Below are 57,671 nucleotides of genomic sequence, written 5' to 3' on the forward strand. Positions count from 1 at the left end.
GCAGGCCGCCAGCGCCACGCAGGGCCCCGTGTTCGAGGCGCGCATCAATGACGGTTGCGACCATTGCCCCGTGCGATCAAGCTGCCCGGTCCAGGAGGAAGGACGGCAGGTGACCGAGCTGTGAGCGGACGATCAGGCAGCCGTGCCGCTTTCGCGCGGGCACGGTTCACCCCCGAGCAGATCGCCCAGGCGATCGGGCAGCACTCGCCCACCGAGGAACAGCGCGCGGTGATCACCGCTCCCGCCGGGCCGGTCCTGGTCGTTGCTGGAGCGGGAGCGGGAAAGACCGAGACCATGGCTGGGAGGGTGGTCTGGCTGGTGACGAATGGTTTCGTGAGCCCCGAGGAGATCCTGGGCCTGACCTTCACCCGCAAAGCAGCCCAGCAGCTCGGTCAGCGTATCCGGGCACGCCTCGCCCGGATCGCGGGCTCCTCCCTGCTGCGCGACGCCGACCCGGCGGGCGAGCTGCGCACCCGCCTCGAGATCGCCGAGCCGGACGTGAGCACGTATCACGCCTATGCGGGCAGGCTGCTCTCCGAGCACGGCCTGCGCCTGCCCATCGAGCCCTCCGCGACGCTGCTCGGCCAGACCGAGCTGTGGCAGCTCGCGTTCAAGGTGGTCAACACCTGGGATGGCCCGCTGGACATCGAGCACACCCCGGCAACGATCACCGACTCGGTGCTGGCGCTGTCCGGCGCGCTCGACGAGCACTTGATCGATATCGAGGAGCTCGAGGACCATCCGCACGAGTTCGAGGACCTCATCGCCACCCTCCCGCCCGGGCCGCGCCAGCGTGCCGAGCCTGCCCAGGGCCTGGTCAAGCCGGCCCTCGTGCAGCAGCATCGGCGCCAGCTCATCCCGCTCGTGCGGCGACTGCGCGACGCGCTGCGCGCGGAGGGGGCGCTCGACTTCGGCAGCCAGATGTCCCTCGCCGCCCGTGTCGCGGCCCGGCACCCCGAGGTGGGCGTCATCGAGCGATCCCGCTACCGGGTCGTGCTGCTCGATGAGTACCAGGACACCGGGCACGCGCAGCGGGTGCTGCTGTCCTCGCTCTACGGCGGAGGCCAGGACCGCGGCCTCGCCGTCACCGCGGTCGGCGACCCCATCCAGTCGATCTATGGATGGCGCGGTGCCTCCGCGGCGAACCTGCCCCGGTTCGCCACGGACTTCCCCGGCCCGCGCGGCAAGCCAGCCACCCGCCTCGAACTACTCACCAGCTGGCGCAACCCTGTCCGCGCCCTCGCGATCGCCAACTCGGTATCGAACCCGCTGCGTGCCCGCGGCATACCCGTGAGCATCCTCAAGCCGCGCCCCGGTGCGCCCGAGGGAGATATCCGTCTTGCGCTGTGCGCGGACGTGGAAGCGGAGCGCGCCTGGGTGGCCGACCATATCTCGGTGATCTACCAGCACGCCCTCGATCGCGGGGAAGCGCCACCTACCGCGGCGGTGCTCATCCGCCGCAACCGCGATGCCGCCCCGCTCGCGGAAGCCCTGCGCGAGCGCGGGCTGCCCGTGGAGGTCGTCGGGCTCGGTGGCCTCCTCGACACCCCCGAGGTGCAGGACCTTGTCGCGATGCTGCGGCTCGTCGCTGACCCGATGGCCGGCACCGCGGCGATGCGGGTGCTCACCGGCGCGCGATGGCAGCTCGGCGCCAGCGACATCACCACCCTGTGGTGGCGTGCCCGGCAGCTCGCGCTCACGCAGCGCACCGGCAGCAGCGGGGCCGTCACCTCCTCCGAGGATCTCGATGAAGCCCTTGGCGAAGCGATCCCCGGCGAGCTCGCCGAGCATGCCGCCATCAGCGACGCGATCGCCGACCCGGGTGACCGGGCAAATTACTCCACCGAGGGCCACCGGCGCATCACGGCGCTGGCCGGGGAGCTCGCGCAGCTGCGCGGTCGGCTCGGCCAGCCCCTCACCGAGCTTGTCGCCGACGTGGAACGCACCATTGGCATTGGCATCGAGGCGGAGTCCCGCTGCGCGACCAGCATCGATGGCGGCACCGCTGGACGCGAGCACCTCGATGCGTTCGCGGATGTGGTGGCTGGGTACTCCCGCAACCCCGCAGCCACGCTGGGCGGCCTGCTCGGGTACCTCCAGGCGGCAGCGACCATCGAGAAGGGGCTCGCGCCGGGCGAGATCCAGGTGGCGCCCGATCGCGTGCAGATCCTCACCATGCACTCCGCGAAGGGCCTCGAATGGGAGGTCGTCGCGATCCCGCACCTGTGCAAAGGCGTGTTCCCCTCCGATTCACGCTCCGAGACCTGGCTCAGCAGCATGCGCGAGCTCCCCTCCCACCTGCGGGGCGACCGGGCCGAGCCCGGGGAGGAGGGCGCGGAAGGCGTGCCAGTCCTCGACACCAGCACCGCCACGAACCGCGCGCAGCTCAAGGACTCGCTCGACGCGCACACGGAAGCATTCGCGCGCCGCGGGCTCGACGAGGAACGCCGCCTGTTCTACGTCGCGGTCACCCGCACCGAGCGTGTCGTGCTGCTCTCCGGGCACCACTGGGCCGAGCAGGGACTCAAGCCCAAGGGTCCCTCGCTGTTCCTCGAGGAGGCCAAGGCGCTTGCCGAGGGCGAGCTCGCCGGGACCATCACCATCGAGCACTGGGCGGCCAAGCCCGATGAGGCCGAGAGCAACCCCTTGTCCGAGCAGGTCCATGCCGCCACCTGGCCGCGCGATGCCCTCGGGGCGCAGCGCGGCGCCGTGGAGGCCGGAGCCAAGCTGGTCCGCGCGGCGATGCGACAGGCCAAGCATGAAGCCGACGAGCAGCCAGACGAGGAACAGGCCGCGCAGGCCACGTGGGTCGATGCCGACGACACCGGGACCACCGACGATGCCGAGGCGCAGCGATGGGCCGAAGATGTGGATGCGCTGCTGCGCGAGCGCGAGCAACGGCGGGAAACGATCGTCGAGGTGCGCCTGCCGCGGCACCTTTCGGTCAGCAACGTCGTGATGCTCGCCGGTTCCCCCGAGGAGCTCGCGGTGCGGCTGCGCCGGCCCCTGCCATACCCGCCGAACCCGCTGGCCCGGCGCGGCACCGCCTTCCACTCCTGGCTCGAGCGTCGCTACAGCGCCACCCGGCTGCTCGATCTCGACGATCTACCGGGCGCTGCGGACATCGATGAGAAGGTCGACGACAACCTCGAGCAGCTCCAGGACGCCTTCGAGCGATCGCGGTGGGCAGCCCGCAACCCCGTCGAGGTGGAGGTGCCGTTCGAGACCGTCGTCGGCAACACCGTGCTGCGCGGCCGCATCGATGCCGTGTTCCGCGACGAGGACGGCGGCTGGACCGTCGTGGACTGGAAGACTGGCAAGGAGGCGGGGCCCCGCGATGAGCGGGCGGTCGCGATGCAGCTCGCGGCGTACCGCATCGCCTGGGCGGACCTGATGAGCACCACCGGTCATCCCATCGAGCTCGCCATGGTCCGGGCCGCGTTCCACTACGTGCGATCAGGCAACACCGTGGCGCCGCAGGACCTGCCCGACCGAGAGCAGCTCCGCGCGATCCTCGAGAATCCCGGCAACACCGCCGCGGCAAGCCAGGTCGATCCCGCCGACGCAGCGCTCGACCACTAGGCTCGGTGAGCATGACGAGAAGAATCCTGGTGTTTGGTGCCACAGGCTATACCGGCGGCCTCGTCGCGCAGGAGCTCCTCGCCCGCCGGGAACGCCCCACCCTGGTCGGGCGCGACCCCGACGCGCTCGCGCTCCGCGCGCGGGAGCTCTCGCCGCAGCAGCCGCTGCCCACCATCGCTCTCGATGTGCGCGACGTGGGAACGCTGCGCCGCACCATCACTGCTGACGACGTGATCATCACGACGATCGGCCCGTTCGAGGATCTCGGCCGCACCGTGGCGGAGGCCGCCGCCGAGGCCGGTGCCAGCTACCTCGACTCCGCGGGCGAGCCGTCCTTCATCCGCTGGATCTTCGCCAAGCTCGGTGCCCGCGCTGCCCACCGCGGCGCCCGCCTCATGCCAGGATTCGGGCACGAGTACGTCAGCGGACAGCTCGCCGGCGCCTGGGCCCTTGAGAAAGCCGCCGAGATGGGCATGCCCCACCGGCTCGAGATCGGCTACTTCCGCGCCAATGGTTCCCTGTGCTCCCTCAGCCGCGGCACCATCGCCTCACTCGCCGGGGCGAGCCTGCAACGCTCCTTCACCTACCGCGGTGGCATCCGTGACGAGCGGCCCGGCGCCCGCAGCGCCCGCTTCTCGATCGGCGGGCGCAATCGCAGCGGGTTCAGCATCGGCACCACCGAGCACCTCACGATCCCCGAGATCTCGCCGAGCCTGCAGGAGCTTGACGTCTACCTCGGATGGTTCGGCAAGGCATCGCCGATGCTGTCGCGCGCCAGCATCGCCGTGCCCGCGCTGCGCTCCATCCCCGGTTCCCAGCGTCTTATCGCCGCGGTCGGAGCGCGCGCAAGCACGATGCGCTCCAGCGAGCTCGACCAGCCCGCCCTCGCGCAGTCGCGCACCCTCGTCGCTGCCCGGGTGTTCGCCGCATCTGGTCATCAGCTCGGTGCCGTCAACCTCCGCGGCCCCAACCAGTACCAGCTCACTGCCTCCTTGCTCGCCTGGGCGGCCGTCGTGGAGTCGCACGCGAGCACGCGGGCCGTCCACCGTCGCACCGGCGTGCTGGGCGCGATCCAGGCTTTTGGCCTCGGGGCGATCCGCGACACCTGCCGACACTATGGGCTCGATGATGAGTCAGCTGGGCCCGAGGCAGAAGCACCCGCGCCGCCCCTGCTCCTCGCCGACGGCAACGAGGAATAGACGACCACGATCGCGAGTAGCCGCACCTGGCGCACGCCGGGCGCGCTAGCCTCGGGATGTGCGCAACCTGATGCGGAGGCGAGCAGCCGCGCGAGACCTGACAAGCCGGCCGCTGCATGCCCTTGTTGGCGTTGTCCGCATGCCCAAGCCCGAGACCAGCCCCATGAGCGCGATCACCTGGCGCATCGTCGGCGCCGCGCTGGCCGTGGCATTGACCTCGTTCGTGGTGTATTTCGACCGGGATGGCTACAGCAACTCCCTCGACACGCCACTGACATACCTCGACTGCCTCTACTACGCGACGGTCAGCCTCTCGACCACCGGCTACGGCGATATCGCGCCCCTGTCCCAGTTCGCGCGCGCCACCAACATCTTCTTCATCACCCCGCTGCGGGTGATGTTCTTCATCCTGCTCATCGGCACCACGCTGGAAGTACTGACCGAGGCCTCGCGCCAGGCGTGGCGGATTCAACGCTGGAGGGAACGCGTGCGCAATCACACCGTCGTAGTTGGCTATGGCACCAAGGGACGCACCGCGGTCGACGCGATGATCGGCGATGGCGTCCCCGCCAGCGACATCGTGGTCGTCGATACGGATAATGCGGTCCTCGAGGCGGCGTCCGCGCGCGGCCTGGTCACGGTGCATGGCTCTGCCACCCGCGGTGATGTGCTGCGGCTCGCGGGAGTCCCCCATGCCCGCTCGATCATCATCGCCACCAACCGGGACGATGCCTCGGTCCTCGCGACGCTCACCGCGAGGGAGATAGCGCCACGCGCGAAGATCATCGCCGCGATCCGGGAGTCCGAGAACACCCACTTGCTCAAGCAATCCGGCGCCGACTCTGTCGTGGTGTCCTCCGAGACCGCCGGGCGGCTGCTCGGGATCGCGACCACCACCCCCACCGTCGTGGAGATGATCGAGGACCTGCTCACCCCGGAAGTGGGTTTCGCCATCGCCGAGCGCGCCGTCACCGACGAGGAGATCGGCAGCTCCCCGCGGTCGCTGAAGAACATCGTGCTCGGCGTCGTCCGCGCCGGGGAACTGCATCGCGCAGACGACGAGGACATCGCCATGATCGAGGCAGGCGATCGGGTGCTGTTCCTCCGGCACGCGCATCGCGAAGCGCAGCGGATCAGCGAGAAACAGGATTCTCGATGAGCAGGCGCGCCCTCGCGCTCGCTCACACCCCGCTGCTTTCCCGCGCCGGGCTCGAGCGCGCCGCTTGGCTGCGCGCTGACTCCGCCGCGCTGGCGAGGGGCTGGGCACAAGCCCTTGTCCTGCGCATGGACGAGATGAACCAGGTGCCCATCGAGAATGGCGCCCTCCAGCTCGCGCCCGGCCCGTCGATCGCGGGAGCGCCCCCGCCCGGCGCCGTGCTCATCGCCGTGCTCGATACCGGGGGAGCGCACCACATCTGGGCCGTGCGCGATAGCACCCCGAGCGGGAAGCGGGCCGACCTGCGCTCCACGGGGGCACTGCTCGACGCGCGCGATGCCGGATTGTGCACAACAGCGCAAGCCGTCCTGAACTGGCACCGCCACGCACGGTTCTGCCCCCGCTGCGGAGGCGCCACCGAACCAGTGCAGGCCGGATGGGCGCGACGATGCCTCGGCTGCGGCCGCGAGGACTATCCACGCACCGACCCCGCCGCCATCTGCCTCGTCCACGACGGCGCCGACCATGTGCTCCTTGCCCGCCAGCCCGTGTGGCCCCCGGGCCGCTACTCGCTGCTCGCCGGCTTCGTCGAGGCGGGCGAGTCCGCGGAAGCCTGCGTCGTCCGCGAGGTGCACGAGGAGATCGGTGTCCTCGTCGACGACGTCCACTACCTCGGTAGCCAGCCGTGGCCGTTCCCGCGGTCCCTCATGCTCGGATTCCACGCCCGCGCCGACCGCACGGATGCCGTCGTGCCGGACCAGGACGAGATCGAGGACGCCCGCTGGTTCCACCGGGACGACGTGCGCGCAGCTCTCACCGCCGACGACGACTGGACCACGAGCAGGCCCGACCTGCCCTTCACCGCGCCCGGATCGATCTCCATCGCGCGCGGCATCCTCCAATCCTGGGCGCAGCACCAGTAGCCCGTCACGATCCTTTGGAAGGTGAAGATCCAGCCACCTCCGACGTGGCTGGATCTTCACGTTTCGTGTCCGGGACTAGCTGTCGATCAATGCCTTGACCTGGGCCAGCGACGGGTTGGTAGCGGTCTTGCCATTGGGGAACCGCAGCGTGGGCACGACATGGTTGCCACCATTGACAGAGCCCACGAACTCCGCGGCCTCCGGCTCGAACTCGATATCGACCTCGGTGAACGCGATGCCGGCCTCGCGCATCTGCTTCTTGAGGCGCAGGCAGAAACCGCACCAGCTCGTGGTGTACATCGTGACGGTATTCGTGGTGGTCATACCGGCAATAAACCACATCCACGGCGGCGCGTATTCCCGCGGTGGCTTCGAAGTGTCAGGGATCGCTGCCATGATGGAGGCCATGTCTCGCCCCACCACCGCCGCGACCTTGCCGCAGGACGACCTTCTCAATGGCCTCGACCCGGAGCAGCGGGCCGCGGTCACCGCGCCCCGTGGGCCACTCTGCGTGCTCGCCGGCGCCGGAACGGGCAAGACCCGCACCGTGACACGACGCATCGCCCACCTCATCAGCGCCGGGCACGTCTCCTCGGGCCAGGTCCTCGCCGTCACGTTCACCAGTCGCGCGGCAGGGGAGATGCGCACCCGGTTGCGGGAGCTTGGTGCCTCCGGCGCCGCTGACCCCACCGCGGGCCTCGTGCAGGCGCGTACCTTCCACGCCGCTTCGATGCGACAGCTGCGCTACTTCTGGCCGCGCGTCATGGGCGAGGTGCCGTGGCAGCTGCTCGACCGCAAGTTCCCTGTGGTGCGGCAGGCGGCGCAACGCGCGCGGGCCACCACCGATCCCGAGAGCGTGCGCGACTTCGCCGCCGAGATCGAATGGGCGAAGGCCTCGCTGATCGCCCCGGAGGACTATCCCGCAGTGGTCGCCGGCCTCGATCGGCAGATCCCCGCGCCACCGGAGATCGTGGCCGCGGTCTACGAGAACTACGAGTCCATCAAGTCCAGCGGCGACACCATGTACCTCGACTTCGACGACCTGCTGCTCTTCACGGCCGGGGCGCTCGAGGACAACGCCGTGGTCGCCGAGGAGTTCCGGGACCGCTACCGCTGCTTCCTCGTCGACGAGTACCAGGACGTCACGCCGCTGCAGCAGCGCGTGCTCGACGCCTGGCTCGGCGGGCGCGATGACCTGACCGTGGTGGGGGACGCCAACCAGACCATCTACTCGTTCACCGGCGCATCGCCCCGGCACCTGCTCGACTTCACCCGCACCTATCCGGACGCGACGCTTGTGCGGCTGGTGCGGGACTACCGCTCCACCCCGCAGATCGTGGACCTGGCCAACACGGTCATCGGGCAAGCCAGCGGCCGGATCGCGGGAATGCGCCTCGAGCTGATCGGGCAGCGGCCAGCCGGGCCTGTGCCGCAGTTCACGGAGTTCGATGACGAGCCTGCCGAGGCGAAAGATGTGGCGCGCCGTATCAGCAGCCTCCTCGCTAGTGGCACCCCGGCCTCCGAGATCGCGATCCTCTTCCGCATCAACGCCCAGTCCGAGGGGTACGAGCAAGCACTGACCGACGCGGGCATCCCGTTCCAGGTGCGCGGCGGCGAGGGGTTCTTCCAGCGCGCCGAGATCGTGCAAGCCATGAGCGCGCTGCGTGCCGCTGCCGAGCGCGATGACCTGCCCGAGGACGCGCCCCTGCCGACCCTCGTGCGGGCCATCCTCGCGCCCCTCGGGCGCACCCCCCAGCCGCCCTCGGGCCAGCAGGCCCGCGCCAAGTGGGAGTCGCTCGTCGCCCTCGAGCGGCTCGCCGAGGAGATCCAGGGCCTCGGCGAGCCCTTGAATCTCGTCACGCTGGTCCGCGAGCTACAGTCCCGCGCCAGCTCGCGGCAACCACCGGTCGTCGATGGTGTCACGCTGGCTTCCCTGCATGCCGCCAAGGGCCTCGAATGGGACGCGGTGTTCCTCGTGGGCATCACTGAGGGAACCTTGCCGATCAGCCACGCGCTCGGCGAACGGGGCAGCGGTGGCCTGCCCGAGGCCATCGAGGAGGAACGGCGCCTCTTCTACGTGGGCATCACCCGGGCCCGGGAGCACCTCGGCATCTCCTGGGCGTTGTCTCGCAGCCAGGGCGGCAGGCGCTCGCGCAAGCCTTCGCGCTTCCTGGATGCCCTGCTGCCCGAGCAGCGCGCGGTCACCGCGGCCAAGCGGCGTCCCGCGCGCAGCGTCACCGTCCCCGAGGTGGATGAGGGCCTGTTCGCCGCGTTGAAGGAATGGCGCCTCGGGGCCGCGAAGGAACAAGGCGTGCCCGCGTTCGTAGTGTTCACCGACGCCACGCTCTCCGCGATCGCGGCGGAACGACCGGGCTCCGAGTCCGATCTCGTGGCGCTGCCCGGGATCGGTCCGGCCAAGCTCGAGCGGTATGGGACCGACGTGCTTGCGGTGGTGGCGAACTACTAGACCGCAGTGGCCCGGTGCTGCTGGGCGGGGCGATAGCGGCTGGGCCCGGCGCTTGGGACCTTGGGCCTGGGAGCGGCCGCTGGGGCCTGGGAGCGGCCGCTGGGGCCTGGGAGCGGCCGCTGGGGCCTGGGAGCGGCCGCTGGGGTCTGGGAGCGGCCGCTGGGGTCTGGGAGCGGCGCAAACGCGATAGAAGCCGCCGAAAACCCAGGACAGCTTCTATCGCGTTTGACCGTTTCCCGTGCTTTTGCCGCCGCGCCCCGCGCGCCCTATCCCGGCCGCGCCCCGCTCGCCGCGCCCCGCGCGCCCTATCCCGGCCGCGCCCCCCGCGCCCTATCCCGGCCGCGCTCCGCTCGCCGCGATCAATGGCAGAAACCAGGAAAGCCGCGTTATCGCAGGTCAAAAATGGGTTGTGCCGCCCAGAGCGGCGTCGTAGGCTTGATTGCACCACAGCGGCGCACACGCGTCCGCACCGTGGAACCCCCATCCCGTCCTTGGGAAACCCGCACTGGGCCTCATCGCGCCCAGGCAGGACAACGGCAAGGCGCGGCGAGCGAAGAGGAGACAACGACATGAACAGTGCCAGCATGCACGCGGTCAATGGCGCCAACGCCACCGCCGGTGTTGCAGCTCGCGCTATTGTCGCTGCCCTCCCGCCCCGTACCGAGGTACCCGCAGGAGCCCAGCGCGATCCGCGCGGCACGATCAATGCCGCCCGCGTGCGCACCGGTTTCCCAAGGTCCATAGAGCCGTTCTTCCTGCACCAACGCTAGCCAGACCAGCAAAATAGGTCACCCTAGCGGTGCGGGGGGCGCATGAAGCCTCCCGAGCTTGCACGTCCGCGCTGATCAGCGCGATGCTCCCCGGAGGCATCCGCCCCACCGGTTTCTGATGCGACCTTGGCATTCACTGGCCCGTTCATTGCCTCGAATACCAAGGACATTCTCATGCATACCCTCGTTGACGATCATTCCACCGAGCTACACCCACTAGGCACTCTGCTCAGCATGGCTCGCCCCGCACGGGCACTTCCTTGCCACACCGCGGACCCGGACCTCTGGTTCGCGGCCGACCCCGCTGAGCTCGAGCAGGCCAAGGCGCTCTGCATCGGTTGCCCCATCAAGCAACGCTGCCTGGAGTCCGCCCTCGACAGGGAGGAACCGTGGGGCGTGTGGGGAGGTGAGATCCTCGAGCAAGGGGCAATCATCGCCAGGAAACGGCCGCGCGGCCGACCCCGGAAGGTGGCCTGAGGATCCACCTGCTCCGGGCTCGCCTTATCTGGGCTCGCCTACTCCGGCCCAGCAAGCTCCGGGATCCGATGCCGCATGATCGCGCCCATCGGCACCGACGCCTCGAGCTGGCACAGGATCGCCACCGTGCTCACCAGCACCCGATGGATCATCATGTACTGCGCGGGCATCGCGAATGCCCGCGCAGTGCGGAACTCGTTGCTACGCCAATCCGCGTACAGCCCGGACATGCTGCGCATCCAATCACGAGTGAAATCAAACATCTCGCCCCGCAGCATGCCCAGCATCGGATCGAGGAAGCCCGCGAGGTCTGCGGGATCGGGACCACGATCGGCACGCAGGTAACCGGCATCGACGAGGGCGTCGATCAGGCCGCGGAAGTCACTGGCCAGGCCCAGCTTGATCAATCGCACGAGCTCGGGCGGAAAACCACCCGAAGTGCGGATGACCGCGCCAAAATCCAGCACCCCCAAGCGGCCATCCGGGCGGATCATGAAGTTCCCCGGATGCGCGTCCACATGCAGCATCCCCGCGGTCCGGGGGGAGGACAGCACAAAGTCCGCCAGCAGCCCAGCCGCGTGCGCCCGCTCCACCTCGCTGCCGCGCGCGATGACCCGGGATAGTGGCACGCCATCCATCCACTCCGAGACCATCACCTTCGGGGAGCTCGCGACCACGCGTGGCACCCGCACCCCGGCGCTGCTCGCGTACGCCTCGGCGAAAGCGCGCTGATTGTCCGCCTCGAGCCGGTAGTCAAGCTCCTCCACCGTGCGGTCCGTCAGCTCGTCAACGAGCGCGCGCACATCCACGCCTGGAGCGAACGGCTTCATCAGTGGCGCGAGCCGGCGGATCTGCCGCAGGTCCGAGCGCAAGGCCTCGTCAGCGCCTGGATACTGAACCTTAACCGCGACTTCGCGGCCGTCGTGCCATGTGGCGCGATGCACCTGGCCGATGCTGGCCGAGGCCGCGGGCAGGTCCTGGAAATTGGTGAATCGCTCGGGCCAGCGCCGGCCCAGCTGCTCGTCCAGGACGCGATGCACCTGCCGTGATGACAGCGGCGGCGCATCGCGCTGCAACCGTGTCAACGCATCCCGGTAGGGTTCCGCCAGTTCCTCGGGCACCGCGGCCTCGAACACGCTCAAGGCCTGGCCGATCTTCATCGCCCCGCCCTTGAGCTCGCCCAGGACCGCGAACAACTGCTCTGCCGCCTTCGCCGACATCTCCGCCGACACCTGGGCGCCATCCTGGCCCGACAAGCGGCGCCCCCAGCCAGCTGCAGCCCGCCCAGCGTAGCCAAGCGGAAGACTGGCCAGGCGGGCCGAGCGCGCGGCACCACTACGAGGAATCTCAGACACACTCCCATCATCCACAAAACACCCGCTCATGCCCACGAGCGCCACGAGTTTCTGTCGACGCTCTTTCGGGCGCGAGGCCGGGGGAGTGCTGCACGCTGGCGGTGGTCCTATGCGGATTCCGCGGCGTCCCAGCACCGGCAGAGCGGGTGACGGGGCCATTGCCGCAGCGTGGTCGATCCATCGCGCGGATCGATCTCTACGGTGCTGCCGAGCACATCGAGATCGGGCCAGCGCATCGCTTGCCCCTCGGTGGCCTCGCGCGAAGCGCGCGCTACGGCCTCGATCTGCGCGAGCGCGTATCCGACGGTGGTGTGGATCGTGGCAGGTGATGCCGTCGTGGTCGTGCTGGCGAGCTGCGCGGCGACATAGGGCCAGGCGGGGTCCTTGTCGGTGCGGAAGAGGTCCGCGCACCTCGAGCAGCTCGTTGCGCCCGGTAGCACGAGCGGGCCGATCATTCCTTGCTGGTCGCGGGTGCGCACGAGCAGGTGCGGCAGCCCGGAGAGCGCCAGCATGTCGGTGAGGCGGGGCGGGAACAATGGCTGGTCGGCGAGGATGACGAGTGCTGTGCCATCCTCACCGATCGAGTGGTGCATAGGGTCGAGCCCGGTTTGGTGTCGGACGCGAATGCCAAGGCGCGGCAGGGCCCTGCCCAGGGCGTCGGATAGCGGTCCGTGCCCGAGCACACACATGCTGATCGGTGGCTTCAGGCCACTCCGCTGCGAATGGGACACAACGATACCGAGATCCGTCAGTGCCTCGAGGGCATCGATGAGGATGTCCTGGGGCACCCCCGCTTTCCGTGCTCGCCCGAGCAGCTGGCTCAGTGGGCGGCTGCCATCGGCGAGGCGGAGCAGGCGCGCCACCACCTCCGCGGGCACGGCTGCCGGGATCGCGATCGATGCTGCGGTGTCGGGGTTCCATCCGACCTGGACCATTGGGCCAGGTCGCACGAGGACGGGCCGTGACGGATCGATGACGGGAAACTGGTTCGTGCCACTCGGCGCCTCGCTGCTGCTGTCGGCATCCGCGCGGCTCGAGAGCTCGCCGGGCGAGGTGCGGATTGCTGTCATGAGTTGCAAGGGTTGCATGCCCGCTCCACCTGTGAGCGTTGTTATCCACAGGCTTGCGAGATCGCCGTGACTTGTCCACAATTTTCCCGATACGGAACCACTCGCGGGGCGTGCCTGTGCCGGAAGCGCACAGATCTATATCCTGTGTGTCATGAGTGACGGCGCGCAGCATGATCGCACGGCCGCAGGCGCACTGGCCTCCACGTCGAAGGGAGCCCAGCAGCATTCATCGCACGAGCTGACGCTGGCAGCGGTGACCAGCCTGGAAGCCCCGCGAGCAGGCGATCATCCCAGTCAGTCCCCAGCACTGCAGAACGCCACGCCTGCCGCGCCAGCGGTGGAGGTACGGCGCAGCACCCGCAGGCGCAAGACCGTGAGCGCGAGGCGGGAGGGCGATCGGATCATCGTCCTCGTGCCCAGCGGATTGTCGAGATCGGAGGAGTCCGCGCTTGTCGATCGGATGATCTCCAAGCTGGAAAAGGCTGATCAGCGGCGAGCGCTCGGCAAGCACGGCGACGATAGCGAGCTCCACGACCGCGCCGTCCGGCTATCGCAGCGGTGGCTCGGCGGGACGGCCGTGCCGCATAGCGTGGTGTGGGTCCCCGCGATGCGCACCCGCTGGGCGTCTTGCACGCCCGACGACGGCACGATCCGGGTCAGCTCGCTGCTGCGGGCCGTGCCTGACTACGTGCTCGACTACGTCCTGGTGCACGAGCTCGCCCACCTCGTGGTTCCCGGAGGTCATCCGCCCGAGTTCTGGGAACTCGTGGATCGGTACCCGCGCACTGAGCGGGCGATCGGATTCCTCGAGGCGTACTCCCGCATGAGCACCATGTCGACCGCGAGCGACACCGCAGTCAGCTAGCGAACGCGCCACAGGGGCCCCTCCACGAGGAGAGGCCCCTGTGCATCACGGGCGGCTTAGCTCGTGGGGTGCTCGCCCCCGCTACCGGTGCCGTCGTCGCCGCGATCGGAGTTGTCGTCGCCAGTGCTGTCGCTGTCCTTGCCGCGGGCCTCCCGCTCGGAGCGTTCCCGCTCCTCGGTGCGCTGCAGCTCAGCGATCGGATCATCGAACGCCGAGGTATCACCGCCGCCAACGGTGCGGTCGACGAAGCCAGCGGGATCGTTGAGATCGCCGGAGTCCGGCAGCAGGTCAGGATGCGCCCATACGCCGTCGCGCTGCTCCATGCTGCCGAAAGCAGCGAGCTGGGACCACAGCTGGGTTGCTTCCCGGATCCGGCGTGGCCGCAGCTCGAGGCCGACGAGGTTCGCGAATGTCTGTTCCGCCGGACCGCCCGAGGCGCGGCGTCGGCGCAGTGTCTCGGCGAGCGCCGAGGTCGACGGGATCCGGTCGTGGAGGGCGTTGGTGACCACTGCCTCGACCCAGCCCTCGATGAGAGCGAGCATGGTCTCCAGGCGATCGAGCGCGGCCTTCTGCTCTGGCGTCGTCTGGGGCTCGAACACGCCCTGCGAGAGGAGGTTCTCGATCTCGGCGGGGTTGGTCAGCGCGGACGGATCGATGTTGCGCGCCGCTTCCTCGATGGCGCTGATATCGATGGTGATGCCGCGGGCATATTCCTCGACGGCGGCGAGGATGCGGCTCCGCAACCACGGCACGTGGCTGTACAGCCGCTGGTGGGCTGCCTCGCGGGCCGCGAGAAACACAAGGACCTCGCGGTGCGGTACATCGAGCCCCTCGCTGAAGCTGGCGATCGCCTCGGGCAGCAGCGCCGCGGTGCCGGACGGGCCAAGCGGGATGCCGATGTCGGTGGAGGACAGGACGGACTTCGCGAGGTGGCCGAGGCCCTGGCCGAGCTGGGATCCGAATGCCGCGCCGCCCATCTGGCGGACGATGCCCATCATGGGGCCGATCAGGTTCTTCGCTTCCTCCGGCATCGCTCCGACCCACATGCCCGACATCTGCTCGGCCACGGGATCGCATAGCTGGGGCCAGGTGGGCAGCGTGTTGTCGAGCCAGTCGACGGGTGTCCAGGCGGCGGTGCGCTGGGCGCCGGAGGGCAGCGTGGTGACGCCATCGAGCCAGACGTCCGCGAGCTTCACAGCTTCAGTGACCGCCTGGCGCTGCGAATCGCTCACGGGCGAGAACGAGCCCATGTGCTGCCGCGCGACGTTCTGCGCGAGCGAGTAGTTCACCGGGCTGCCCTGCTCGCCGCCACCCTGGCCCATGCTGCTGCCCATCCCGGACAGCATCTGGCCGAACTGGCTGAGCATCTTGCCGAGCGCAGCGGGGTCGAGGCCACCAGCGCCCCCGAGGCCGAACTGGCTGAACGGATCACCGGCGCCCCCGCCGCCTTTTCCGCCCTCGTCGCCGCCCTGCCCGCGGCCAGCGCTGCCCGACCCGGACGAGCCGCTCTTGTCCTTGTCGCGGCGCTCGGGGTCGTCGTCGGGATTGGAGAAGCCAAAGGGCGAGTCGGTCATGTTTCCACGGTACAAGGCACCGCGGGCACGTCGCCGCCCCCGATCGGGATTGCCGTGACGCCCTGCGCGAACATCTGCGCCAGCAGGCACCCTGGCCACTGAACCAGCAGCACGCGGGCGGTGGCGAGGGAATCCGGCCAGGGAGCGCGCAGTGGCATTGTTCACACTGCATCGAGGCGTCGGAGCGCGACACCGCGCGGACCCTCTACCCTGGTCAGGGTGAACCGCCGGATCGTGACGCTCATCGTAGCGCTGGTGCCCATCGTTGTCTTCGGACTCATCGGAGCCAACGCCACTGTTCCCTATGCCGCGATGGGGCCCGGGCCCACGATCAACGCGCTCGGGCAGCTCGAGGACAAGCCCATCATCGTGCTCGAGGGCGTGGAGTCCGACGAGACGGCCGGGAACCTCAACCTCACCACGGTAGCGGTGCGTACCGGGCTCACCCTGTTCGACGCGATCGGGTTCTGGCTCAGTGGCCGCGATGGGATCGTGCCGATCGATGAGGTAATCCCACCGGGGCGCACCAACGATGAGATGCGCGAGATCAACCAGCAGGAGTTCGAGCGCTCGGAGTCCACCGCGGAGGTCGCGGCGCTGCGCTACCTCGACTATCCCTTCGTCGTGACGGTCGCCGGCTTCATCGAGGACAGCCCCTCGTCGAGCCTGCTCAAGGAAGGCGACATCCTCACCAGCGTCAACGGCGAGCCGGTTGTATCCGCGGTCGACGTCCCGGACCAGCTCTCGGGGTTCGCGCCGGGCGAGCCTGTCACCATTGGGTTCACCCGCGATGGGGTCGCGGGCGAAGCGACGATCCCGCTGGGCTCGCACCCCGAGGAGGAAAAGGGCATCCTCGGCATCTCGGTAGCGGACGAGCCCCTTGTCGACTTCGATGTGACGTTCAACGTCGACGGGGTAGGTGGCCCGTCCGCGGGCCTGATCCTCAGCCTTGCCCTGATCGACAAGCTCTCGCCCGGGGAGCTCAACGGCGGTCGCTTCATCGCAGGTACCGGCACCATCGACTCCGCGGGCACGGTTGGCCCGATCGGTGGCATCCGCTACAAGCTCATCGCCGCGAAGGAAGCCGGAGCGAGCGAGTTCCTTGTGCCGGCGGACAACTGCGGCGAGGCACGCTCGCACGCCGTCGACGGGCTCGAGCTCGTCCGGGTGGAGAAGCTCGCCGACGCGGTGGGCTATCTCGCCGATCTCGAAGCGGGCCGGGACGTCCCCACCTGCTGATCCGGGTCCCGGCGGAGACGGTCGAGCGCGGTGTCGTGCAGGATCTGTCGCATTCCGTACAGTTGGGGTGACTAGTGATCGCAATCGCGGCGCCCTAGGCGCCGCCAGGAACGTATGGAGTGGCACTCGTGGGCATACGGCCCCCTTCAGGTGTACCGTCCTTGTCCCGCCGCAGCCGGATCCTGATCGTGCTGGCCGCCATTGGCGGCATCTTGCTCGCGGTCGGTCCCCGGTTCATCGACGCCTATGTCGATTGGCTGTGGTTCGGCGAGGTCGGCTACCGCAATGTCTTCACGACCGTGCTGGTGTCGAGGATCGTGTTGTTCCTCGCTGTCGCCGTGGTCGTTGGCCTCATCATCTTCGCCGCGTTGCTAGCGGCCTACCGCACGCGGCCAGACTTCGCGCCGACCAACCCGAATGATCCCGTCGCGCGCTATCGTGCCTCGATCAACTCGCGGCTCAAGCTGTTCAGCATCGGTATCCCAGTGGTGCTGGGCGCGATGGCCGGCCTTGTCGCGCAAGGCAACTGGACCACGGTGCAGCTGTTCCTGAACCGCCAGGAGTTCGGCATCGCCGATCCTGAGTTCGGCCTCGACGTCGGGTTCTACGCATTCTCCCTGCCGTTCTACCAGCTAGTGCTGAATTGGTTGTTCGTCGCCACCGTCATGGCGTTCCTCATCAACCTCGTCGCGCACTACATCTACGGCGGACTGCGGCTCGACACCACCGACCGCAAGCTCACCAACGCTGCCCGCATCCAGCTCGCCGTCATCGCTGGCTCGTTCGTGCTGCTGAAGGCGGTCGCCTATTGGTTCGATCGCTACACGCTGCTCTCCGGCAGCCGCAAGGAGCCCACCTTTACCGGCGCGGGCTTCACCGACATCAATGCGGTACTCCCCGCGAAGCTGATCCTGCTCGCGATCGCACTGATCTGCGCCCTGGCCTTCTTCGCCGCGATCGTCCTGCGTGATCTGCGCATCCCCGCTCTCGCAGCTGGGCTGCTGCTGCTGTCCTCGATCGTGGTCGGCGCGATCTGGCCACTGCTGATGGAGCAGTTCTCCGTCCGGCCCAACGCCGTCGAGCGCGAGAGCCCCTATATCGAGCGCAACATCGACGCCACGCGTGACGCCTATGGCATCAACCCGGACCGCATCGATTACGTCGACTACCCGGGCGTGGGCACGCAGTCGCCGACCGAGAGCCAGGCGGATATCACGACGATCCAGAACATTCGCTTGCTCGATCCGAACGTCCTGTCGCGGACCTTCACCCAGCAGCAGCAGCTGAAGAACTTCTTCGGCTTCCCTGATCAGCTCAGCATCGACCGCTACGAGATCGATGGCCAGCTGCAGGATTACATCGTCAGCGTGCGCGAGCTCAACCCCACCCAGCTTGCGGCGAACCAGCAGGACTGGATCAATAAGCACACCGTGTACACCCACGGCAACGGCTTCGTCGCGGCGCCAGCGAACCGCGTGAACGCGGCAGTGCGCGACGCGGAGAGCTCCGATAGTGGCTACCCGATCTACACCGTCAGCGATATCACCGCGGACGAGCGGGACAACCAGGTAATCCCCGTCGAGCAGCCGCGCATCTACTTCGGCGAGCTCATCGCCCAGATGGATCCCGACTACGCCATCGTTGGTCACAGCGAGGACGCCACCGCGCGCGAGTACGACACCGACACCCTGCGCTACACCTACACCGGCGAAGGTGGCGTGCCGGTCGGCAACTGGGCGAACCGGCTCGCGTTCTTCGCGAAGTACTCCCAGCGCAACATCCTGTTCTCCGAGGTGATCGGCCCGGACTCGAAGATCCTGTTCAAGCGAGACCCCCGGGACCGCGTCGAGGCCGTCGCGCCATGGCTCACCCCTGATAGCAAGACCTACCCGGCCGTCGTTGACGGGCGCATCGTCTGGGTTGTCGATGCCTACACCACGCTCGACAACTACCCCTATGCGCAACGTTCCACGCTCGATAGCCTCGTGGAGGACAGCCTCAGCGCGGACGCCGTCCGGCCATTGCCGCCGAAGGAAGTCTCCTACATTCGCAACGCGGTCAAGGCCACCGTCGACGCCTATGACGGCACCGTCACCCTGTACGAGTGGGACGAGGAGGATCCCGTCCTGCAGGCATGGATGGGTGTCTTCCCCGATACGGTTCGCGAGAACAGCGAGATCAGCGACGATCTGCGCGCGCACTTCCGCTACCCCGAGGACTTGTTCAAGGTGCAGCGCGAGATGCTCGCGAAGTATCACGTCGATGAGCCCATCGAGTTCTTCACCAACAACGCGTTCTGGTCCGTGCCCAGCGATCCCACCGTCGAGACCGGCCGCCCTGACCAGCCGCCGTACTACGTGCTCATGGGAGACCCGGCAGGTGGAGCGTCCTTCCAGCTGACGAGCCCAATGGTGGGCTTCAACCGCGAGCTGCTCGCCTCGCACATCTCCGTCAGCTCGGACCCCGGCAACTATGGGCGGTTCACGATCCGAGAGCTGCCCACCGATACCCAGACCCAGGGCCCGCAGCAGGCGCAGAACGCCATGACCTCGGATACGCGCGTTGCCTCCGACCGGACACTGCTCGAGCGATCGAACAACCTGATCTACGGCAACCTGCTTACCCTTCCGATCGGCGATGGCGGCATCCTCTACGTCGAGCCGCTCTACACCGAGCGGAAGGTCAGCGGCAACACCGCGTTCCCGCAGCTCGCCCGCGTCATGGTCAGCTACCGAGGGCAGGATGGCCGGATCCGGATCGGGTACGACTCCACCCTTGCGGCAGCGCTCGGCCAGGTATTCGGCCCCGAGACCGCAGGGATCGCGACCGCCCCCGGTGGTGACGTGACACGAAGCGAGACCGCGCTCGAGGCCGGCGAGGATCTCGAGGGCGATCTTCCCGCTGATCCGGATGCCGGGAGCCCGGAGGACGAGGGCACCGCGGACGAGGGCAGCGAGGGCGCTGAGGAGCAGCCCATCTCGCCGCCACTGGACTCCGCGCCAGAGGACGTGGTCGCCGAGCTCGACGCAGCGCTGGAGAACCTGCGCAATGCGCAGCGTGGCGGTAGCTTCAGCGAGTTCGGTGACGCGCTCGAGCGCCTCGACCGGGCCGTGGAGGCGTATCGGAATTCCGGAGGGAACTGATCACACGGCGATGATCCGCTAGCGCGGGGCACTGCGGCACTTGTCCGCGGTGCCCCGCTCTTGTCGGCGGGGGAGGGCCTCCTCGAACGCCTCGCCCCGGCGTGAGCGGGGCCTGGCCGTGGCTTCGGTGCGAATCTGGAAAATCGGCTCTGATCAGCGGTTACCGCCTCGATTTGCAAACGGTCGGAGCCTCCATGTAACGTTGCATTCACCAACGCGGGGTGGAGCAGCTCGGTAGCTCGCTGGGCTCATAACCCAGAGGTCGCAGGTTCGAATCCTGTCCCCGCTACTCGAGAAAGACCCCCTTTCAAGCGCGATCAAGTGCCTTGAGAGGGGGTCTTTTTCTATCGCCGAGATTCACTGTCCCGTGCACTGCTGGCCCCATGCATCAGGGGCTCTTCAGGCTCCCGGCGCACCTGCGCGGCGCCTGGGCGAGGAGCAAGCCTGGCGCCCGGAAGCCTCGAAGTTGCCGGGACGCGTCGTCTGCGGTAGCTGTGGTACGGTGCCGCGATCTAGGCACGGAGCGATAGAGAGGATGCTCACATGGGCCGCTACCCGCGGATTCCCCTCGACGATGCGATCGTTGTGCTCGCTGGCGTGCTCGACGGAACCACGCGCATCCTGGTCGAGGAGCTCCACGAGCTCGGTGCGATCGTGTGGCTCGGTTCGGACGATGTCACGTGCGCGGCTGCGATTGCGGACGAGCTAGGCCCCGGGGTCTTCGTCCATGAGGTGGAGCTAGGCTCCAGCCAGTCATGGGAGGGCTTCCGGGAGAGGGTGCTCGACGTTCATGACCGCATCGATGCCGTAGTTCTGAATCCTCCAGTGCCCGCCCCGTGCGGCTTCCTCGATGATGCTGGCGCTGCGGGGCAGATCGGGGCCGACGAGATGGTACGGATCATCACGCTAGGCCTGCGAGCAATGGCGCGGGCGATGGCGCGGGCCGGCCGTGGACATGTGGTCGCTCTCGCGCCGGTCAGCGGGATGTCGCCCGCTCCTGGCCAGGCCGCGAGTGGTGCGGGAGCAGCGGGAATCGTGGCGATGTGCCGATCTGTGCGCCTCGAGCTGCTCGCTGCGGGCGTCAGCGTCACGGCGTTGCTGGCGGCGAGCGGGCCAGGCGACGTCGCGCACGCTGTGCTGAGGTCCTGGGAGGCGAGGCCCGCGCAGATGGTGGTGCCGCGCTACATGTGGGCGTGGGCTCTGGTGCAGCGATTGCTACCGGATCCGCTGGTCATTGCTCTTGCCTACCGCTGGACTGCCACGCGTCCGCAGGGAGCGCATGTGTGACCTGGCCCCGATAGGTGGGGAGATGTCACCGTTCACACACGATTCGCGTACTGTTATCACGAATCGGCAGCGCTCAGCAGCGATGTCCGTTATCGTTTCGTGATGGTTCGAGGTGTAAGGGGGCACTCCTTGGCGGGCAGCGTGAACGATGGCCAGGCCGACCCGGGTTCGGCAGATCCCGGCGCAATAGGCACGAGTCAGCGTGCAGCGTCGGATGCCAGCATCGTGACGGCGACCGATGCGACGGCATCACCGGCCCGTGCACGGTTCCGGATCCCTACCACGGTCCTCGCGGTCGCCATCGCTCTCAGCTCCACCGCGGTGGCGGGCGTGCTTGCAGCCCAGGTATCCGGCGGCACGAGCGGAGCCCAGGCAGTCGTGGCGCAGCAAGCGCCCGCTCCTGGAGCGGTAAGCGCCGCGAGCGCCAGCGGACCGCTGCGTCCCGACCAGCCCGCCACGACAGTCGAAGCAGCCCCTGCGGTTCCTGCCCCTGAGGGAGGAGCCCCGGAAGCCGCGCAGAACCCGCTCGACGTGCCACCTCCGGCCGAGGCCCCCGCAGGTCCTCCAGTCGCGAACGAGGCCGCCGCGCCTGCTCCTGGCAACATAGCGCTCCCGGAGGCCGTCGCCCGCCCCTTCGCGATCGGCCCCACTTACGGCGGCATCCTCTCCTCGGACTTCGGCCCGCGCTGGGGAGAGTTCCACTACGGCATCGATATCGCCGCGCCACTGGGCTCCGCAGTGCTCGCTGTGACCGACGGTGTGGTGGTCGAGGCTGGCCAGGCGCAAGGATTCGGGCTCTGGGTGCGCATCACCCAGGACGACGGAACCGTCGGCGTCTATGGCCACGTCGATCGCTACCTCGTCCAGCCCGGCCAGCGGGTCCATGCGGGCGATATGATCGCCACCGTGGGCAACCGTGGCCACTCCACCGGTCCGCACCTGCACTACGAGGTGCGCAAGACTGATGGAACACCGATGAGCCCCCGCCACTGGCTCGCCCAGCGCGGAGTCTGGCTCAACTAGCGCGTAGCCTGGCTCACCCAACGCGTAGCCTGGGCGGGCTTGCTCAGGCGCGGGGTGGACGTGGTGGCCTTGTGATTGGCGCTGCCAAGTGGGTGGCACGGCCTGATGTTTGGCACGGCCTGATGTTTGGCACGTCGGCTGCGGCGGCAAAAGCACCGGATACTGTCAAACGCGATAGAAACCGACCTGGGTTTTCCGCGACTTCTCTCGCGTTTGCGATCGAGGCCAGAGGCCATCCGCCGGACCCTCCTCAGCGGCATCGTGGTGGCACCATTGCGATTGGTGTGACAGGCGCGCCCTTCCGCAGTCACCCGCCACCCCTGGCAGGTAGCTGCCACCCGTGCACGGGGCCGCCACGGAAATAGCGGTGGCAGCCGGAGCCGATCCGTGGCAGCTGTAGGCCATCCGTGGCAGCTGAGAGCCAGCAATCGCGCCCGTGGCTCGAACGCCGCCGCGTCGGCTCAGGCAGCAGCCATCCCGGGGATCCGCGCTCGCCGCCCGGCTGAATGCACCTGGCCCAGGAATGCCAATTGCCCCGCCCCCTTGCGAGGGGCGGGGCAATCCGAGCAATCACTACCGTTGCGGGTCCCTCAGGACCGGCGCTGGCGGTTCTGGCCCGCTTGAATCACTTCAGCTCGGAGGAGGACTTGCCGAGGAGACGGCGAGCCACGATGAGCTGCTGGATCTGCTGGGTGCCCTCGAAGATGTCGAGGATCTTCGAGTCGCGCGACCACTTCTCGAGCAGCGGGCGCTCGGAGTAGCCGAAGGTGCCCGCGAGCTCGACCGCGCGGAGGGTGACCGCGGTGCCGGTGCGGCCAGCCTTCGCCTTGGCCATGGAGGCCTCGAGCGAGTTGGGCTTCTTGTTGTCGGCCATCCAGGTTGCCTTCATCGACAGCTGGTAGGCAGCTTCCCAGTCGGCCTCGAGGGTGAGGAACTCTGCCGCGGCGGCGTGCTGGGAGAACGCGGGGGCGTTGTAGTCGATCTCGACCCCGGCCTCGCTGAGGATGCTGCGGAGCTCCTCGAGCGCGGCGCGGGCACAGCCGATGGCCATGCCAGCGACGAGGGGCCGGGTGTTGTCGAAGGTGGCCATGACCCCGCCGAAGCCCTTCTTGACGTCAACCTCGGGGCTACCGAGGATGTGGTCGAAGGGGATGCGGCAGTTCTCGAGCATGATGGTGGCGGTATCGGACGACCGGATGCCGAGCTTGTGCTCGAGCCGCGCGACGGTGATGCCGGGGGCATCCTTGGGAACCACGAACGACTTGATGGCGGCGCGGCCCTTGGTCTTGTCGACCGATGCCCACACGACGACGTGGGTGGAGCGCCCGCCAGCGGTGACGAAGATCTTCTCGCCGTTGAGGACCCACTCATCGCCGTCCTGGACAGCAGTGGCGGTGACGGCGGCGGAGTCGGAGCCGAAGCTGGGCTCGGTGATGGCCATGGAGGCCCATACCTTGCCGAACTGCTCGAGCTGCTCGTCGGTGGCGACCGAGGCGATCGCGGAGTTGCCGAGGCCCTGGAAGGGGATGGAGAGGGTGAGGCCGACGTCGCCCCAGCAGGTCTCGATGACGTTCATCAGGGCGGACATGTTGCCGCCGTTGATGTTGCCTTCGTTCTTGGCCTTCTCGCCACGGCCGAGGGTCGCGCCCGCAGCGCCACGGCCTGCGTCGGCCATGCCCTCGACGAGGCTTGCCATGGTGTCGAGCTCGACGGGCCGCTCATGCTCGGCGAGGTCGTACTTGCGGGAGATGGGGCGGAAGATCTCCGCCGCTGCCTGGTGGGCCTGGTTGGAGGCCGCCACCAGCTTCTTGGGGAGTTCGAGATTGATCATGTGAGTCTCCAGGCTTTTCAGGAGGGAACGGCTAGAGGACGACGACGCCTTCGGCGACACCGATGGCGCGCAGGTCGCGGTACCAGCGCTCGACGGGGTGCTCCTTCGTGAAGCCGTGGCCTCCGAGGAGCTGGACGCCGTCCAGGCCGATCTGCATGCCCTTCTCAGCGGTGATGCGACGGGCCAGGGCTGCCTCGCGGTCGAAGGAGAGGCCCTGCTCGGCACGGGAAGCGCCGCGCCAGGTCACCAGGCGCATGCCCTCGAGCTCGATGCCGATGTTGGCGACCATGAACGCCACGGACTGGCGGTGGCTGATCGGCTCGCCGAAGGCGACGCGCTCGTTGACGTAGGGGATCACGTAGTCGAGGACGGCCTGGCTGGTGCCGCAGGCGAGCGAGGCCCAACCGAGGCGGGACAGCTGGATGATGTCCTGGTAGTCCTTGGCGCGGCTGCTGGCATCACCATCGCCGAGCAGTGCCGACTCGGGCACGACGACGTTGTTGAGGTTCAGGCGGCCGAGGCCAGCGGCGCGCAGGCCCATGCTCGGGTCTGCTTCGACGGTCAGGCCGTTCGCATCAGACTCGACGATGAAGAAGGCAGGCTTGCCGCCGAGATCCGCGGCGACGAGGAACAGCTCGGCCGAGGCTGCGATGGGCACGAGGCTCTTGACACCCTGCAGGGTGTAGCCGCCGGCGGCGCGGTTGGCCTTGGTCTGCAGCTCGAACGGGTTGAACAGCGCCCGTGGCTCGTTGACGGCGACGACTGCGCCGGGAACGTTCTCGCCAGCGAACGAGGGCAGGTAGGTCTGCTGCTGCTCGTCGTTGCCGAACTGGGTGAGCGCCACGGCGAAGCCGCTGGGCGCGAGGATCGGCAGGGCGAGGCCCATGTCACCGTGTGCGAGCGCCTCGGCGACGAGCGAGTTGGTGATCGCGCCCCGCTCGGAGGCGGCGCCCTCGAGCTCCTCGGGAACGTTGATCAGGGTGATGCCGAGCTCGGCCGAGCGGGCGATCAGGTCGGCGGGCGCGGCGGCTGCGGCATCGGCGTCGTGAGCGGCCGGGCGCAGGATCTCGCCCGCGAAGTCCTTCACCGTGTCGACGATCATCTTCTGCTCGTCGCTCGGGGTGAGGTCGTAGAGGCCCTTCTTCTTGGCCTCGGAGTCGGGGAGCCGCTTGGGCTTCCCGGTTCCGGAGACCTTCTTGAAGGTCCGGGTGGCCGAGCCGAGGGTCTGGAAACCAGTCCTGGTGGCCTGGTACGCGACCCGATCGATCGGCTTGCGGAGGTTGTACTTCTCGGCGAGGCTCGACCCGGTGAGGCTGGTCAGCACGCGCATGGCGGTACCGATCGCGTCACGCTTGACAGGGTTGAGGCCCACGGCGGAGGTGGAGCTTTGCGAGGCACCACCATTTGGGTTCTTCTTGCTCATGATCTCCAGCTATTCGTGAGAGAAGGGTCAGTGTGGTCGCTATCTTACCCATGAGTAAGTTAAGTGCGCGAGGGGCTCGCCAAACTTGCTTGGACGTGTTGGCGAACTCACTTCAAGCTATCGAGTGTGACGGCGTGCAGGAGGCCATTTGAGCCAACCGCGCTGCCGCCGTGCGGACCGGGGGCTCCGTCGAGCGAAGTGAAGACGCCGCCGGCCTCGCGCAGCAGGATGTCGAGGGGCGCGAGGTCCCATAGGGACACCTCGGGCTCGGCGGCGATATCGACAGCGCCCTCCGCGACGAGGCAGTAGGAGTAGAAGTCTCCGAAGCCGCGCACGCGCCACACGGCATCGGTCAGTTCCAGCAACTGCTCGCGGTTGCCGCGATCCCTCCAGCCGCTGAGGCTCGAGAGCGACAGGCTGGCCGAAGCGAGGTCGGAGACCGCGGAGACGTGGATGCGCCGGGCCTCGCCGCCCAGGCTGGTCGCGTGGGCGCCCTGCCCGGAGCTCGCCCACCAGCGCCGGGCCAGCGCGGGCGCGCTCACCACGCCCACCGTCGGCACGCCATCCTCGAGCAATGCGATCAGGGTCGCCCAGACCGGTACGCCGCGCACGAAGTTCTTGGTGCCGTCGATGGGGTCGATGATCCATTGGCGGCCCGTGAAGGTAGCGGTGCCGCCGAACTCCTCGCCGAGGATGGCGTCGCCCGGGCGCTCGGTGGCGAGAGCGTCGCGCAGCGCGCGCTCCACGGCGAGATCGGCATCGGAGACGGGGGTGAGGTCGGGCTTGCTGTCGATGTGCAGGTCCAGGGCCCCGAAGCGGTCGAGGGTGATCGCATCGGCCCGCTCGGCGAGGGCGAGCGCGAGGGAGAGATCGGCGGCGAGGTCGGTCATGGGGAGCACGCTACTCGCCAGGTCGCGCTGCGCCCGATTGGGCATACACAATGAAAACCATTATCGTTAAAGTTGTGAACGCAGCCCCCGCCATACCCGTGACCGTTCTCTCCGGATTCCTCGGCGCAGGAAAGACCACCCTGCTCAATCACGTCCTCGCCAACCGCGAGGGCCGCAGGGTCGCCGTCATCGTCAACGACATGAGCGAGATCAACATTGACTCGCAGCTCATCGACGGCCCGCTAGCGGGGGAGGCGCGCCTCGACCGCACCGAGGAGCGACTCGTCGAGCTCACCAACGGCTGCATCTGCTGCACCCTGCGCGAGGACCTCGTCGAATCCGTCGCCGCGCTCGCCCGCGCCCGGAAGTTCGACCACATCCTCATCGAGTCCACCGGCATCTCCGAGCCCATGCCCGTGGCAGCGACCTTCGAGTGGACCTTCGAGGACGGCTTCCGCCTCGGCGACCTCGCCCGCATCGACACCATGGTCACCGTCGTCGACGTCTCGACGTTCCTCGGCGAGCTCGCCCGCGGCAACCGGCTTGCCGACCGCGGCCTCGCTGCCGGGGACGGTGACGAGCGCGGCATCTCCGACCTCCTCGTCGACCAGGTCGAGTTCGCCAACGTCATCGTTCTCAGCAAGACCGACCTTGTCACCGAAGGCGTTGCTGGCGTCGTGGAATCCACCATTCGCCATCTCAATCCCCGCGCCCGCGTCGTGCGCGCCGGGCACGGGCGGGTCCCGCTCGCCGAGATCCTCGACACTGGCCTGTATGACCCCGATGCCGCCGCCGAGGCCGACGGGTGGGCCGAGGAGCTCGCCTCCGGCCACACCCCCGAGACCGAGGAGTACGGCATCAGCAGCGTCGTGTTCCGGGCCAGTCGGCCCTTCCACCCCGATCGGCTCTCCCACGCCATCGACAGCCTCAAGGGAGTCCTGCGCAGCAAGGGATTCTGCTGGCTCGCCAGTCGCTCGGAGCATGCGGCCGTGTGGTCGCAGGCCGGACCGAACCTCATCATCGAGCCGGCCCAGCCCTGGGAGTCCGTGGACCTCCCGCCCGGGCAGGAGATCGTCCTCATCGGGCTCAAGCTCGACCGCAACGATCCCCGCGAGCTCCTGCGGGCCGCGCTGCTCACCGATGCGGAGCTCGCCGACGGTCCAGCGGCCTGGCGCGGATACCCCGACCCGCTGCCCGCCTGGGTGGCCCATGCCCACCCGCATTGAGCGGCATGCATGGCATCCGTGCCGGGTTAGGTAGGCTGGGGGACTGTGCAACCTGACGTTTCCGCAGACCTCGCTGACCTTGACACCACGCTGAAGACCGTCGAGGCGGTCGTCGACGTCGAGGAGCTGCAAACCCGCATCCGGGAGCTCGAGGACCAAGCCGCCTCGCCAGGCCTCTGGGACAACCAGGAGCACGCCCAGCACGTCACCAGCCAGCTCGCCTACGCCCAGGGCGAGATGCGGCGCCTCACTGCGCTCCGCCAGCGCCTCGACGACCTGCCCATCATGTATGAGCTGGCCGAGGCCGAGGAGGGCGAAGCCGCCAGCGACGCGCTCGCCGAGGCTGACTCCGAGCGGATAGCGCTCCGCGAGGACATCGAGCTGCTCGAGGTGCGCACGCTCCTCTCCGGCGAGTACGACCAGCGCGAGGCGCTCGTCAACATCCGCTCCGGCGCCGGGGGCATCGACGCCGCGGACTGGGCCGAGATGCTCATGCGCATGTACGTCCGCTGGGCGGAGAAGCACGACTACAAGGTCGAGGTGTACGACATCTCCTACGCGGAGGAAGCGGGCATCAAGAGCGCCACCTTCGCCGTCAAGGCCCCCTACATGTATGGGACGCTCTCGGTCGAGCAGGGCACCCACCGGCTCGTGCGCATCAGCCCCTTCGACAACCAGGGCCGCCGCCAGACCTCCTTCGCCGAGGTCGAGGTGCTGCCCGTCGTGGAGACCACCGACCACATCGAGATCCCCGACACCGAGCTGCGCGTCGACGTGTTCCGCTCGTCCGGGCCGGGTGGGCAGTCCGTCAATACCACTGACTCCGCTGTGCGCCTGACCCACCTTCCGACCGGGATCGTTGTGTCCTGCCAGAACGAGAAGTCGCAGCTGCAGAACAAGGCAGCGGCGCTACGCGTGCTCCAGGCCAAGCTGCTCGCCCGCAAGAAGCAGGAGGAGCGGGCCGAGCTTGACGCCCTGAAGTCCGACACCGGCTCCTCCTGGGGCAACCAGATGCGCTCCTACGTGCTGCACCCCTACCAGATGGTCAAGGACCTGCGCACCGAGCTCGAGGTCAATAACCCTTCCACCGTCCTTGACGGCAACATCGACCGTTTCCTCGAGTCCGGCATCCGCTGGCGCATGCGCGACACCTCCGCTGAATAGCCACGCGTACGCGGGCCAGAGGGTCGGCTAGCTCTCCAGGATGCTGTAAGGGCGCGCGGGACTATACACTCGGCGGCGTGATCACCCTGTCCGCTGTGTCGAAGCGTTACGGAAACGCGACACATGCCGCTCTCGACGGGGTCACCCTCGATATTGCCGAGGGCGACTTCGCCTTCCTCGTCGGGCCCTCGGGCTCCGGCAAGTCCACCCTCGTCCGCCTGCTCCTGCGCGACGAGAAGCCCACCGATGGCGATATCCACGTGGCCGGATACCACCTCAACACGATGCCCGGTCGCCAGGTGCCCAGGCTGCGCCAACGCATCGGTTGCGTCTTCCAGGACTTCCGGCTCCTGCCGCGCAAGACCGCGGGCGAGAACATCGCCTTCGCGCTGACCGTCATCGGCCGCAAGCAGTCCGAAATCCGTGCTGCGGTGCCCGAGGCCCTCGCGCAGGTCGGCCTCGAGGGCAAGGCCGACCGCTTGCCCCACGAGCTATCCGGCGGCGAGCAGCAACGCGTCGCACTCGCCCGGGCCATCGTCAACAAGCCGAGCCTGCTCCTCGCCGACGAGCCCACCGGCAACCTCGACCCCGTCACCAGCCAGGACATCATGCTGCTGCTCGAACGCATCAACGCCACCGGCACCACCGTCGTGATGGCCACCCACGACACCCATCTCGTCGACCGGGCGCGCCGACGCGTCATCGAGCTCGACAACGGGCGCGTCGTGCGTGACCACGCCTCCAGCGCATACCGGGCGGACCAAGCATGAACCTGGTCTTCCTCGTCCGCGAGGCCATCACCGGCCTCGCCCGCAACATCACCATGACCGTCGCGATGATCCTCACCACCGCGATGTCCCTCGGACTGCTCGGCGGCGGACTCCTCATCGCCGATATGACCACCCGCACCCAGCAGATCTACCTCGACAACGTCGAGGTGGAGATCTTCCTCACCGAGGACATCAGCGCCGCCGACCCCGACTGCAGCACCAGCATCTGCACCACCCTCGCCGACGACCTCGCCGCGTTCCCCGGTACCGACTCCGTCACCTACATCAGTCGCGATGAGGCCGTCGAGATCTACCGCCAGACCTTCGCCGGAGACCCTGAGATCCTCGAGCTCGTGCGCGCCGAAGCGCTGCCCGCATCGTTCCGCGTGCGCCTCGACGACCCCCGCCAGTTCGCCGCGATCTACGACCAGTTCCTCCTCTATCCGGGTGTCGAATCCATCCGCAACCAGGAAGAACTCGTCAAGCGGCTCTTCACCATCCTCGACGGGCTCCGCAATGGCGCGTTCGCCATCGCCGCTGTCGCCGGGGCCGCCGCGCTGCTACTGATCGGCAACATGGTGCAGATCACCGCCTACACGCGGCGCGAGGAAGTGAGCATCATGCGCCTCGTTGGCGCGACCCGCTGGTACACGCAGGTGCCCTTCATCCTCGAAGCGCTGCTCGCCGCCATGCTCGGCGCCGGCATCGCCATCGCGGGGCTGTTCGTCGCCAAGGGCGCCATCGTCGACAGCATGCTCGCCGCCGTCTACGAATCCAACATCATCGCGCCCATCACCACCGGATCCGTCGCCGCCGTCGCGCCCGTCCTGCTCGGCCTCGCCGCGACGCTCGCCGCCGCCACCGGCTACGTCACGCTGCGCTTCTACGTGCGGGACTGATCTGGCCCCGCGGTAATCGACTTGCGCGGACCCGTATCGTTGAAGGGCTAGGCAGCGCCAGGCCCGATCGCGGGGCAGGCATGCGCGAGAACGATCATGAAGGGACCATGAGGTGAAGGAGAAGGGCCGCAAGGTCATCGCGACCAACAAGAAGGCCCGCCACAACTACTCCATCCTCGACGTCTATGAGGCTGGTGTGGCCCTCATGGGCACCGAGGTGAAGGCTCTCCGCGAGGGCAAGGCGTCACTCGTGGACGCGTTCGCCACCGTTGATCACGGCGAGGTGTGGCTGCGCGGGCTGCACATCCCCGAGTACAACCGTGGCACCTGGACCAATCACGAGCCGCGCCGCACCCGCAAGCTGCTGCTGCACAAGCGGGAGATCGAGCACCTGGTGGGCAAGACCCGCGAGGGCAACCTGACACTGGTTCCGTTGTCGATGTATTTCGTCGACGGACGCGTGAAAGTAGAGCTCGCGCTGGCGCGGGGCAAGCAGTTGCATGACAAGCGACAGGATATGGCGCGCCGCACCGCGGAGCGGGAAGCCACCCGTGAGCTGGGACGACGCATCAAGGGCATGCGCGGATAGGTGTTCCGGCTCACCCTTGCGGGACAACGTGGATGACACTGTCCCGGCTTGTCGTTACACTAGGGGAACCTGATCCCAGGGACTACGGGGCTGATCGGTTTCGACTGTGTACGTAGCGCTGGGGGAAGCGTGCCGGTGCAGGCAGGAGACCACCGTAAGCGTCGCTGCAAACCTATAAGCGCCGAGAACACTCAGCGCGACTTCGCTCTCGCTGCCTAAGCGATAGCAAGTCCGTCAGACCGGGAGCGCCCTCGGCCCGGACCCTGGCGTCGCAAGAGGGACAAACCTTACAGCCCGGTCACGGGGTTGTAGGGGACATCAAACAGTGACTGGGATCGTCATCACGACTTGTCCGCGAGATTGTGAGATCCGAGTAGAGGCATAGCGGACTGCGCACGGAGAAGCCCCAGCAAAATGGCACAGGACCCGGGTTCAATTCCCGGCAGCTCCACAGGTACGAAGAAGGCCAGAGGCACCAAGCCTCTGGCCTTCTTCCTGTTCCGGCCAAGGCGCGCCTCCTGCTCGCGCCTGGCCTCCGCGTTCCGGCAAGGGTCCGTTCTCGTCACATTTCTTCCCCTTCCGGTTGCGGCACCACCCACCGCGGGCGAAGGTGAATCATTCGCCGCGCAACGGCTGCCGGCGGGGGAGCGGGCACCACGGAAGGGGCAGGACCGTGCACTACGTCATCGGCATCATCGGGCTCATCGTGTTCCTCGCGCTTGCCTGGGCTGCCAGCTATGACCGTCGGCTCGCTCTCACGCGGCTCAAGTACGTCGGCATCATGCTCGCTATCCAAGTGGTGCTCGGCCTGTTCCTGATCCGCACCAACGTCGGCCAGGCCGTCATCGATGGCATCTCCACCGCCTTCTCTGCGCTCCTCGGCTACGCCTTCGAAGGCACCAGCTTTGTCTTTGGTGGCCTCGCCGGCGACCCCGACGCCACCAATGGCCTCACGCCATCGTTCTTCATGGTCGTGCTCATGCCGATCGTGTTCATCTCCGCGATCATCGGCGTCCTCGAATGGTCCCGCATCCTGCCAGTATTCATCCGCTACCTCGGCCTCGCGGTCGGCAAGGTCAACGGCCTCGGCAAGCTCGAGTCCTACGGCACCTCCGCATCGGTGGTCCTCGGCCAGTCCGAAGTGTTCCTCTCCCTCAAGCACCAGATCACCCACCTCGATGAACGACGCCTCTACACCCTTGCTGCGGCGGCCATGTCCACCGTCTCCGCCTCCATCATGGGCTCCTACATGGTGCTGCTCGACCCGCAATACGTGGTCACCGCCATCGCCCTCAACTTCTTCGGCATCTTCATCGTCGTCTCCCTCATCAACCCCTACGACCTGCCCCCGGAAGAGGACGTAGCCGTCTGGCCCGATGTGGAGCGCCGCACCTTCTTCGAGATGCTCACCGAATACATCTGGGACGGGTTCCGCGTCGCCGTCACCGTCGCCGCCATGCTCATCGGGTTCGTGGCCCTCATCGCGCTCGTCAATGGCGCCTTCACCGGCGTATTCGGCGTCACCTTCCAGGAAGTGCTCGGCTACGCCTTCTCGCCCCTCGCCGTGCTCGCCGGAGTGCCGCTCAACGAGGCCGTGGACGCTGGCAGCCTCATGGCCACCAAGCTCGTCACCAACGAGTTCGTTGCCATGACGCAGATCGCCGCGGGCGACTACGAGCTGAGCGATCGCGCCTACGCCATCGTCGCCGTCTTCCTCGTTTCCTTCGCGAACTTCGCATCCATCGGCATCATCGCCGGTTCGGTCAAGAGCCTCGCCAGCGCCCAGGGCGACACCATCGCCAGGTTCGGACTCCGGCTCGTCTACGGTGCCACTCTCGTCAGCTTCATCAGCGCGACCATCGTCGGACTCCTCGTCTAGGTCCGATCCGCGGGCGCCGATCCGCGGGCGCCGATCCGCGGGCGCCAATCCGCGAATCTGCTAGCTAGTGTCACCATCCGGAGGGGTGTGTAGCGGCGTGTCGCGCGACATTAGCCAGCAGATTGCGCGCGGGGCTGTCACCGCAAACCAGCCACTGCATCCGCGGGCCCGCCGCCATGTGATAGCCCGCCGCAGCCCCGCCTAGGCCAGGTTGCCAATCAGTACGAAACTCGGGCACTGTAGCGTCGACGCGCCGCGCCATCACCGCGAAAGGACCCTCGTGAGCTCCCGACGATCACGCCAGAACCGATCACCCCGCACCGCGAGCTACACCCCCGAGAAGCCCTCCAATCGCACCACCTACGTGCTCGCGATCTTCGCGATCGTCCTCGCCGCCGCCGGAGTCGTGGGCATGATCCTGTGGCAGCAGCGCACCAGCACGCCCGTCGACGAAGGCTACGGGCCCGTTCGCGACGCCGCGGTAGCCATCACCGAGGACGGCAGCGTGCGGCTCGGCGATGCCAGCGCGCCGGTGCAGCTTGAGTTGTTCGAGGACTACATGTGCCCCGGATGCCGCGACTTCGACCATCTCTATGGCGACCACATCGCGCGCCACGTCGACGACGGCAACGTCGCAGTCGAGTATCGGCTCCTCACCTTCCTCGACACGGTCTCGAGCGACGGCACCTACTCCACCCGCGCCGCCGCAGCCGCCACCTGCGTCGCCGCGAACAGCAGCGCCACCACCTACAGCGCCTACCACTCCGCCCTCTACGACAATCGCCCCACCAACGGCAGCACCCGCACCGACGCCGAGCTCGCCCAGCTTGCCCTCGACAACGGGGCCGACCCGGCCACCACCGGATGCATCACCAGCGGCGAGTACCTCGACACCATCCGCGAGAACGCCGAGACCAACCGCCAGGCCATGATCGCCGCAGGAGGCGAAGGCACCCCCACCGTCGTTCACAATGGCGCCACCATCGACTTCGTCAACCGCCACTGGCTCAACAACCTCGTCGCCGGGCCCGCGGAGTAGGCGAGGGGCGGTGGCCTTCGTTCGACCGCCCAGGACTAGTCGCCCGGGCTCCAACGCGCCACCCGCAGCGATTTGGCGAACAAACCGGCCGTGGTGTAACTTCGATCAGGCAGCGGAACTGCACATGACAGACCGCACGGGGCTATGGCGCAGCTGGTAGCGCACCACACTGGCAGTGTGGGGGTCAGGGGTTCGAGTCCCCTTAGCTCCACTTCACAACCTCATACTCAAGCCACTTCATCGTTTCGGTGAGGTGGCTTGCTTCGTGCGAGGAGCCGTGCAGGTGCCCCCCATGCCACCTGTGGTTCTATCAAGACGCGCTTGCCATCCGCGGCCGCCTACAATTGATGTTCACCTAGCCTCGGCGACCGGGGAGGCGTTCGGATGCCAGCGACCACGGATGCGAGGGGCGCGCTTGCCGAGGCACGCATCGCAGCCTCCGGCCGAGACTGGTCGCGCGCGTTCGACCTCTTCTCCATCGCGGACGAGGCCGGTTGCCTTGAGCCGCCCGATCTGGTGCTTTTCGCTGAAGTCGCGCAGGCGGCGGGGCAGCTCGACACGACGATTGCCGTGTGGGAGCGCATCTATCGGCTGTGTAGCGCGGCGGGGGACACGGTTGGTGCCGGTGGAGCGGCTGCGCGGGTCGCCATGCACCTGCTCTTCGACGCAGCCATGATGGCCCCGGTGCGCGCGTGGCTGCGCAAGTCGGAGCAACTCCTGGACACGGTCCCTGATTCGGCAGCGCACGCCTGGTGCGCGGTCGTTCGCTCCTACGAGCGGCTGATGTCGGGCGATGTCCGCGCGGCGCGCGGGGCGGCGGATCGAGCGGTGGCGATTGGGGACGAGTCCGACATGGCTGCGGCAGCTATCGGGCGAGTCGTCCAGAGTCGCGTGATGATCCTGACCGGCGAGGTAGACAGCGGGCTCGAGTTGCTCGACGAGGTCGGTGTTGCCGTGCTCAGCGGGGACCTTGATCCCCTCGCAACGGGTGTCGTGTACTGCGAGCTGGTGTGTGTGCTGCAGGGGTTGGCTCAGTACGATCTCGCCGAGCAGTGGACAGCGGCGATGGAACGCTGGTGCGCGGCAAGCGCGACGGGCAGCCTGCACGGGCGGTGCCGCGTGCATCGTGCCGAGATCCTGCGGCTGCGGGGCGAGTACGAGCAGGCCGAAGCGGAGGTTCTCGCTGCCTGCCAGGAGCTGAGACCGGTATTGCGGCGAGAACTTGGCTGGCCACTGGTGGAGCTTGGCCACATCCGCCTGCGCCTTGGCGACCTCGCTGGTGCTCAGGACGCGTTCGCCGAGGCAGACAGCGTCGGCTGGGACGCCGCGTCCGGGCTCGCGCTCGTCCAGCTTGCCCGGGGCGCTGTGACCGCAGCATCGGCGACCATCCAGGATGGCCTCGCGCATCCGCGCCGCGTCCCTTCGAAGGAGCGACCACCGCACAGTGCTCTCGAACGCGTTCCCTTGCTCGAGGTCGAGGTTCAGGTCGAGGTCGCGAAAGGCTCGAGCGCCGCCGCTAGGGCCGCCGCCGACGAGCTCGGCATGATCAGCAGCACGTTCCGGGGCAAGGCTCTGGCCGCGACCGCCGCCTACGCGGACGCCCAGGTACGGCTAGCTGATCGCGACCTGGCAGGCGCGCTGGCCCGCTTCGCCGAGGCCGCCGACAGCTGGCAGGACATCGGCGCTCCCTATGAGGCTTCGCTGGCGTACCGGGGACTCGCCGACACACATCGCGCGGCCGGGAACCTGGTGCCGAGCCAGCGCGATCTCGACACTTCCCGCAAGCTTTATGAGCAGCGAGCCTTCGAGAGCCCACCCAGCGGGCGGGGCAAGCCATCGGTCCAGGCCTCGCTCGCGCGGGAAGGCGAGTACTGGTCGGTCACCTTCGAGGAAAGAACAATAAGGGTCAAGGCTCTCCGCGGGCTCGATTACCTGGCTCGGCTCCTGGGCGAACCGGGCAGGGAGTTCCACGTCCTCGATCTCAGCAACTCCGAGGAGATCGGGGATGCTGGAAATACCCTCGATGACCAAGCACGTACCGCCTACCGGCGCCGCCTCGCTGAGATCGACGACGACATCGATGAAGCGAGCATGACCGGGGATCCGCAGCGTCAAGCACAAGCGGAAGCCGAGCGCGAATTCCTGGTTCGTGAACTATCGCGCGCTTTCGGAATCGGCGGCCGCCAACGCCGATCGGGTTCCCTGTCCGAGCGTGCCCGTGTCCGTGTCACGCGGTCCATCAGATCGGCGATCGCCCACATGGCCGACCATCATCAAGCGCTCGGTGCGCATCTCGACCACGCGATCCGCACAGGCACATACTGCTCCTACTGCCCGGACCCTCAGCTCGTGGTGGAGTGGAGCATCCGTTCCCTCGACTGAATCGGATGCTCGGCGAGGAACCTGGACATAACGTTGGCGACCTGCTCCGGCTCTTGGATCTGTAGCAGGTGCCCTGCGCCGGAAATGCGTGCTTCCCGAACGTCGCGCACGTTCTCGCGCAAGAACCCGGCGACCTCGACCCACAGCGGAAGCGTGTCACTGCCGAGGATGGAGAGAACCGGTTGCGACAGCTGTGCGGCGCGCTCGGCGCTCAGTGACCATTCGGCCAGCGACGGTAGCTCGATTCCAAAGAAGGTATCCGCGTCCTGCACCGATTGCTCGACGGCGCCGGGGATGCGTTTGGCCAGGAGCGCATGGCATGCGGCCCAGTCCAGGCCGCTGACGGTGCTCATGAACGCCGCGAACGCTCCAGCGGGATCGCCTCGGGTGTAGCTCTCGAGGACCGGTCCCGCTCCCTGCAGGAACTCCTGCCCACCGGGCAGTGACAGGAGCGACAGCTCCAGCAGTGTCACCGTGCGAACCTGATCGGGCGCGCGAAGCGCGAGCTCAACGGCCACGGCGGCCCCGCTGGAATGGCCCGCGACGTGGGCGGCAGGGATACCAAGCTGTGCCAGCAATGCGCGGGCGTCGTCGGCATGCTCGGCAATCGTGACGGGTTCTCCCGTGTGAGTGCTTCCAGCCCAGCCCCGGCGGTGATAGTGGATCATCGCGTAGCGCGACAAGAGCGGGGGAACGTCCAGCAAGGGCCTGAACCCGTCGGCGAGCACCGGGCTGATGAACAACAGCGGCTCGCCCTCCAGTACCCCTGAAACCTCGTACTCGAGCTCGACCCCATTGACCTCAGCGATGCGCATGATTCCTCCTCAGTAGTGGAATTGCTCCTCACTGATGAAGGCGTAACACCCAGTGTTACGGGGGTAACGTCGGCGGGCTTTGGCTCGGCAGTGATCCAGCTCGCTGGCGCGTAGCTGGTGTGATCCATGAGGCGCGCATGTTCGTCGGCATTCCAGGGCAGCGGGCCCGGCGTTCGCGCTAGGTTTGAAGAATGGCTGGTGAAGCGGGCGCACAAAGTGGTGCGCAGGGTCCTGGGTATGTGTCATACGAGGAGTTCGCGCTGGCGTTCTTCCACCGCGCGATCTCGCGCGAGCGGATCCTCGAGGCGGTGTCGAGCCTCACGGGCGCCCCGATCGAGTTCGGGCCCATTGGAGCGGGCCCCGGGCGGATCGCGAAGGTCACGGCGCACGGTGTGGTGCGGGACCCGGAGGTGGAGCGGGTCTCGGATACCGAGCCGCTGCGCTTCGTGCTGAGCATCCCCGTGGACCTGCGGTTCGTGGTTCGCCTGACCGGAACAGTGCATCGCTTCCGCGCGGATGTGCGGGCTGACCTGCGATTGACCGCTCATGCCGCATCGCCTTTGCGGGTAGTTGTCGAGATCGATCCGCCATCGCGATCGGATGTGACCGTTGCACTGCGCGCCGAGGGCGTGGCTTCCAGCGTGCTCCAGCTCGTCTCGGGCATGGAGTCGGAGGTGCAGCGCTTCGTGGCGCGGTACATCCGGCAGGAGATCCAGAAGCCTCATATCGCCGCGGCGCGCGATGTGGACCTCGGGCCGATGATCGACGCGGCCGAGCTATAGCAGCGGTTGGTGGTTGGCTGGCCGCGAACCGCGCCCTCATCCAGTCGCGGTTGTGTGCGGTTTTGCACCCTCCCGCAATCGCAATAGGGTGCAAAACCGCACACTTCCGAGGCTGCGGGACTCGGGCCGGCGGGCCACGAGGTCTCCGCGCCCACGCTCGCGCAAGACCTCCCCGGGAAAAGCGAGTGGCCCCCACCTCGAGGATGGGGGCCACTTCGCCTGCCAAAGGCTAGGTCTGGGAGTCGTAGCCGAGGGAGATGTTGGGCATCTCGGGCCCGCCCTCGGAGAGCTCGTCCCAATGCTTGGCCATGTAGGCAGCGAGCCCGGCCAGGCCGAGCGCGCCAGCGGTGCCGATGAGGATCTGCGCGGCGCGGACCTTGCGGGACCGGCGCGGCTTGCTCGCCTTGGGCGCGGGGTCCACCTCGCCCTTGCCGGACTTGCGGAGCTTGCGCGCGGCGATCAGCGAAAGCTGCACGGGGGGGCTGGCGGCCACGGATCCTGCCTGCTTCACCCGGTCGGTGAGCGAGGTGGATTCTTCATTGCTGGTGTCGGGCTTGGTTCTGCCCAGGATTGCGGTCATTGTCTACCTCTCTGCGGACGGCAATACTTCCAGCGTGCCACGATCACTATCGGAGTGGTGCCGGATTGGTGCGCTTCGTCCGGAGGAGTTCAACGAATCCTTCTGGCCCGCCTAGTGTTCGCTGGCTGGCGGCGTGCTGCCGGAGCGCACGGGGTGCTGGGCGATGAAGTCGCGGGTCGCGGTGGCGAGCTCGGCGGAGTGGGAGAACGGCGCCCAATGGCCGCAGTCGAGCGGGGTGCTGGTGAGGTTCGGCACGAATCGGGCGTAGTGGTCGTAGTGGCCGCGGAGGACTGCCTTGTCGTGCTGGTTGATGATGACCTGCACGGGGATGCCGATGGTGCGGGGCTGGGGCTTGCTGAGCTTCGGTGCGAGGTTGGCGCGGTAGCGGTTGACACCGTTGGCCATGTCGTCCGCGAGGGTGACGGCGGTGTGCACCTGGGCCGGGTCGACGCCGTCGAACTTGCCGAGGAAGCCGGGCCACCGCTGGGAGAATCCGCGCCGGAGGACGAGTTCTGGCAGCTTCGGGAGCTGGAACAGCCCGGTGTAGAAGGAGGCAGCGAGCTGCTTGAGCGGTCCGGAGAGGTTGCGGGGCGTGGGCCGGGTGAAGTTCTCGTGCGCCCAGGAGCCGAGGATGTCGAGGTTCGGCCCGGAGGTGACGGTGAAGCTGGCAATGCGGTCGGCCGCGCGCGGCGATGAGGCTGCTTCCCAGACCTCGACGCCGCCCCAGTCGTGGGCGAGCACATGCACTTTCTCAGTGGGGCTGACGGCGTCGATGACGTGGTAGAAGTCCTCGGCGAGCAGGGGCAGCCGGTAGTCGGCACGCTGTGAGGGAACGGTCGATGCGCCCGCGCCGCGGGTGTCGTAGCTGACGATGCGGAAGGTGTCGGCGAGCAGCGGAACGACGTGGTGCCACAGCTCGTGGGTATCGGGCCAGCCGTGGACCAGCACGAGGGTCTCGCCGCTGGGATTGCCTTCCTCGAAGACAGCGAGCTCGATGGCGCCGTTGCGAACGGTGCTGCGGGTGGCTGGTGTGGTGGTCAACTGGGATCTCCGCTCGTCGATGCGCGCCAGGGTGCGCGCCTAGGGGGTGGGGCGTTGCCAGGGCTTGGGCAGGAAGCGGGTCGCGACCGTCGCCGGCCGCAGCGTGATGGTGGGGCGGCGCAGAGTCCGTGCTCCCCATTCGCCGAGCACCACGCCCGCCGCGAGCGCCACGCCGATGGCGAAGGCATTGCCGAGGTTGGTCAGGCCCGCCACCCGATCGTCGGCGATCAGGTTGTACAGGCCACGATAGACCGACAGTCCGGGTAGCAGCGGGGTGATGCCGGCGACGGCGACGACGAGCGGGGGCGTGAGCGCGCGCCGGGCCATCAGGCCACCGGCGAAGCCGACGAGGATGGCGGCGGTTCCACCGGCAGCGACGTTGCCGGCCGAGGCGCTGAGCGCCAGCAGGAATGTCAGCATCCCGGCGCCACCGCCGAAGGCTGCCGCGGTGAGCGCGCGGAGCTCGGCGTAGCTGGCGAGCGCGAAGAAGAGCGCGGCAGCGGCAGCGGCGGTCACCTGGACCGGGAGCCGGATGAAGCCTTGCATGAAGGTGGTGTCGATCATGGGCAGCTCGATCCCGATCTGCTGGGTGAGCTGCAATGTCAGGGCAACACCGGTGATGATGCCGCCGGTCATCATGACGACCTCGAGCAAGCGGGCGGACGCGGTGATGGGGGCCCCGGTAATGGCGTCCTGCACCGAGCCGACGAGAGAGAGCCCCGAGAGGAGCACCACGATCCCGGTGGCGACGATCTGCGAGGGATACACCGTGATGCCCAGTATGTCCTGGAGGGAATACATGACCGGCGCCGGGACCGTAGCGATCATGCCGCCGACGACCTGCTGGTAGAACAGCGGCAGCCCCAGCCTATTGAGAACGAGGTTCGTCCGATAGATCGCGATGGTCGTGAGGAATGACGCGAAGGCAACGATGGGGCCCGCGCCGAGCAGGACGGCGACCGATGCGGCCATTCCTGCCCAGGCCGCGGTCGCGACCCAGCGCGGATAGGGGTGGGGCGCGGAGACGATCGTATCGAGGATGCGGTGCGCCTGCGCGGGCGTGAGCAGCCGGTTGCGCATCTGCCGGATGAGGTGATCGACGGCAGCGAGCCGGGTGAAGTCGAGCGAGCGATGGTGCACCACGCGCATGGTGGTGGCAGGTGGCAGCGTGGGGCCACGGTGCGCGGTGATGATGATCGAGTTGTAGGTGACGTCCACCTCGCATTGCTCGAGGCCGTACGTCGACGCCACGAACTGCGTCTGCCATTGCGTGTCGATGGCGCCCGTGCCCGAGTCGAGCAGCACGGAGCCAACCCGGACCGCGAGGTCGAGCGCTTCAGTAACGGCAGCGTCATCGGTGAGGTCGATGGGCTGCAGGGGGAGGATGGCCGGGGTCGCCGCGGTGTCGATGGTGGCGTTAGTGCCACCGGCGCCGCGGCCCAGCTTCCGCATCCAGCTCATTGCGGTGGAGGTCCCCTTCCACGCGGGTGATCGCGTCTTGTGATGTGCACGTTCCATCATGTCTGGAACCCGGCCCAGAAGCTAAACGAATCTTCGGCGGGCCGCTGCCGGACATGCCCCGGCAACGGCTCGGACTAAAGATGTCGGACCGGTAACGTACTGTGCACTCCGATCAGTCCCCGGTTCGGCCGGGGAGGAGCAAGCATGGGACGAGCGGTGGAGGTGCCACGGTGGCTGAGCAGTTGACCTGCTTGGAGATCTGCGCGGGAGCAGGGGGCCAGTCACTGGGCCTGGAGCAGGCAGGGTTCGCGCATGAGCTCGCGGTGGAGCTCGAATCGGCGCCCTGCGCCACGCTGCGGATGAACCGGCCGGGCTGGACCGTGCATGAGGGCGATGTGCGCGAGATCAAGGGGCGGGAGTATCGCGGCATCGACTTGCTGGCGGGCGGAGTTCCCTGCCCGCCTTTCTCCATCGCGGGCCAGCAGCTCGGCGCGGACGATGAGCGTGACCTGTTCCCGGAGGCGCTGCGCCTGGTCGCGCAGGCCCGCCCGGCCGCGGTGATGCTGGAGAACGTGCGGGGGCTCTCCACAGCACGATTCGCGCCGTATCGGCAGTCCATCCTGGAGAAGCTCGATTCCCTGGGCTATGACGCGGACTGGCAGGTCCTGAACTCCTCGGAGTTCGGGGTGGCGCAATTGCGTCCCAGGTTCATCCTCGTGGCCGCGAAGCGCCGCTACATGAAGCGTTTCGAATGGCCCGGGGCCAAGGGCACGCCTCCCACGGTGGGGGAGGCGTTGTACCCGATCATGGCGAGCAAGGGCTGGCCCGGCGCGCAGCAATGGGCGAAGCAAGCGAAGGGGATCGGGCCCACCATCGTCGGGGGATCCCGCAAGCACGGCGGCCCTGACCTCGGGCCAACACGGGCACGTGCCTCCTGGCTGGCGCTCGGCGTGGACGGTCGGGGCATTGCAGACTCGGTGCCCGACGAGGACACCCCGCCCGACCATGTTCCGCGGCTTACCCTTGAGATGGTGGCCGCGCTACAGGGCTTTCCGCCCGATTGGCAGTTCTCTGGACGCAAGACCGCAGCCTACCGGCAGATCGGCAACGCCTTCCCGCCGCCGGTCGCTGCTTCCATTGGTGGATCCATCAAGCGCATGCTCGCCGCGAAGCCGGCGACGCGTGCCCGCCGTGCCGCCACGACGGTGCCGAGGCACTTGCGCGCGGTCGGCTAGGTCGCGCGCGAATGGGGCAGCGCGGGCGCTGGCACCGACGGGTGCTCCCCGGGCCGAGCGAGCCGCCACTGCTGCCCCTCGAGCACCACTGAGGGCAGTTCCCCAGGCGCTGCGGGAACGAGGGCAAAGCTCACGAACTCGCCGGGGCTCGGCACTACTGCCCCGAGGTCGGCGGCCAGCTGGCGGTGCGCCTGGTAGTCGCCGCCAGCGATGACGATGCCCTCGGCCTGCAAGGTCGAGCGCGCGCCACCGTTGGCGCGCACCCTTTTCATGTAATCGTCCTGCTCCGCCACGGTCGCCACGGTGTTCCTGCCGATGCGTCGTCCCGTGACGAGGCGGAACAACTCGTTGACCCGGCGCTGCCCCGTCCGGGCCGCGAAGATCCGGTCCACGATCTGCCGATCCACCCGCAGCAACACATTCGGGGGCAGTTCCGCATCGCGGAACAGCCACACCACCGAGGCCACCCCGGCCGGGGTGAAGGTCGTCTTGCCATCACGGTTGACGCTGGTGCGGCACAAGCCCGGCGTCGCCCGCGCCACCCCCAGGCTCCACGTCCCGTCCTCGTCGCTGGCCGTGCACACCAGCACGAGCTGCCCCAGCGATTCCGGCGGCAGCATCCACCCGCCCATGCGCTGCGAGAACTTGCAATCCACATCCAGCCCGTGGATCCGATAGTCGAGCAGCGCCCCATCCTCGAGGACGTCGCGGAACTCCCGGCGCAGATTGATCTCGATCAACGTGCCAAAATGCGTCTTCTCCGTCTTGTACAACTGGTCCCAGCGGTAGCGGCCCGTATGCTGCCCGTCGTACAACTGGTCGAACGTGGAGCGGAATACCGCAGCGAGCCTCTCGCCGCCCGGATCCGCCCCCCGCAGCGCCCCGACCACCACGCGCAGCGCCTCGTCATCCGGCAGGACAACCGCGGGCCCGCGCCCGACCGGGACAAGGTCGGCCTCCGCGAACAGTGCCAGGCCGTCTTCAGCGGGAACTGGCACCGGCTCGGACGAGGGGAGTGGCCACAATCCGTCGTTCACACCGACACTGTAGGCAACACCGCGACGCGGACGAAACCGCCAGCAATACTGGAGGCCGCGAAAGGAGCACCGCCCCGATGAAGCTCTCCCCGCTCGCCGCGCGCGAGCCCGCCCACCCGGACGGCGCTGCCGAAAGCATGTACGTCCACACTGACGGAGCGCGGATCCACTACGTGGTGCGCGGTGACGCTGCCGCCGAGCCCTTGGTGGTGCTGCACGGCAATGGCGAGGACCATGCCACTCTCGCTGCGCAGATCGCTGCGTTCGCCCGCGAGTTCCGGGTGATCGCCATCGACTCCCGTGGGCACGGGCGCTCCACAGCAGGCTCGGTTCCGTGGGACTTCCCGCTGCTAGCGAGGGACACGTGCGCCGTCCTCGATGCGGAGGGCGTGCGATCAGCCCGGCTATTCGGCTACAGCGATGGTGGCAACACCATCCTGCAGATGCTCCTTGACCATCCCCAGCGTGTCCGTTCCGCCGTCGTGGTCGGCGCGAACCTCGATCCCGCCGGCCTGCATCCCTGGGCGCGTGCCTCGATGGTGGCGCAGAAGATGCTGCTCGGCGTGGTCTCCCGGAGGCTTCCGTGCGTGCGCCGGTCGGTTCGCAAGCTCGCGCTGATGACCGACCATCCGCGGATCGATCCGGTGCGGCTGCGCCATGCGGAGGTTCCCGTGCTGGTGATGGCGGGGGAGCATGACGTCATCCGAGCCGGGCACACCGCGTTGATCGCCCGGTCTCTCCCGGCTAGCGAGCTGCACATCATGGCCGGTGCCGGGCATGACATCCCGATGGCCCGGGCCGTGGAGTGCGCGCAACGGGCGCTGGATTTCCTGCGCGATGCGTGACAGCGAATCCTGAGCGGGGGTCAGCGCCACCAGGTGTCGGCTGGCGTGACGGGCACCGTCCGCTTGTGCCGGGTGGCGAGGAAGATGCCCTCGATGCGCTCGGTGACCTGCTCCGAGGTTTCCTTGCCCTCGAGGTAGTCGTCGATCTCGTCGTAGGTCATCCCGAGGGCTGCCTCGTCGGGCAGCGCGGGCCTGCCATCCTCGAGGTCGGCGGTGGGGATCTTTTTCCAGATGCTGTCGGGGGAGCCGAGGTGCTGGAGCAGTTGCCTCCCCTGGCGCTTGGTCAGGCCGGTCAGGGGCGTGAGGTCAACGCCGCCGTCTCCGTGCTTGGTGAAGAACCCAGTGACGGCCTCTGCGGCGTGATCGGTGCCGACGACGAGCATCCTGAGCTGCCCGGCGATGGCGTACTGGGCGATCATGCGCTCGCGTGCCTTGATGTTGCCGCGGACGAAGTCACTGATCCCGTCGGAACCCCCGGGAACGCTGGCGATGGCGGTGGAGCATTCGGCACTGGCAGCGTCGGCGGCGGGCTTGATGTTGACGGTGATCGACTCGTCCGGGGCGATGAAAGCGAGCGCTGTCTGCGCGTCCTGCTCATCGGATTGGGCTCCATAGGGGAGCCGGACCGCGACGAAGCGGGCGTCATGGCCGTCCGCGCGCAGTTGCTCCGCGGCGAGCTGGCAGAGCTTGCCGGCGAGAGCGCTGTCCTGGCCGCCACTGATGCCGAGCACGAAGCCGCGCGTTCCGGTGCTGAGCGCGTAGTCCTTGAGGAAGGCGACGCGCCGCTCGATCTCGGTGGCGGGGTCGATGGCGGGGGCGACGTCGAGCTCGTCCTGGATGTGCTGCCGCAGATCGCTCATGGGACCACTTTAGTGCGCGCCGCGCTCGGCTTCAGGGCGCAGGTGGTCGCGCAGGGCACGAAGGGTGGTGAAGAACGCGTCGCGCTGCTCGGCGGGGATGCCGTCGAGGAAGTGCTTCTCGACGATGGCGAGGTGCCCGGGGAGCGTGCCAAGCAAGTGCGCGAGCCCGTCCGCGGTGAGGGCGGCGGTGGTGCCACGGCGGTCGTCGGGATTGGTCTCGCGAGCGACGAGGCCCCGGCCCTCGAGGCGGTCGACAAGGCGGGTGGCGCCACTATTGGTAAGGCCCGCTTGCGCCGCGAGATCGGACATGCGCAGGCGATGGTCCTGGTTGCGACTGAGCCGCAGGAGTGCTTCGAACTCAGCGGGGGCGAGCTGGTGGCTGGCGAGCTGCGTAGCGGTGTGGTCGGTGAGGGCGTTGTAGGTCTCCGCGAACATGCCCATCAGGGTGATGCGGGGGTCGTGGAGGAGCTCGCGGTTGTCAGCCATGCCTCGATGCTAGGCCAGGAAAGGGCGAATTTTATTGCCTCGGCAACGAGATGTTGGCGGTGTCACATGACGAATCGGCGGTTTGGCAAAGCTGATGGACCAGGAATGCCCAGGCCTCGATGACCTGCTCGAACGTCAGATGCTGGACCTGAACCTGGTGCAGCACAACGGGTGCGCTGATGACAGCGAGCAGCGCGGTAGCTAGAGCCTCCGGCTCCGGCACGCCCCCGAGCTCCCTCAGCAAGTAGGCAAGATGGGTGTGATCGACGTGGCGCGGCGGGGCCCCGAACAGGTTGGCCGGGTCGCGGTCGGCGGCGCGCTGCAGCTCGCCGTGCTGGCGCAGGAACTCGATCCGCGCGGTGCCGAAGGCCGCGAGACGCTGCTCGGGCGGCGCGCCCGGGCCTAGCGGAGGAGGGCCGAGGAGGAAGCCGTGCTGGAGTGCTTGCTCCTCGGTGTCGAGCAGTGCCTGCAACAGTCCGGCGCGGGTGCCGAAGCGGCGGAAGATGGTGCCCTTTCCGACGCCCGCGGCCTGGGCGAGGCAGTCCATGGTGAGGCTGTCGGCGCCACCCTCGGCGAGGAGCGCGCGGGCGCTGTCGAGTATGCGCTGCCGGTTGCGAGCGGCGTCGGAGCGCTCGGCATCAGCTCCCTGGCCCGCGGGGGGCCGGGGAGCGGGCAAGAGGGGGAGGGCATCCACGCCGTCATCGTATCGGGGCCGAGGCGATGTGATTCGCAGCACACCTTGGCTCGTTGCGGAAGTAATCGGACTGCGGTCCGGTTGAAGCGGTCAAAGGATCCCCGCGATCCCGCCAGCAGCCACCACTCCCAGTACCCCGGAGGAAGCCATGACCGCATCGACCACCATCGCCGTCCTCGTCGGCAGCGTCCGCGCCGACTCGCTGAACCACCAGCTCGCCCGCCTCGCCGCGGAGAACGCCCCGGGCGCCGTCAACGTCACTATCGTTGACGGGCTCGCTTCCGTGCCCTTCTACTCCGAGGACCTTGACAGCCCCGCCACCATCCCCGCAGCTGCAGCAGCCTTCCGGGAGACGGTGGGAGCCGCCGATGCAGTACTTCTCGTTACCCCCGAGTACAATGGCACCTTGCCCGCAGTACTGAAGAATGCCATTGACTGGGCCTCCCGCCCGTTCGGCGAGGGAGCCATCAAGGACAAGCCCGTCGCCGTGGCGGGAATCTCGGCAGGACAGTACGGCGGGAAGTGGGCTCACGACGATGCCCGCAGGTCGGCCGGAGTGGCGGGCGCCCGAGTGGTCGAGAACCTCACCCTCTCCATCGGCGGTGCCTACCAGCGCTTCGCCGATAACGGACCTGCGGACGACGCCGAGCTCGTGGACCAGATCCGCGAGGTCGTCGCGGAGCTCGCGAACGCGGTAGCGGTTGCGGCATAGCCGGGACCCTTCCGTGGCCGATATAGTGTCAGCCGACATCGCTAAGCGGAAGAGGGATCCCCATGAAGGTTCGTAAGTCATTGCGCGCGCTCAAGCAGAAGCCCGGCGCCCAGGTCGTCCGGCGGCGCGGCAAGGTGTACGTGATCAACAAGAAGGAGCCGCGCTTCAAGGCTCGCCAGGGCTGAGGCCACGTGAAGCACCTGGCTCGAGATAGCCGGCTGTTGTTCACGTGTGACCCAACCAGGCCTCGCCAAGCGCCCGCGTGCGGTAGACAAGGATCAGGAGTTCGCTGATCCCCGAAACCGCGCGCGGGCGCTTGAGCGAGGAGACCAACCGGTGAGTAGATTGCCTGGCGCCAAGGGCGCCTTCCCAGGATTCGTGGCCGCGACACCACGCGCACAGCATTGCCTCACCGTGCTCATCCGCGGCGGCGAGTTCCGCAGCGGAGACTTTGTCGTGCCCATCAGCGACGGCGGCCTCAAGATCAGCGGTGGCGTGACGGATGGCAAGTTCATCCCACCGTCCGACGGCAGCCACGGCATCTATGGCGAGTTCCTCGAGGTCCCCGGGGGAGTCACGGGCCTCGATGGCGTCTCACGCTTCCTCGGCAACATGGGCGCCGTCACCTCTCGCGTCGAGGCGGTCAAGCCCCTGGTCATCAATGACCTCCTGGCCTTCGACCTGACGCTCTTCCTCCGCATCCACGTCCACAATCCCTTCGTGGGCGGCGATTGCTACATCGGCACCCACGCCAAGCCACTCATCGTGCGCATGCAGCGCATAGACGGTGCCGAGAACATCCCACGGCTCATCCGCAAGGGCATTCCGGGCAGCGTGATCGGCATCAGCAACGTCAATGTCGCTGCCAGCGGCTTCCCCGTGCCCTCCGTGAGCGGAGCTGGACCCATGGGCGCGTTCAATACGGTCGTCAACCTCCGCGCGAGCCTTCCCAACGCGGGAACCACCTCGAAGCTGTCGGTCCGCACGGAGGCTTTCCTCGCCCAGAACCCCGACTTCACCGGCGAGTGACCCGCGCTGCTCCGGCGGGTGGAGCAAGTTGCCTTGAGCTGCCTACTGCACGAGGACTGTGCGAAAAACGACAGCTCCGATCACGGAAGCTGTCGTTTCTCGCACACTCGCAAGGCGCTCGGGCAGGAGCGGCCCCCTAGCCCTGCTCGTCCCGCCGCGGCCGACCAGGCCGGTTGATCGGTCGCGCGTCGCGAGGTTCCCGACCGGCGTCGCGCAGTGCCGCGCGCAGCAGGTACTCGATATGCGCGTTGGTGCTGCGCAGCTCGTCCGCCGCCCACTTCGCGATCGCGTCGTGGACGGCGGGATCGAGCCGCAGCAGGATCTTCTTCCGCTCCATGGCTACTGGTAGAGCGAGCCGGTGTTCACCACGGGCTGCGCGTCACGATCCCCGCACAGCACCACCAGCAGGTTCGAGACCATGGCAGCCTTGCGCTCCTCATCGAGCTCGACGACAGAATCCGCCTCGAGGCGGGCGAGCGCCTGCTGCACCATCGTGACCGCGCCCTCGACGATGAGCTGCCTGGCCGCGATGACCGCCCCCGCCTGCTGGCGACGCAGCATGGCCTGGGCGATCTCCGGAGCGTAGGACAGCCGCGTGATGCGGGACTCGATGACCTCGACCCCGGCCGAGGTGACGCGCGCGGCGATCTCCTCGGCGAGCTTTGCATTGATCGCGTCCGCGTTCTCCCGCAGCGAGAGCTGGCCCGACGAATCATACGGGTAGCTGCCAGCGATGTGCCGCACCGCCGCCTCGGTCTGGAACGCGACGAACTCCACGAAGTCATCCACCGCGAAGACCGCGCGGGCGGTGTCCTTGACCTGCCACACCACGACGGCCGAGATCTCGATGGGATTGCCTTCCACATCGTTGACCTTCGACTTCGTGGTCTCGTGATTGCGGATGCGCACCGACACCCGCTGCCGCTGCGTCAACGGATTGACCCAGCGCAGGCCCGGGATGCGCACGGAGCCGCTGTAATTGCCTCCGAGCACCTGCAGCACGCGCGCCTCGTTGGGCTCGACGAGCGTCAGGCCCACGAGCATGAAGATCGAGACGATGATGAGGAGGATTCCTGCGACCGCGAGGGCGATCCCCGGTGCTGCCGAGTCCTGGCCGAGCGCGATGCCGCCGAGGAGGATCGCGACCCCGGCGAGGACGCCCACGATCCCGCCGCCGAGCACGGGCCAGCCGTTGATGTTGGTGGCTTCTCGCTCGCTGATGGAGGGGGCGGGGATGACCGGGGTCCCGGCGGTGCTATCGAGGGGCGTGCGTGATTCAGGCATATAAGGCTCCTTCTCGAGCAGTTGATGCCATGATGATATCACTTTTTACGAGTGTGTGAATAGCGTGAGCGGTGCTATCCGCTCACGCTCGGTTCACGGCTCCTTGCGCACGATCGCCAGGATCTCCGGTCCACGGTCATCGAGCACGCGCGCCGCTATGCGTCCGCCGTAGAGCCAGGCAGCCCCTCCCGCAGCGCCACCCACTGGCACCGCCAGCCACGCCAGCCAGCCGCCGGGAGCGGTCAGGGCGAGCATCGTCACGAACACGACCACCACTGCGGCGATGGCCACGATCCCGGACAACAACGCAGGCCCATTGAACGAGCCACGCGTGGAGAAGGGGTTGCCCTGCTTCGCGGACGGCACCGGATACGGCGCGGTAGCGGAGGCCACCACCACGATGGCGGAATCGGCACCAAGCGCGAGGAGCAACGACCCCGCATCGAACGCGAGCGCATCCAGCCCTCGGCCGAAGAACAGGTAGCGCACGAGGATCGTGCCCATCAGCAGGGGCGCGGCCAGGACCAGCCAGGCCAGTTGCTTGCCGCGCACGTCCACCCGCGTGCCGCCCGGCGAGACCAGCACCTGCCACAACGACGGGCCGTCGAGCCCGTAGAGATTCAGCCACCCGCTCACTAGCAGGATCGTCAGGATGAACCCGGACGTCGTCAAGTACACCGCCAAGGCCTCGGAGATCGACGGCCCGGCGAAGATGACGAGGAGGAAAACAGGCACTATGAGCATCAGGGCCTTGCGGCGAGGGTCGCGCCATGAGAGGAGCAACTCCTTGCGCGCGGCTGCCGCAATGGGCGTCGACGCCCCGTCGAGCCGCGAGGAACCGCGCTTCGCTGATTCCCCACCGCCCTGCTCGGGCCACCTCAGCTGCCGGGCGAACAGGGGAGTCCAGGCTGCGGCGAGCGCGGCGACGAGAGCGGCAAGAGCGAGGAGCACTCCCAGGGCGGCTCCCCACTGGCCCGACTCGGCGAGCGCGGAGGCCGTGGCTGCCCAGCTGAACGGCACCGAGCGCAGGACCGTGCTCAGCCACGCCGGATCGCCGTCGACAACAAGCGGAACGATCAGCTGCAGGCCCATGTAGAGCAACCACAGCACGGCACCGAGGGCGACGGTGATGATCATGGCGGCATCGCGTGCCCGGCGGCTGGTTGCGGCACCCGCGAGCAGCAGCATCACCACGCGCGAGAGCCCCACGATGAACAAGGCCTGCAGCGCGACCGCGGGTACCGCGATGACCAGCGCGAGCGGGGCATGCAGCAGAGCATGCAGCGCCGGGCCCGCGAGGCCCACGATCGCCAGTGCTGCTGGAACCGTCAGCAGCGAGGTGGCGAGCATCGCGCGCGCGAGCGGCCCGGCTGGCACCGGGAGCAGCGCGAAGTGCACGGGACGCAGGCCGCCCCCGGAGATGCCCGCGACCATGGGCGCGAAGACCCACCCCAGGCCCCACCCGATCGCGAGCAGCGCAAGAAGATCATGGTCGGCGCCGGGGCGATCGAGCGAGATCAGGCCGACCGCGAGGGAGGCGAGCGCGATCACCACCCCGAGGAGCCCTGCCAGTACCTTCACGACGAGCGTGTTGCCGGTGAGCTGGTGGCGGGCCATCGTCCAGCGCATTTCCAGGACGGTTCGTGCCAGCCCCGGTTGTTCTGGCCGGGGTTGTTCTAGCCGGGATTGTTCTGGCCGGGGTCCTTCTAGCGCAGCCATTGCAGCTCCCCCTCATCGTCGGAGCGACCACCGACGAGGCGAACGAACACATCCTCGAGGGACTCGCTTCCGCGCACCTCCTCGATGGGCCCCCGGGCGGCGATGGATCCGTGGGCCATGATCGCGACGTGGCTGCACAATTGCTCGACAGTGGCCATCACGTGGCTCGACAGGATGACGGTGCCTCCACCGGCCACGTAGCGCTGCAGGATGCGCCGGATCGTTGCCGAGGAAACGGGATCGACCGCCTCGAAGGGCTCGTCGAGCACGAGCAGCCGGGGTGCGTGCAGCATCGCCGCGGCGAGGCCGATCTTCTTGGTCATGCCCGCCGAGAAGTCGGCGACGAGCTTGTCTCGGGCATCATCGAGCCCGAGCACGGCGAGAAGCTCGGTCGTCCGCTCGTCAATGACGCGGGGCTCCATGCCGCGCAGGAGCCCCTGGTAGCGCAGCAGCTCCGCTCCGGTGAGGCGATCGATGAGAGTGAGCCCATCCGGGAGGACTCCCATCAGCGACTTAGCGAGCACCGGTTCGCGCCAGGTGTCGTGGCCGAAGATGCGCGCCTGCCCGATGTCGGGGCGCAGCAGCCCCGTGCACATGGCCAGCGTCGTGGTCTTGCCCGCCCCGTTGGGGCCGACGAGCCCGAAGAACGACCCCGCGGGAACGTCGAGCGAGATCGTGCGGACTGCTGGTTGCTGGCCGTAGGACTTGGCGAGCCCCTCGATCTCGAGGGCATTGGTGCCTGCCATGCTCGGGCCTCCCGGTTTTCGTGACAGCGTGTATTCCCCTCTGGATCCTTCCTTCTCGCGTACGACCCCGCCACCGGAGAGCGATGCGCGTGGCGTGGAGCATGGATATAGCGGGGAACACGGATATGCTGATCGTGCATCGAGCGATGTGATCCACGACATAGTGTTGAGGGATACTGGAATGGGGCAGCGGTTATGCCCTCGGCTGGTGGTCCTCAGTGGCCCATGTCTTGCTCAGCAGATCGACAAGAGGAGAACCATGTTCGACAGCAGCGACGAAACACATGCCCGGCTCGAAAGCGCGCGAGCAGCGGAAGTGGTGCGCGGCCGCCATCATTGCGACTGGATCCCCGAGATCAAGAAAATGTCGGACGACGAGGCCCTCCCGCTGCTGCTAGAGATTATCTCCGCGGCCGAGGAATCCACGAAGATCGCGGGCTGGGCAATGCCCCGCATCTACACCCACATGGCCGCGGATATCTACGCGCGCCAGGGCCAGAAGGACAAGGCAATCGAGGTTTGTGACCGGTATCTCGAGCATGTCGAGCAATTCCGCATGCACAAGCCCGAGGGTGGCGACCGGGGAGTGGAAGAAATCATCGAAGTGCGTGATCAATTGAAATCATGATCTGGTAGCTATCGTTCGATAGCCGCGATCCGCGCGAGTCCTCCCGCCCGGCCCCGCAGGGGGCTGGCTCGAGGCTCGTTGCCGTAGTGATCGCGGGGACGCGTGGACCGGACGGGGCCCGCTGCATCGCATGTCCAAGCATGCGATGCAGCGGGCCTCCTGCTGTTGCCTGGCGCTGCGCCTCGGCCGGCGAGTGGGCGCGCGGAAGGCGTCTCGTCGCGAGCGCCAGGGCCTCTCCCGCGTGCTGCAGCATTCCGCAGTAGCAAGTGGCCAGGTCACAGCTGGTAGCGCTCGCGGGGCGCCCTGGAACGGTGGGATCGGGGCGAATGACACCGGTGTTATTCACCTCGTCGCAACATCTGGGACACCCGGCGTGGCGACACGCCAACTCGGGCCCGGGCGAGGCGTCGCGACCTGGGAATTTCAGGTTTGTGATTACAAGATATGCGATTCGCTTGCAGTGTCAGACACTAGGTGTAGTGTCTACGACAGAGCAGCACCCCCAAGGGTGGCGGTCGGAGGGGAAGCCGATCGGAGGCCTCGAAAGGTGCCGCTCAGCCGGTCCTGGGCCGGCTTTTGTCCGCTGCAAGGCGGGCTGATGACACTGGAGCAAGCGCCGATGGGTGCTGAGATGAAAGAGGTCGGCAGCAGATGAGCATCACTGTCTACACCAAGCCCGCATGCGTGCAGTGCAACGCTACCTACCGCGCCCTCGACAAGGCTGGCCTCGAGTACGAGATCATCGACATCTCCGAGGATGACAGCGCGCGTGACTTCGTCATGGCGCTCGGCTACCTGCAGGCCCCCGTCGTGGTGGCTGGCGATAACCACTGGGCGGGCTTCCGGCCAGATCGGATCAAGGAGCTCTCTGCCGTTGCGGCATGATGCCAGCGGGCGGCGCGCCCTGCGTGGCGCGTGGCCGCGCTAGCGAGGATTTAGTGCCGGGAGGCGCGCGGGAGGTCGGGCAAGAATTACGCGGCGGTGAAAGCAATGGCAAATATTGTTTACTTCTCCAGTATTTCGGAGAATACGCACCGTTTCGTGAAGAAGCTCGACCTTCCTGCATTCCGGATTCCCACTCAAAGTGAAGGCGAAGTTCTTGAGGTCGACGACCCCTATGTGCTGATCCTCCCCACCTATGCGGGCGGGAAAGACGCGCAAGGTCGCCACCTAGGGGCTGTGCCTAAGCCGGTTATTCGGTTTCTCAATAACCCTCATAACCGGAAACTCATCCGTGGCGTCATCGCTGCGGGAAACACCAACTTCGGTGATGCCTTTGGCGTCGCCGGGGACATCATCTCGACGAAGTGCCAGGTGCCCTACCTGTACCGCTTCGAGCTGATGGGCACAGCTGAGGACGTGCACCGCGTCCGCGAGGGATTGGAACAGTTTTGGCACCGACACTCACCACCCACATGACCCCGGCCCCCGTGCGCCAGGACGAGCCCGAGCTCGACTACCACGCGCTCAACGCCATGCTGAACCTGTACAGCCCCGACGGCAAGATCCAGCTCGAGGCTGACACCGCCGCCGCGCGACAGTACTTCCTGCAGCATGTCAACCAGAACACCGTGTTCTTCCACGACCTCGACGAGAAGCTCGACTACCTCGTCGAGAAGGACTACTACGAGCCCGAGGTCCTCGACCAGTACGACCGCGACTTCGTCAAGTCGCTGTTCCAGCGCGCGTACAAGAAGAAGTTCCGGTTCCCCACCTTCGTCGGCGCGTTCAAGTACTACACCAGCTACACCCTCAAGACCTTTGACGGCAAGCGCTACCTCGAGCGCTTCGAGGACCGTGTCTGCATGGTCGCGCTCAGCCTGGCCGCGGGCGATACCGCCCTCGCCGAGCGCCTCGTCGACGAGATGATCTCGGGCCGCTTCCAGCCCGCCACTCCCACCTTCCTCAACGCGGGCAAGAAGCAGCGCGGCGAGCCCGTGTCATGCTTCCTCCTGCGCATCGAGGACAACATGGAGTCGATCGGTCGCTCCATCAACTCGGCGCTGCAGCTGTCCAAGCGCGGCGGGGGAGTGGCGCTGCTTCTGAGCAATATCCGCGAGTACGGCGCGCCGATCAAGAAGATCGAGAACCAGTCCTCCGGCGTCATCCCGGTGATGAAGCTGCTCGAGGACTCGTTCTCCTACGCCAACCAGCTCGGGGCCCGGCAGGGCGCGGGCGCGGTGTACCTGCATGCCCACCACCCGGACATCTACCGCTTCCTCGACACCAAGCGCGAGAACGCCGACGAGAAGATCCGCATCAAGACGCTGTCGCTCGGCGTGGTGATCCCCGATATCACCTTCCATCTCGCCAAGAAGAACGAGGACATGTACCTGTTCTCGCCCTACGACGTCGAACGCGTCTACGGGGTCGCTTTCGCTGACATCGACGTCACCGAGAAGTACTACGAGATGGTCGACGACCGGCGCATCCGCAAGACCAAGATCAAGGCGCGCGAGTTCTTCCAGACGATCGCCGAGCTCCAGTTCGAATCCGGCTACCCGTACATCATGTTCGAGGACACCGTGAACCGGGCCAACCCGATCAAGGGCAAGATCACGCACTCCAATCTGTGCTCGGAGATTCTGCAGGTCAGCACGCCGAGCCGGTTCAACGAGGACCTGTCCTACGCGGAGATCGGCAAGGACATCTCCTGCAACCTCGGCAGCCTGAACATTGCCAAGACGATGGACTCGCCCGATCTCGGAGCGACGGTCGAGACCGCGATCCGGGGGCTCACCGCGGTGTCCGACCAGACGCATATCAACTCGGTGCCCTCCATCGAGCATGGCAACAACGAGTCCCATGCCATCGGCCTCGGCCAGATGAACCTGCACGGATACCTCGCCCGCGAGTACATCCAGTACGGGTCCGAGGAAGGCATCGACTTCACCAACATCTACTTCTACACGGTGCTGTTCCACGCGCTGCGCGCCTCCAATCGCATCGCGATCGAGCGGGGCAGCTACTTCAAGGGCTTCCCGGAGTCGAAGTACGCCTCCGGCGAGTTCTTCGACAAGTACATCGAGCAGGAGTGGAAGCCCAAGAGCGCGCGGGTGCAGCAGTTGTTCGACGGCGCGGGCATCCACATCCCCACCCCGGATGACTGGCTCGAGCTCAAGGCATCGGTGCAGGAGCACGGCATCTACAACCAGAACCTGCAAGCAGTGCCGCCGACGGGGTCGATCAGCTACATCAACCACTCCACGTCGTCGATCCACCCGATCGCCTCGAAGATCGAGATCCGCAAGGAAGGCAAGATCGGCCGCGTCTACTACCCGGCGCCGTACATGACGAACGACAACCTGGAGTACTTCCAGGATGCGTACGAGATCGGCTTCGAGAAGATCATCGACACCTACGCGGCGGCCACCCAGCACGTGGACCAAGGCCTGTCGTTGACATTGTTCTTCAAGGACACCGCCACCACCCGTGACCTCAACAAGGCGCAGATCTACGCCTGGCGCAAGGGAATCAAAACGCTCTACTACATCCGGCTCCGCCAGATGGCGCTCGAGGGCACCGAGGTCGAGGGCTGCGTGAGCTGCATGCTGTAGCGCGCGAACAGAACTGTCGGACTGCTCCTGTAGACCTATCCGCGTGACCCCACGCCAAGGCTCGGGAACCCGGTCCAGCCCGCTGCCCGGGCTGCAACCCAGGCAGCGGGACCAGGACCGCCGCACGGAAGACGACCGCACACATGAAAAGGGCCCGGCTGCTGCAACAGCCGGGCCCACGGCCCCAGCGCGCGCCAGGACCCATTCAGAGAACACCAGGGTAAGCGAGCACGGTCCCGTCAGCAATACGACGGGACCGGTATGGGGCATATCCATGCGAAAGGATTGCCAACTCGTGACCACCGCGATCACCCGGCCCGCAGCCGCGCACTACCCAAGCGGCCAGCATCCCGGTAGCCAGTACCGCAGCCCTGTCACCGGCCGCACCGACAGGGGCCCCGGCTTCCAGCGCCGTGTCCCCATCGCTGGCACCGCCGAGTTCAAGGAACGCATGCAACCGGTTCTCGACAGGCTGCGCCCCTACTGCTCCGGCCAGCCCGCCGACGATGTGGCCCGCCAGCTCGAGCAGGCGTGGGCGAGCGCCACCGGTGAGGCACTGCCGCAAGGCCTGCGCTCCACCATGGCCACGATCCTCGCCTGGGGCGAGCGCGTCGTCCTCGCATAGGGGTTTGCCCCCCGAAGCCGTCGCCGGATCGTCCTGACGGATCGTCGCAGCGCAGCCGCACGTTGAAATCCGCCGGTACTCGCATACCATCGGTATCTATGGCGCACGACGTGATCATCGTGGGGGCCGGCTTCGGGGGCATGGGTGCCGCGATCGAGCTGGGCAAGATGGGGATCGACGACGTCGTGATCCTCGAGCGCGAGGACGATCTGGGCGGAACCTGGCACGTCAACCACTACCCGGGCCTTGCCGTTGACATCGCGTCAGTCACCTACTCGTACTCGTTCGAGCCCAATCCGAACTGGTCGCGCCTGTACGCGCCAGGCTCGGAGCTCAAGGCCTACGCGAGCCACGTCGCCAACAAGTATGGCCTGCGCCGCCTCATGCGATTCGGAGTAGACGTGGTCGGCGCGACGTGGGACGCGGACAAGGCCGAGTGGGAGGTCGCTCTTGCGGGCGGCGAGACCCTGCGTACCCGGTACCTGATCACCGCCACCGGGTACCTCAGCCAGCCCAAGCTGCCCGACATCGAGGGCATCGAGGACTTCGCTGGCACCGTGATCCACAGCGCCAAGTGGGACGACGAGGCCGACCTCGAGGGGCGACGCATTGGCGTGATCGGCACCGGGGCGACCGGTGTGCAGCTCGTCCCGGAGCTGGCCAAGATGGCCCAGCACCTCACGGTGTTCCAGCGCACGCCGATCTGGGTGGTACCGAAGGTCGATTTCACGATTCCTGCGCCCGTTCGCACCGTGTTCAGCGCGCTGCCCATCACTCAACGCGTTGCCCGTTTCGCCAATTCGGCTGTCCTGGAGACGCTCAACACCGTGGGCGTGCTCAACTACAAGTACGGCCACCGGTTCAATGACGTCGCCGCGTTGCTAGCGAAGGCGCACATGTTTGCCCAGGTGCGGGATCGCCGGACCCGCGCCGCGCTCACCCCGCGGTACTCGTTCGGTTGCAAGCGGCCCACCTTCTCCAATGCCTACTTCCCGACCTTCGCGAGATCCAATGTCACGCTCGAGCCCACATCGATCCGAAGGGTGCTCCCGGACGGCATCGAGATGGCCAATGGGACGGTGCACGAGATCGACACCCTTGTGCTGGCGACGGGATTCTCGCTCTGGGAGAAAAACTTCCCCGCGATCGAGGTCACCGGCCGCGACGGGCGCAACCTGGGCGAGTTCTGGCGCGAGACCAGGTTCCAGGCATACGAGGGGTTGGCCGTGCCGAAGTTCCCCAACTTCTTCAGCCTGCACAGCCCCTACAGCTACACCGGCCTCTCGTACTTCTGGACCATCGAGGCGCAGATG

Annotated in this window: 52 protein-coding genes, 2 tRNA genes and 1 other RNA gene (2 of these 55 cut by a window edge); 36 read left to right on the forward strand and 19 right to left on the reverse strand. The window is 67.6% G+C overall.

All coding sequences use genetic code 11. The features are described 5' to 3' along the window. The 5 genes from QC765_RS08965 to nudC all read left to right on the forward strand — a co-directional run. Positions 1–124: the 3' end of an ATP-dependent helicase gene (locus QC765_RS08965; protein ID WP_278314101.1), read on the forward strand. Its footprint begins 3,269 nt before the window's first position; the window shows 124 of its 3,393 coding nt (coding positions 3,270–3,393); its start codon lies off the left edge, out of view; the stop codon is at positions 122–124. Beyond that, a complete protein-coding gene (locus tag QC765_RS08970; protein WP_278314102.1) occupies positions 121–3,582 on the forward strand; it encodes an ATP-dependent helicase in 3,462 nt (1,153 codons plus the stop codon). The genes QC765_RS08965 and QC765_RS08970 overlap by 4 nt, the downstream gene beginning before the upstream one ends. Positions 3,583–3,593: 11 nt before the next feature. Next, positions 3,594–4,781, forward strand: coding sequence for a saccharopine dehydrogenase NADP-binding domain-containing protein (locus QC765_RS08975; protein WP_278314103.1), 1,188 nt, complete (start codon positions 3,594–3,596; stop codon positions 4,779–4,781). Positions 4,782–4,851: 70 nt separating this feature from the next. Next, a complete protein-coding gene (locus tag QC765_RS08980) occupies positions 4,852–5,940 on the forward strand; it encodes a potassium channel family protein (protein WP_278314249.1) in 1,089 nt (362 codons plus the stop codon). Next, positions 5,937–6,860 carry an NAD(+) diphosphatase gene (gene nudC / locus QC765_RS08985; protein ID WP_278314104.1) on the forward strand — a complete coding sequence of 308 codons (924 nt, stop codon included), beginning with the start codon at positions 5,937–5,939 and terminating at the stop codon, positions 6,858–6,860. Before QC765_RS08980 ends, nudC begins: the two co-directional genes overlap by 4 nt. A gap of 75 nt (positions 6,861–6,935) precedes the next feature. On the opposite strand, the gene QC765_RS08990 is transcribed toward nudC, so the two are convergent. Then, complete coding sequence (locus QC765_RS08990) at positions 6,936–7,184, reverse strand: mycoredoxin (RefSeq protein ID WP_278314105.1); 249 nt, start codon at positions 7,182–7,184, stop codon at positions 6,936–6,938. 70 nt (positions 7,185–7,254) lie between these two features. Between QC765_RS08990 and QC765_RS08995 the strand changes: the two genes are divergently transcribed. From QC765_RS08995 to QC765_RS09005, 3 genes are all read left to right on the forward strand, one after another. Further along, positions 7,255–9,327: an ATP-dependent helicase gene (locus QC765_RS08995; RefSeq protein WP_373876716.1), complete on the forward strand. Its 2,073-nt coding sequence runs from the start codon at positions 7,255–7,257 to the stop codon at positions 9,325–9,327. A gap of 569 nt (positions 9,328–9,896) precedes the next feature. Beyond that, positions 9,897–10,097, forward strand: coding sequence for a hypothetical protein (locus QC765_RS09000; RefSeq protein ID WP_278314107.1), 201 nt, complete (start codon positions 9,897–9,899; stop codon positions 10,095–10,097). Between the two features lie 234 nt (positions 10,098–10,331). Then, positions 10,332–10,574 carry a WhiB family transcriptional regulator gene (locus QC765_RS09005; RefSeq protein WP_278314108.1) on the forward strand — a complete coding sequence of 81 codons (243 nt, stop codon included), beginning with the start codon at positions 10,332–10,334 and terminating at the stop codon, positions 10,572–10,574. Positions 10,575–10,612: 38 nt separating this feature from the next. Here QC765_RS09005 and QC765_RS09010 read toward each other — a convergent pair whose 3' ends face one another. Both QC765_RS09010 and QC765_RS09015 read right to left on the reverse strand, forming a co-directional pair. Beyond that, on the reverse strand, positions 10,613–11,929 hold the full coding sequence (locus QC765_RS09010) for an ABC1 kinase family protein (protein ID WP_278314109.1): 1,317 nt from the start codon (positions 11,927–11,929) through the stop codon (positions 10,613–10,615). A gap of 107 nt (positions 11,930–12,036) precedes the next feature. Further along, on the reverse strand, positions 12,037–12,999 hold the full coding sequence (locus QC765_RS09015) for a cyclodehydratase (RefSeq protein WP_278314110.1): 963 nt from the start codon (positions 12,997–12,999) through the stop codon (positions 12,037–12,039). 151 nt (positions 13,000–13,150) lie between these two features. On the opposite strand from QC765_RS09015, the gene QC765_RS09020 reads away from it, so the two are divergent. Further along, a complete protein-coding gene (locus QC765_RS09020; RefSeq protein WP_278314111.1) occupies positions 13,151–13,864 on the forward strand; it encodes a M48 family metallopeptidase in 714 nt (237 codons plus the stop codon). A 56-nt stretch (positions 13,865–13,920) separates the two neighbouring features. On the opposite strand, the gene QC765_RS09025 is transcribed toward QC765_RS09020, so the two are convergent. Then, positions 13,921–15,438 (reverse strand): zinc-dependent metalloprotease, encoded by a 1,518-nt coding sequence (locus tag QC765_RS09025; protein WP_278314112.1) that lies wholly within the window; start codon positions 15,436–15,438, stop codon positions 13,921–13,923. A gap of 219 nt (positions 15,439–15,657) precedes the next feature. On the opposite strand from QC765_RS09025, the gene QC765_RS09030 reads away from it, so the two are divergent. The 5 genes from QC765_RS09030 to QC765_RS09050 all read left to right on the forward strand — a co-directional run bounded on the left by QC765_RS09030 (position 15,658) and on the right by QC765_RS09050 (position 22,130). Then, the gene (locus tag QC765_RS09030; RefSeq protein ID WP_278314113.1) at positions 15,658–16,677 is read left to right on the forward strand and encodes a YlbL family protein; all 1,020 of its coding nucleotides are present in this window, start codon (positions 15,658–15,660) and stop codon (positions 16,675–16,677) included. A 128-nt stretch (positions 16,678–16,805) separates the two neighbouring features. Then, entirely contained in the window at positions 16,806–19,820 is a 3,015-nt protein-coding gene (locus tag QC765_RS09035) for a UPF0182 family protein (RefSeq protein ID WP_278314114.1), read from the forward strand. A gap of 215 nt (positions 19,821–20,035) precedes the next feature. Further along, positions 20,036–20,109: transfer RNA gene (locus QC765_RS09040), tRNA-Met, on the forward strand. A gap of 254 nt (positions 20,110–20,363) precedes the next feature. Continuing rightward, entirely contained in the window at positions 20,364–21,107 is a 744-nt protein-coding gene (locus QC765_RS09045) for an SDR family NAD(P)-dependent oxidoreductase (RefSeq protein ID WP_278314115.1), read from the forward strand. Between the two features lie 225 nt (positions 21,108–21,332). Further along, positions 21,333–22,130: a M23 family metallopeptidase gene (locus QC765_RS09050; protein ID WP_278314116.1), complete on the forward strand. Its 798-nt coding sequence runs from the start codon at positions 21,333–21,335 to the stop codon at positions 22,128–22,130. A 625-nt stretch (positions 22,131–22,755) separates the two neighbouring features. Here the strand turns inward: QC765_RS09050 and QC765_RS09055 are convergent. From QC765_RS09055 to hisN, 3 genes are all read right to left on the reverse strand, one after another. Continuing rightward, positions 22,756–23,961, reverse strand: a complete 1,206-nt coding sequence (locus tag QC765_RS09055) for an acyl-CoA dehydrogenase family protein (RefSeq protein ID WP_278314117.1) — start codon at positions 23,959–23,961, stop codon at positions 22,756–22,758. A 31-nt stretch (positions 23,962–23,992) separates the two neighbouring features. After that, complete coding sequence (locus QC765_RS09060; protein ID WP_278314118.1) at positions 23,993–25,384, reverse strand: acyl-CoA dehydrogenase family protein; 1,392 nt, start codon at positions 25,382–25,384, stop codon at positions 23,993–23,995. A gap of 107 nt (positions 25,385–25,491) precedes the next feature. Further along, on the reverse strand, positions 25,492–26,274 hold the full coding sequence (gene hisN, locus QC765_RS09065; RefSeq protein WP_278314119.1) for a histidinol-phosphatase: 783 nt from the start codon (positions 26,272–26,274) through the stop codon (positions 25,492–25,494). A 50-nt stretch (positions 26,275–26,324) separates the two neighbouring features. On the opposite strand from hisN, the gene QC765_RS09070 reads away from it, so the two are divergent. The 10 genes from QC765_RS09070 (at position 26,325) to QC765_RS09115 (ending at position 36,222) form a co-directional block, all read left to right on the forward strand. After that, the gene (locus QC765_RS09070; protein ID WP_278314120.1) at positions 26,325–27,500 is read left to right on the forward strand and encodes a GTP-binding protein; all 1,176 of its coding nucleotides are present in this window, start codon (positions 26,325–26,327) and stop codon (positions 27,498–27,500) included. A 45-nt stretch (positions 27,501–27,545) separates the two neighbouring features. Continuing rightward, a complete protein-coding gene (prfB, locus tag QC765_RS09075) occupies positions 27,546–28,664 on the forward strand; it encodes a peptide chain release factor 2 (protein ID WP_278314121.1) in 1,119 nt (372 codons plus the stop codon). A 77-nt stretch (positions 28,665–28,741) separates the two neighbouring features. Then, a complete protein-coding gene (gene ftsE / locus QC765_RS09080) occupies positions 28,742–29,434 on the forward strand; it encodes a cell division ATP-binding protein FtsE (RefSeq protein WP_278314122.1) in 693 nt (230 codons plus the stop codon). Next, positions 29,431–30,333 carry a permease-like cell division protein FtsX gene (gene ftsX, locus QC765_RS09085; RefSeq protein WP_278314123.1) on the forward strand — a complete coding sequence of 301 codons (903 nt, stop codon included), beginning with the start codon at positions 29,431–29,433 and terminating at the stop codon, positions 30,331–30,333. The genes ftsE and ftsX overlap by 4 nt, the downstream gene beginning before the upstream one ends. A gap of 112 nt (positions 30,334–30,445) precedes the next feature. After that, positions 30,446–30,922: an SsrA-binding protein SmpB gene (gene smpB / locus QC765_RS09090; protein WP_278314124.1), complete on the forward strand. Its 477-nt coding sequence runs from the start codon at positions 30,446–30,448 to the stop codon at positions 30,920–30,922. 86 nt (positions 30,923–31,008) lie between these two features. Continuing rightward, positions 31,009–31,376: a transfer-messenger RNA gene (gene ssrA / locus QC765_RS09095) on the forward strand. Positions 31,377–31,595: 219 nt separating this feature from the next. Then, positions 31,596–32,801 (forward strand): NupC/NupG family nucleoside CNT transporter, encoded by a 1,206-nt coding sequence (locus QC765_RS09100; RefSeq protein ID WP_278314125.1) that lies wholly within the window; start codon positions 31,596–31,598, stop codon positions 32,799–32,801. 280 nt (positions 32,802–33,081) lie between these two features. Then, entirely contained in the window at positions 33,082–33,840 is a 759-nt protein-coding gene (locus QC765_RS09105; protein ID WP_278314126.1) for a DsbA family protein, read from the forward strand. Between the two features lie 138 nt (positions 33,841–33,978). After that, positions 33,979–34,051: transfer RNA gene (locus QC765_RS09110), tRNA-Ala, on the forward strand. Positions 34,052–34,224: 173 nt separating this feature from the next. Then, entirely contained in the window at positions 34,225–36,222 is a 1,998-nt protein-coding gene (locus tag QC765_RS09115; protein ID WP_278314127.1) for a tetratricopeptide repeat protein, read from the forward strand. Here the strand turns inward: QC765_RS09115 and QC765_RS09120 are convergent. Beyond that, complete coding sequence (locus tag QC765_RS09120) at positions 36,183–37,037, reverse strand: alpha/beta fold hydrolase (protein ID WP_278314128.1); 855 nt, start codon at positions 37,035–37,037, stop codon at positions 36,183–36,185. The genes QC765_RS09115 and QC765_RS09120 overlap by 40 nt on opposite strands. A gap of 239 nt (positions 37,038–37,276) precedes the next feature. Between QC765_RS09120 and QC765_RS09125 the strand changes: the two genes are divergently transcribed. Further along, positions 37,277–37,819: a hypothetical protein gene (locus tag QC765_RS09125; protein ID WP_278314129.1), complete on the forward strand. Its 543-nt coding sequence runs from the start codon at positions 37,277–37,279 to the stop codon at positions 37,817–37,819. A 229-nt stretch (positions 37,820–38,048) separates the two neighbouring features. On the opposite strand, the gene QC765_RS09130 is transcribed toward QC765_RS09125, so the two are convergent. From QC765_RS09130 to QC765_RS09140, 3 genes are all read right to left on the reverse strand, one after another. Continuing rightward, positions 38,049–38,399 (reverse strand): hypothetical protein, encoded by a 351-nt coding sequence (locus tag QC765_RS09130; RefSeq protein ID WP_278314130.1) that lies wholly within the window; start codon positions 38,397–38,399, stop codon positions 38,049–38,051. A gap of 111 nt (positions 38,400–38,510) precedes the next feature. Then, a complete protein-coding gene (locus tag QC765_RS09135; RefSeq protein ID WP_278314131.1) occupies positions 38,511–39,440 on the reverse strand; it encodes an alpha/beta fold hydrolase in 930 nt (309 codons plus the stop codon). Between the two features lie 39 nt (positions 39,441–39,479). Next, positions 39,480–40,901, reverse strand: coding sequence for a threonine/serine exporter family protein (locus tag QC765_RS09140; RefSeq protein WP_278314132.1), 1,422 nt, complete (start codon positions 40,899–40,901; stop codon positions 39,480–39,482). Between the two features lie 230 nt (positions 40,902–41,131). Here QC765_RS09140 and QC765_RS09145 point away from each other — a divergent pair, with 230 nt between their 5' ends. Continuing rightward, a complete protein-coding gene (locus tag QC765_RS09145; protein ID WP_278314133.1) occupies positions 41,132–42,136 on the forward strand; it encodes a DNA cytosine methyltransferase in 1,005 nt (334 codons plus the stop codon). Here QC765_RS09145 and QC765_RS09150 read toward each other — a convergent pair. Next, positions 42,133–43,173: a NaeI family type II restriction endonuclease gene (locus QC765_RS09150; protein WP_278314134.1), complete on the reverse strand. Its 1,041-nt coding sequence runs from the start codon at positions 43,171–43,173 to the stop codon at positions 42,133–42,135. The genes QC765_RS09145 and QC765_RS09150 overlap by 4 nt on opposite strands. A gap of 77 nt (positions 43,174–43,250) precedes the next feature. On the opposite strand from QC765_RS09150, the gene QC765_RS09155 reads away from it, so the two are divergent. Beyond that, positions 43,251–44,018: an alpha/beta fold hydrolase gene (locus QC765_RS09155; RefSeq protein ID WP_278314135.1), complete on the forward strand. Its 768-nt coding sequence runs from the start codon at positions 43,251–43,253 to the stop codon at positions 44,016–44,018. A gap of 20 nt (positions 44,019–44,038) precedes the next feature. On the opposite strand, the gene nadE is transcribed toward QC765_RS09155, so the two are convergent. The 3 genes from nadE to QC765_RS09170 are packed head-to-tail and all read right to left on the reverse strand — an operon-like array spanning position 44,039 to position 46,058. Further along, a complete protein-coding gene (gene nadE, locus QC765_RS09160; RefSeq protein WP_278314136.1) occupies positions 44,039–44,878 on the reverse strand; it encodes an NAD(+) synthase in 840 nt (279 codons plus the stop codon). 9 nt (positions 44,879–44,887) lie between these two features. Then, positions 44,888–45,364 (reverse strand): MarR family winged helix-turn-helix transcriptional regulator, encoded by a 477-nt coding sequence (locus tag QC765_RS09165; RefSeq protein ID WP_278314137.1) that lies wholly within the window; start codon positions 45,362–45,364, stop codon positions 44,888–44,890. Between the two features lie 31 nt (positions 45,365–45,395). After that, positions 45,396–46,058, reverse strand: coding sequence for a TetR/AcrR family transcriptional regulator (locus QC765_RS09170; protein WP_278314138.1), 663 nt, complete (start codon positions 46,056–46,058; stop codon positions 45,396–45,398). Between the two features lie 148 nt (positions 46,059–46,206). Between QC765_RS09170 and QC765_RS09175 the strand changes: the two genes are divergently transcribed. The 3 genes from QC765_RS09175 to QC765_RS09185 all read left to right on the forward strand — a co-directional run bounded on the left by QC765_RS09175 (position 46,207) and on the right by QC765_RS09185 (position 47,799). Further along, positions 46,207–46,770: an NADPH-dependent FMN reductase gene (locus QC765_RS09175; RefSeq protein ID WP_278314139.1), complete on the forward strand. Its 564-nt coding sequence runs from the start codon at positions 46,207–46,209 to the stop codon at positions 46,768–46,770. A gap of 62 nt (positions 46,771–46,832) precedes the next feature. Next, positions 46,833–46,955: a type B 50S ribosomal protein L36 gene (gene ykgO / locus QC765_RS09180; protein ID WP_149361194.1), complete on the forward strand. Its 123-nt coding sequence runs from the start codon at positions 46,833–46,835 to the stop codon at positions 46,953–46,955. A 151-nt stretch (positions 46,956–47,106) separates the two neighbouring features. After that, positions 47,107–47,799, forward strand: coding sequence for a hypothetical protein (locus QC765_RS09185; RefSeq protein ID WP_278314140.1), 693 nt, complete (start codon positions 47,107–47,109; stop codon positions 47,797–47,799). Between the two features lie 136 nt (positions 47,800–47,935). Here QC765_RS09185 and QC765_RS09190 read toward each other — a convergent pair whose 3' ends face one another. The 4 genes from QC765_RS09190 to QC765_RS09205 form a co-directional block, all read right to left on the reverse strand. Next, positions 47,936–48,136 (reverse strand): type II toxin-antitoxin system antitoxin, encoded by a 201-nt coding sequence (locus QC765_RS09190; protein WP_278314141.1) that lies wholly within the window; start codon positions 48,134–48,136, stop codon positions 47,936–47,938. 2 nt (positions 48,137–48,138) lie between these two features. Then, on the reverse strand, positions 48,139–49,083 hold the full coding sequence (locus QC765_RS09195) for an SPFH domain-containing protein (RefSeq protein ID WP_278314142.1): 945 nt from the start codon (positions 49,081–49,083) through the stop codon (positions 48,139–48,141). Positions 49,084–49,176: 93 nt separating this feature from the next. Continuing rightward, entirely contained in the window at positions 49,177–50,712 is a 1,536-nt protein-coding gene (locus QC765_RS09200) for a hypothetical protein (protein WP_278314143.1), read from the reverse strand. A 77-nt stretch (positions 50,713–50,789) separates the two neighbouring features. Continuing rightward, positions 50,790–51,548 carry an ABC transporter ATP-binding protein gene (locus QC765_RS09205; RefSeq protein ID WP_278314144.1) on the reverse strand — a complete coding sequence of 253 codons (759 nt, stop codon included), beginning with the start codon at positions 51,546–51,548 and terminating at the stop codon, positions 50,790–50,792. 259 nt (positions 51,549–51,807) lie between these two features. Between QC765_RS09205 and QC765_RS09210 the strand changes: the two genes are divergently transcribed. The 6 genes from QC765_RS09210 to QC765_RS09235 all read left to right on the forward strand — a co-directional run. Continuing rightward, positions 51,808–52,176: a hypothetical protein gene (locus QC765_RS09210; RefSeq protein WP_278314145.1), complete on the forward strand. Its 369-nt coding sequence runs from the start codon at positions 51,808–51,810 to the stop codon at positions 52,174–52,176. 651 nt (positions 52,177–52,827) lie between these two features. Continuing rightward, positions 52,828–53,061, forward strand: a complete 234-nt coding sequence (gene nrdH, locus QC765_RS09215) for a glutaredoxin-like protein NrdH (RefSeq protein ID WP_278314146.1) — start codon at positions 52,828–52,830, stop codon at positions 53,059–53,061. A 105-nt stretch (positions 53,062–53,166) separates the two neighbouring features. After that, positions 53,167–53,595, forward strand: coding sequence for a class Ib ribonucleoside-diphosphate reductase assembly flavoprotein NrdI (gene nrdI / locus QC765_RS09220; RefSeq protein WP_278314250.1), 429 nt, complete (start codon positions 53,167–53,169; stop codon positions 53,593–53,595). Next, positions 53,592–55,733: a class 1b ribonucleoside-diphosphate reductase subunit alpha gene (gene nrdE, locus QC765_RS09225; protein ID WP_278314147.1), complete on the forward strand. Its 2,142-nt coding sequence runs from the start codon at positions 53,592–53,594 to the stop codon at positions 55,731–55,733. Before nrdI ends, nrdE begins: the two co-directional genes overlap by 4 nt. 295 nt (positions 55,734–56,028) lie before the next feature. Further along, a complete protein-coding gene (locus QC765_RS09230; protein ID WP_278314148.1) occupies positions 56,029–56,358 on the forward strand; it encodes a hypothetical protein in 330 nt (109 codons plus the stop codon). A gap of 98 nt (positions 56,359–56,456) precedes the next feature. After that, on the forward strand, positions 56,457–57,671 hold the 5' portion of the coding sequence (locus QC765_RS09235) for a flavin-containing monooxygenase (protein ID WP_278314149.1). The gene runs 261 nt beyond the window's last position; the window shows 1,215 of its 1,476 coding nt (coding positions 1–1,215); the start codon lies at positions 56,457–56,459; the stop codon falls past the right edge of the window.

The organism is Hoyosella levis, from assembly GCF_026008515.1.
In the GTDB taxonomy this organism is placed as follows: domain Bacteria; phylum Actinomycetota; class Actinomycetes; order Mycobacteriales; family Mycobacteriaceae; genus Lolliginicoccus; species Lolliginicoccus levis.

Coding starts and splice junctions, on each gene's coding strand:
- QC765_RS08975 (WP_278314103.1), top strand. CDS start 3,594: ATGACGAGAAGAATCCTGGTGTTTGGTGCCACAGGCTATACCGGCGGC.
- QC765_RS08980 (WP_278314249.1), top strand. CDS start 4,852: ATGCGGAGGCGAGCAGCCGCGCGAGACCTGACAAGCCGGCCGCTGCAT.
- nudC (WP_278314104.1), top strand. CDS start 5,937: ATGAGCAGGCGCGCCCTCGCGCTCGCTCACACCCCGCTGCTTTCCCGC.
- QC765_RS08990 (WP_278314105.1), bottom strand. CDS start 7,184: ATGACCACCACGAATACCGTCACGATGTACACCACGAGCTGGTGCGGT.
- QC765_RS08995 (WP_373876716.1), top strand. CDS start 7,255: ATGATGGAGGCCATGTCTCGCCCCACCACCGCCGCGACCTTGCCGCAG.
- QC765_RS09000 (WP_278314107.1), top strand. CDS start 9,897: ATGAACAGTGCCAGCATGCACGCGGTCAATGGCGCCAACGCCACCGCC.
- QC765_RS09005 (WP_278314108.1), top strand. CDS start 10,332: ATGGCTCGCCCCGCACGGGCACTTCCTTGCCACACCGCGGACCCGGAC.
- QC765_RS09015 (WP_278314110.1), bottom strand. CDS start 12,999: ATGACAGCAATCCGCACCTCGCCCGGCGAGCTCTCGAGCCGCGCGGAT.
- QC765_RS09020 (WP_278314111.1), top strand. CDS start 13,151: ATGAGTGACGGCGCGCAGCATGATCGCACGGCCGCAGGCGCACTGGCC.
- QC765_RS09025 (WP_278314112.1), bottom strand. CDS start 15,438: ATGACCGACTCGCCCTTTGGCTTCTCCAATCCCGACGACGACCCCGAG.
- QC765_RS09045 (WP_278314115.1), top strand. CDS start 20,364: ATGGGCCGCTACCCGCGGATTCCCCTCGACGATGCGATCGTTGTGCTC.
- QC765_RS09055 (WP_278314117.1), bottom strand. CDS start 23,961: ATGATCAATCTCGAACTCCCCAAGAAGCTGGTGGCGGCCTCCAACCAG.
- QC765_RS09060 (WP_278314118.1), bottom strand. CDS start 25,384: ATGAGCAAGAAGAACCCAAATGGTGGTGCCTCGCAAAGCTCCACCTCC.
- hisN (WP_278314119.1), bottom strand. CDS start 26,274: ATGACCGACCTCGCCGCCGATCTCTCCCTCGCGCTCGCCCTCGCCGAG.
- QC765_RS09070 (WP_278314120.1), top strand. CDS start 26,325: ATGAAAACCATTATCGTTAAAGTTGTGAACGCAGCCCCCGCCATACCC.
- ftsX (WP_278314123.1), top strand. CDS start 29,431: ATGAACCTGGTCTTCCTCGTCCGCGAGGCCATCACCGGCCTCGCCCGC.
- QC765_RS09115 (WP_278314127.1), top strand. CDS start 34,225: ATGCCAGCGACCACGGATGCGAGGGGCGCGCTTGCCGAGGCACGCATC.
- QC765_RS09120 (WP_278314128.1), bottom strand. CDS start 37,037: ATGCGCATCGCTGAGGTCAATGGGGTCGAGCTCGAGTACGAGGTTTCA.
- QC765_RS09130 (WP_278314130.1), bottom strand. CDS start 38,399: ATGACCGCAATCCTGGGCAGAACCAAGCCCGACACCAGCAATGAAGAA.
- QC765_RS09140 (WP_278314132.1), bottom strand. CDS start 40,901: ATGAGCTGGATGCGGAAGCTGGGCCGCGGCGCCGGTGGCACTAACGCC.
- QC765_RS09155 (WP_278314135.1), top strand. CDS start 43,251: ATGAAGCTCTCCCCGCTCGCCGCGCGCGAGCCCGCCCACCCGGACGGC.
- nadE (WP_278314136.1), bottom strand. CDS start 44,878: ATGAGCGATCTGCGGCAGCACATCCAGGACGAGCTCGACGTCGCCCCC.
- QC765_RS09165 (WP_278314137.1), bottom strand. CDS start 45,364: ATGGCTGACAACCGCGAGCTCCTCCACGACCCCCGCATCACCCTGATG.
- QC765_RS09175 (WP_278314139.1), top strand. CDS start 46,207: ATGACCGCATCGACCACCATCGCCGTCCTCGTCGGCAGCGTCCGCGCC.
- ykgO (WP_149361194.1), top strand. CDS start 46,833: ATGAAGGTTCGTAAGTCATTGCGCGCGCTCAAGCAGAAGCCCGGCGCC.
- QC765_RS09190 (WP_278314141.1), bottom strand. CDS start 48,136: ATGGAGCGGAAGAAGATCCTGCTGCGGCTCGATCCCGCCGTCCACGAC.
- QC765_RS09195 (WP_278314142.1), bottom strand. CDS start 49,083: ATGCCTGAATCACGCACGCCCCTCGATAGCACCGCCGGGACCCCGGTC.
- QC765_RS09200 (WP_278314143.1), bottom strand. CDS start 50,712: ATGCGCTGGACGATGGCCCGCCACCAGCTCACCGGCAACACGCTCGTC.
- QC765_RS09205 (WP_278314144.1), bottom strand. CDS start 51,548: ATGGCAGGCACCAATGCCCTCGAGATCGAGGGGCTCGCCAAGTCCTAC.
- QC765_RS09210 (WP_278314145.1), top strand. CDS start 51,808: ATGTTCGACAGCAGCGACGAAACACATGCCCGGCTCGAAAGCGCGCGA.
- nrdH (WP_278314146.1), top strand. CDS start 52,828: ATGAGCATCACTGTCTACACCAAGCCCGCATGCGTGCAGTGCAACGCT.
- nrdI (WP_278314250.1), top strand. CDS start 53,167: ATGGCAAATATTGTTTACTTCTCCAGTATTTCGGAGAATACGCACCGT.
- nrdE (WP_278314147.1), top strand. CDS start 53,592: ATGACCCCGGCCCCCGTGCGCCAGGACGAGCCCGAGCTCGACTACCAC.